The organism is Desertivirga brevis (assembly GCF_017355835.1).
Window position 1 is genome coordinate 57,672 of record NZ_JAFEWF010000003.1, and the last position, 57,671, is coordinate 115,342.

Here is a 57,671-nt window from a genome sequence, read left to right on the forward strand (position 1 = left end):
GTTACTTAGATAGATATATTATCAACTTAACAGCTAGGATAGACGGAAATTCACGTTTCGGTTCAAACTACAAGTACGGGATTTTTCCCGCAGTTTCTGCACGATATCGTCTATCTGGTGAGCCGTTCATGAAGCAGTTTAAATTCATTGACGACTTCAGTTTTAGGGCGAGTTATGGACAATCAGGAGGACAGCCTGACAAAAACTACCTCTTCTTCAATACTTATGTACCAACAGCCTCTGATTACGTGGGGATGTCGGGTGTAATACCCGGTCGTTTAGGCCTTGATAATTTGAAATGGCAAACCAACATAGGAAGAAACTTTGGTCTTACTTTCAATGCCTTAAAAAATGCTATTAAGCTTGACATAGACATATATAGTAATAGAGTTAAGGATATGCTGTTTGATAGGTTGCAAGTACCTAATTACACCGGATACACTCAATTAATGGCTAATGTAGGAAGCATGACCAACAAGGGTTTTGAAATTGGCTTGAATACCACTCCTTATCGATCTAAACAATGGATCGTTAACTTTGGATTTAATATAGCCCAGAACACTAACGTTATCACCCAAATTTCTGAGTTTTATCCACGCGTTAACGGAACAAGTATTGGTAATGGTATTTATCGTTCTTACCTCGTGGAAGGTAACCCGTTTGGCTCATTCTATGGGTTTAAATACAAAGGGGTTTATAGTGATCAAAACGCCACTATCGCTCGTGATGCTAATGGAAATCAAATTATTGGTCCGAATAATCAAGTTATCTTAATGCGTTACAATTACCCGACCAGCAATTATGTGTTCCAACCGGGAGATGCTATGTACGAGGATGTGAATCATGATGGTAATATTAACCAGGATGACATAGTGTTTTTGGGGAACAGTATTCCAAAGATTACGGGTGGATTTGGTCCCTCTATAACTTACAAAGGTAACCTGACTTTCAATGCCTTCTTTAGCTATAAGGTAGGGTATAAGATTGTTAATAATACATTAATGAATACAACCAACATGTCAGGTTATAGCAATCAAAGCACCATGGTTCTGCAAAGGTGGCGTAATCCAGGAGACGTTACAAATGTGCCAAGGGCCTTGTTTCAGGATGGCTTTAATTGGCTTGGATCAGACCGGTATGTTTCTGACGCTTCTTTTCTTCGCCTAAAACAGGTTACTGTTAGGTATAACTTACCAAAGCAGAAAGCTAATATGCTTAGAATGAAAAATGCGAGTGTTTATCTGACTGCTGAAAATCTTGCAACTTTTACTAAGTATAAGGGTGTAGATCCGGATGTAGCTTCACGTGGAAGCAACGATCCATTCAGGTATAATGAAGATAAAGCATTAACTCCTCCAACCAGGAATTTACTAATGGGCGTAACAGTTGGCTTTTAAAATAGAACTGCAATGATTAAGAATATAAGTTATAAGATTTTACTACTGTTAGTTTTGCTAGCAGGGACTTCCTGTAAAAAGTGGCTTGACCTTGAGCCTCAGGACGGACTCATAAGGGAAAATTTTTGGAAAACTAAGGAACAGTTGAAATCAGCCGTAATAGGAATCTACGGAGATATGTTAACGAGTGGTCTAGTGGAAAATATGTTCCTCTGGGGTGAATTACGCGGTGATATGTTAGCAATCGGCAACGTGGCGGAAGTATCTGATTTCAATATTATGAACGCAGAAATCCAGCCTACTAATAACAGGGCCAATTGGAGCTCTATATATAGGACTATCAATTATTGTAATACAGTTATTGAGTTTGGCCCAAATGTAAAAAATAATGATCCAACTTTAACTGACGGCCAACTCAATGCATATTTAGCAGAAGCCCGAGCTATAAGGGGACTAATGTATTTCTATTTGCTTAGGATTTGGGGAGAAGTTCCCCTTCAGCTACGAGCTACCTCGAGCGATGCAACTATTCAACAGTTACCGAAAAGCAGTAGGGAAGAAGTTTATAACCAGATCGTAGCTGACCTAGATTACGCCTCAATTAATGCTGTGCCTGCTCATGTTCCGGGAGCGCCTTTAGACCCTCAGAATAAAGGCCGTATTACTCAGTATGCCGTGAATGCTATCCAAGCTGATGTGTATTTGTGGAATGAGAAGTATGAAGAAGCTATTGCAGCTTGCAATAAAGTAATTGCTTCTAATCGCTTCGGGTTGAATCAAGGAGCAAATAACCAGGCTCTTTGGTTTGTTACCACATTTGTTCGAGGAAACTCAAACGAAAGTATCTTTGAATTACAATTTACCAGCCAAACTCCGAACAACTGGTATAATGTTTTTGCAAATACTTCAACTCGTAGATTCATAGCCTCACCTAAATTACCAACCACTTTTTTTCCTGATGATCCCAATCAACCAGATAAAATTGATATCAGAGGTAATGGCGTTTCGTATAGAGGGGCTGATAATGTAATCATGAAATTTGTTGGAACTGACTTAAATAACATTATCGGAACGACAGCCCTCTCTGACCGTCATTGGTTCTTCTATCGTTACGCTGATATTCTATTGATGAAAGCTGAAGCATTAGCGTGGACAGGAAAAGGAGACGAAGCCTTGGCATTAATTAATGATATTAGAACAAGAGCAAATGCACCTGATTTAACGAAAGAATCTCCTGACGTCACGTCACCTTCTGCAGTTTCTGACTATATCATGAATGAACGAGCTAGGGAATTCGCCTTTGAAGGTAAACGTTGGTTTGATATTCTTAGAAATTCGAAACGGAACAATTATGCAAATCTCGATTATATGCTAAAAATAGTTGCAGAATCAGCTTTGCCTGATAGACAACAATCTATTATTACTAAGTATAGAGATACTAGAAGCCATTACTTGCCGATCCATATTTCTGAATTACAAGCTGATAAGCAACTGGTTCAAAATCCTTTCTATTCAAACTAACTAAAATAAGCGATATGAACAGATTTAATAAGTCCAAAAGATCTATAAAGACAGGGTTGCTGTTCTGTCTGGCTCTTTTATGCTTTATTTCGTGTAAGAAGGAGCCAATTGTAACTACTACAAGCGACCAGGTAAATATTACCACTTTCCTTGATAAAAATCCTGACAAATTTTCGGAATTCCGCAAGATACTGGAGATCACAGGTACTGCTGGCTATCTACAAGCCTACGGAACTTATACCTTATTTCTTCCTACTAACGAGGGGGTAAGGAAGTACCTCCAGGATAGTGGAAAATCTTCAGTAGAGCAGGTAAACGTAGATTCCCTTAAAGATCTAGTAAGATTTCACCTTATTGAGGACACCATATCTACAGAGAAATTTGGCGATGGTAAGTTGAATTCTTTAACAATGCTGGATCAGTATTTAATTACTGGCGCTACTAACGCAGGAGGAATAACAAAGGTAACTGTAAACAGGCAGGCTAATCTTGAGCAACCGAACATAAGATTAGGAAACGGCTATGTGCATATAATAGATAATATGCTTAGACCGTCTACAAGAACTCTTGCAAAGGCAATTGAAGCTAATCCTGCCAATTCAATATTTGTTCAGGCCCTAAAAGTAACCGGTCTCTATGATACTTTAAATGTTCTTCCTGAGAACAACCTTGATTTGCAAAAGAAGTATATGACAGTGTTTGTGGAATCTAATAGTGTATTAGCTAGTGCTGGTATTACCGACTTCAAGGCTTTGACTGATAAATATTCACCTAATGCTACCAATTATACTAATGGCAATAACGGTTTGCACATGTGGGCCGCTTATCACATTTTGTTTTACGCGAAGTATTTGGCAGATATTGTTTCGTCTCAAGGTCATCCAACATTGGCACGTCCCGAAATTGTTTCTTCACAGTTAAAGAACGAGCAGGTGTTGATAAATGATATAATTTTCAATGGTACTTACGAGCCGGGCTTCTTATTATCAAGAACAATTAGTGATAATTCTGCAATAAATGGAGTATACCATTACACTGCTCCTTACAATGCTGCCGGAACGGCCCCGACTACCGGGCACTTTGGTGTAAAAAAACGGGATCCTTTTCCGGTATATTGGGATGTTGCTGATTTCCCGGAGGCGCGTAAGAACCCAAGCTTCCGCAAGTCAGGTGCACCAGCAATAACATTTACAAAACCCTCAGCCACCGCAGCAAGCCCCATAAAAGGTTGGTGGTGGCCTAAAACTGGGGATGGGGTATATTACAGAAACTCGCCCGCTGGTGAGCCATGGGTATTCGGGGATTTTTTGAACTTGTTTTTGGGTAACGTGGCAGGAAACATTCGCCAAGAGTTTATTGAAATGAAGAGCCCTCTTGTTGTTAGAGGTAAATATGTAGTATGGGTCTGCTATCGCAGACGAAATCAGTCGGGAACGTATCCGACCAATATTGCCACCCAAACACGAGTTGTTGTGGATGGAGAGGTGTTGCCAACTACTTTCAATTTTGGGGAGCCAGCTCCACTTGGCTCGACTTCTGAACTGGAGGCTTTAGGATGGAAGTACTATACCTCCACGGGAAACGCAGCAAGCCCATTCCTAAAACAAACGTATAACGCATCAGGAGTATATAACAATAATCCCTGGATATCAAAGAAAGTGGGTGTTGTAGACATAAAAACTACAGACATTCATACGGTCAGGCTTGAAGCTGTACAAGGAACTCAAAATGCAAATGATCTGGATATGATCCATTTTATCCCCGTTGACTGGTCTTCTCAAGTTCTGCCTCGATTTAAAGTGGATGGAACTCCCGACTTTACGCCTTATCCTGGTACACATTAAAATCAGGTTATTTTAATACATCCCGGAAAGGGATCAAAGCCTTTCCGGGTTCAATAAATAATATTTTTATTATGAATATATCCTTACGTTTCATCCTCCTTTATCTGCTTAGTGTGGTTGCGCTCTTTTCCTCTTGCGAAAAGAAGTGGGATGATCATACAGAATTGAGCAATTCTCTATACGGAGAATCACTTTTTGATCAGATTCAGAAAAATCCAGATTTAAGTAAATTCGTAGACCTTCTTAAACAGACGAAATATGATTCCGTTTTGGCGTCATCCAATACATTCACGGTTTGGGCTCCAACGAATGCTGCAATCGATGCAGTTGATCCAACTTATCTTGATTCTGATGTAAAACGGAAGTTATTTGTTGGAAATCATATCTCGAAGCAATCATACCTAACTTATGGTGCTGCCGACCCTTTCACCAAAATTAAGGTAATGAATGGGAAAAATGTTCAATTTACAAAGACTGCTGTTGATGGAATAACTTTACTAAGTAAAGACCTTTACGTAGGAAATGGCACTTTGCACACTATTGGTTCAGCTATTCTTCCGAAGCCTAATGCTTGGGAGTACCTCTTGTCTACAAACACAACTCAAAAAGCACTTTTGAACTCCTATACTGAAACGTATTTAGATTCTTCAAAAGCTGAGCAGATCGGTGTTAGACCTAATACCGGAGAACCTATTTTTAAAGAGGGAACAGGAATTGTAATGAGAAACCGCTTTCTTAATCGTTACAGCCAGGCATCCGACATAAGTAATGAAGATTCTTTATTTACCTATATTATCTTAACAGATCAGGCTTTTATTAATGAAAAAAATAAGCTATCTAAGTATTTTAAGTTAGGGACAGACGATAGTACTTCGGTTCTTACCGATTTTAATATTATCAAGGACCTTGCCTTTAAAGGAATTTTAGACGCTGATAATTTTCCGGCTAACGTTTACTCCATCGGTGATAGTGTTAGATTTCATTTGAACAAAGGGCACATAGTAGAAACTAAACGTGTTAGTAATGGCATCGTGTATGTAATGAACAACATTAACTACGATTTAGGGAGTGGAACTTACGATCCTTATACTAAAATTAAGCCGATTGTAATAGAGGGAGAGAGGGGGGCGTTTTTCAGTCCTGCACGTACCTTCAACACTGTAACTAAAAGAAACCCCAATGGAAGTAGCTATCAGCAATTATATTTATCCAACCATGGGGTGAATGCACTGGCAGCCCGCTATAGGCCTTCTTTTGTCAATTCAGTGAAATATAAAGTATACTGGAGAGTGGTAAGGGATTTTAACTTGTCTGTTACGGGTACCGCTACAAATCTCGTTCATTTTCCAATGCGGCTGGCTTTTAAAACATCTGCTTTAACGACTGGCTTTAATTATATTCCTGAACCAGGTGTGGTCCGTCGTACAAATTCAACTGGTCAACCGGTGTTAGACGTTAATGGAAAGCCCACTTTTGATCCTGACTACAGTGAAGTATATCTTGGTGAATTTACGGCCGATAAAGTATTTGCAAATAGGACCGAAGTTGGAGATTTAAAGGACAAAGAAGCAAGTATGTTACCCATATTTTTAGTTGGAAATACTACTACCGGAAATGGAACCAACACATTATTGCTCGATTATATCAAACTAGTACCTGTATTACCATAGAGAATTAAGCGTTAAAAATCCGAATTATGCACATATTTATAAAAGCGGCCAAGTTTTTTGTCTTGCCATATTTTGTGGTGTTTTCTTCCCAAAATATATTGGCACAGCAAGACTCTGTTTCTACGGGTTCTGCCGCTGTTCAAAAAGTTAATGATAACAGAATTAAGGCTAGTGGAGTTATAACGGATGCCGCTACAGGAAAGCCGCTGGACGGAATTAGTATCAGCGTTCCGGGGTATTCGGCATCAATCACAAATGAAAAAGGCGAGTTCACAATTTCTGTCCCCGATTATAATACTGTTTTAGTTGTAAATGCCCAGGGCTTCCAAACGAAGGAGATTGCTTTGAAAGGTAGACGATCGGTTAAAGCGAGCTTGTATGAAGCCGAGTTCAATTCTGTTTATGAAGAAGTAAAGCTACCATACGGCTCTAAATCTTATAGTCAGACCGCAGGCGCGATAAGCACAATTACTGTTAAGGATAGTTGGCAACGTAGTTCCTCTGAAACGCCAGATACTTACATCCAGGGTAGAATTACCGGGTTAAATGCTATTAGACGTTCGGGGACACAAGGCATTGGGTCTACTTTGTTCCTACGCGGTTACAACTCTTTAAATACGACAAATCAACCGTTAGTAATAGTAGACGGAATACTTTTCGACAACACAGACTATGGTTTGTCTTTACTTTCTGGTTACACTGATAATCCTTTAGCGAATATCGATTTAAAAGATGTTGACAATATTACTGTAGTTAAGGATGCAACAGGCTCTACTTATGGCACTAAGGCTGCGAATGGGGTAATATACATAACTACTAATCGCGCGCGGCAGCAAGCTACTCAAATTGATTTTGGTGCATTTACGGGTTTCAATGCGAAGCCCTCATTGATTCCTCTCCTTAACGGAAGCCAGTATCGATCTTACCTATCTGATCTTCTGAAAAGTAGTGGAGCAACTGATGGCCAGATTGCGGCTGCCCCTTTCATGAATTCTGATCCTAATAGTATCGATTATAAAAGGTCTAATTTTAATACGAATTGGCAAAATCAGGTTCTTGATAATTCCGTTAACCAAAACTATTATATGAAGGTAACGGGCGGGGATAATATTGCTACTTATGGGCTTTCACTAGGTTTTCTTGATAATAAAGGCGTGACAAAGAATACTAGCTTGCAACGTTACCAGGTCAGATTTAACGCTGATCTGAATCTTACAAAGAAGTTTAAAGGTATTGCCAATTTATCCTATGTAAGAAATAATCAGGATTTGAGAGACCAAGGCTTGTCAGTAAAAACAAACCCGATCTATCTGGCTTTGACAAAGGCACCTTTTTTATCCACAAATGAAGTTGCTGAAAATGGCCTTCTTTCACCCAATCTAGCTGCGGTTGACTATTTTAACATGAGCAATCCAACTGCCGTAATTCAAAAAATGGCAGGTACAAATAACAACTATCGTTTAATTGGCTCCCTCGGTTTTAATTATGCTTTTAACAAACAGTTGAATTTAAATATCCTGGGAGGAATAACCTACGGTAATGTTAGAGAAACATATTCCAAAGTTAATACGGGGATAGTAAGTGATACTCTATCTCAAGCAGTTGCTGCAAGGTCCTCTGGCAGTAATGTTGAGAGGCTCTATTCTATGTTCACCGATGCACGCCTTTCCTTCAATAAAACATTTAATAATGTTCATAATCTAAGCACAAATATTGGTGTAAGGTACAATGACAACAAGATGGAAACCGACTATGGCTATGGCTATAATGCTGCAACGGATGACTATGTAACAGTGGGACAGGGACAGGCTGCATTAAGGAGGATAAGCGGAGAAAATGGAAGCTGGAGATGGTTAAATGTGTACGCAAATGCAGATTATGCTTTTAGAAGTAAATATATTATTTCAGGAAACCTGGGTATTGATGGTTCATCGAGGTTCGGATCGGAATCAGACGCACCAATCAAATTAGGCGGCGTAGCTTACGCAATAACTCCGTCTATTGCGGGTGCTTGGATTGTTTCTTCAGAACCATTTATGGCAAATAGCAAAGCTGTAGAGTTTTTAAAGTTAAGAACTAGCTTTGGGATGGTGGCTAATGACGACCTAGGAAACTACACAGCTCGCCAATACTACTTAAGTCAGAACTTCCTTGGGACACAAGGGTTAGTGCGTGGAAATGTAGCTAACACTTCTATAAAGTGGGAAGATATATGGAAGTACAATGCCGGTGTCGACGCCTCATTTTTAAAAGAACGTTTGAAACTTAGCTTCGATTATTTCTACAACCGCACCTATGATATGTTGACACAGCAAGCTGTTCAAACCGTTACAGGATTTGATTATGCCTTCGCAAATAACGGCGGCATGAGAACTAGGGGCGTGGAGTTTGGCGCTAACGGTCGTGTTTCAAAGAAAACAGTAAAATGGGATTTGGGGGTTAATATTTCAACATTTGAAAACGAAATCACCCGTATACCTAACGATCGTCAAATTACGTCTTATGCCGGAGCTCAGATACTTACACAAAAAGGCTTGGCCGCTAACTTATTCTACGGGTTTAAGACAAATGGAGTATACAGCACAAGCGCAGAGGCTGCTGGGGCAAATGTGCAGAACAGAAGAAACGATGGCACTATCACTCAATTTGGTGCAGGTGATATTCGTTTTGTTGATATTAACAATGATCGGTATATAGATGATAATGACCGAGTTGTTATAGGTAATCCAAATCCGGATTTTTTTGGTATGATTAGTAATACCCTTTCCTGGAAAAAATTCACTTTCGATGCTTTATTCTCTTTTTCTGTAGGAAATGATGTTTACAACTATCAGCGCCGGAATATCGAAGCTATGAACGGGTTTGAGAACCAAACTCCTGTTGTACTTAATAGATGGCGAGCAGAAGGTCAGATTACTGATGTTCCGAGAGCAATAATTGGAGATCCTTCAGGAAATTCGAGGTTCTCTGATAGATGGATTGAAGACGGATCGTATTTTAGACTTCGGACCATTTCAATTGGATATGACCTTCCGATAAACAAGGGGATAAAATATGCAAAGGTTTATGTAACTGGAAATAATGTATTTACGATAAGCAAGTATCTTGGATATGATCCTGAATTTAGTACTACGGGTTCTGTCTTCACTCAGGGGATTGACACAGGAGCAGAACCTCAATTCAGATCGTTTCAACTAGGAGTTAGAGTAGGATTATAAAAAGCTTTTTTTGATAAGTATGAAAAGAAATTTAAAAAGCCTGTTTAGTGGATTTTTATTAGTTTCCATTACACTAAGCACGCTTTCGTGTAAGAAGATGTTTGATCTCCAGCCGGAAGATGCTTTGCCGGCAGAACTAGCCTATCAAAACGTATACGATGCGGATGCCGCCATAATGGGAATTTATGGAAAGTTTACGACTCTCGCAGATAGATATGTTGTTTTGAACGAGCTTCGGGGAGACTTAGAGGACGTTACTCTCAATGCAGATAAATACTTGAGGGAAATTAACGAGCATAATGTATCACCAGACAACCCTTGGGCTAATCCTAAGCAATGGTACGAAGTGATAATCAACTGTAACGATGCTATGCAAAACTTTGATGTAATGCTCGCTAACAAACGATTAACACAGGATGAATATAAAGTAAGGTATTCTGAAGTTGCAGCATTAAGGACATGGATATATTTGCAATTAGGGATCCAGTACGGTGAGGTTTATTACGTTACCGATCCTCTTGTAAGTATTTCTGATATAAATGACTTAAACAAGTTTCCTAAACTTGATTTGTCAACCTTGATTACAACTCTAACAGATTTTGCAGAGAAATTACCTTCCAAAGAACCCATCCCGGCAGGTAACTCTTTACGCATAACACTCGATTCTTATAATACAGAGAAGGTATTTATTAATAAATATATGCTTCTTGGTGACCTTCATCTTTGGAAGGGAGAATATGCTTTGGCTGCGAGATACTATAAAGCATTAATGGAATATGGAAGTGTATTGGATCCTACAGGCACACAAAGGGAATTTTATGGTTCTTTTAATGTAGGTGGAAATCCTCATGATTTAGGCAATGCTGATTGGTATAGAATTTTTAGTCAGGGTTATAGCGAAAGAGCTCAGAACCATGAAAACTTTTGGATGATACCTCTAGATATCAAGTTTAGTCCCGGAAACCCGTTTGTAAATCTTTTTGCTCCGGATGGTGATAAATATAAAATTAAACCTTCCTCGTTGGCTATTAAAAACTGGAACGATCAGTTGCGTAGGAACGCTGACGATCCCGCCTTGAACGGACAGCCCGGTGATATTCACAGAGGCCTTGGGGCCAACTTAACGGGTTCTAGCTATGAATTGACTCCTTCAGGACCCGTAGTTAATAAATTACTAACTAGTTACAACAGTCGATCTCCTTTTACAACGGGTAATGGAAAGTGGATTTTATACCGAACAGCATTATTACACCTGCGCATGGCCGAAACGGCAAATAGAGATGGTATAGATAAGTTGGCGTATGCGTTAGTGAATTTAGGAATAAGAGAAGCTTATACGCCAAAGTATAGACCACTACCAGCCGATGTAACTAACATTATGATCAGTAGGGATTCTGTTAATACAGACCCCAGCTATTTATTCTTCGCCAGGAATGGCGAGATCCCGAGATACCGTGACAAGTACTCATTCAACTTCGGTATTCGAGGACGGGTTGGACTTGTTCCTGTAACCGTTGACTCTGCTGCATATTTTAACATGTCAAATCGAGGCAGGGAAAATAAGCCATTACTCAATGCATCTTCTAGGACCGGTCTGACAGTGGCAATGGAGGATATAATAGTAAACGAAGCTGCTCTGGAGCTAGCTTTCGAGGGAAACCGCTGGCAGGACTTAGTAAGGATTGCCTTGCGTAGGGAAAGAGACCAGCCAGGAAAGGGTAGGGAATTCTTAAGAAATTCTGTTGCTAAAAAATTCCAGACTGCTAACCAAGCCGTGCCTGCAGGAGTGGAAAAGCTGGGTGCAGATGTGAAAAATTGGTTTTTACCATTTAAATGGCAATAAATAGATAATACTGAACAGGAGATCATCGCGAGAGATCTCCTGTTTTGATTCTTGCTAACCTCTACTTATCAATTTCTATGAAAATCGTTTATAGAACGTTCCTTATCTTCTACTTATTTCTCTTTGCTTGCAAGAAGGATAAAGGAGATGCTGCTACGGGCTCTGATATTCGAACTTTTTTCATCCCCCAGGCAACTAATTCTGCAATAGATTTTAACAACAAAAAAGTAATTGTAGAAATTGCTGATTATTATAGCAGATCTCACCTCATTCCAGTATTTCAACTTTCAACCGGAGCAAGAGCTCTAGTAGAAAATGTTGAGCAGCGAAGTGCTACCACTGCTAATAATTTCGCTAATCCTGTAATTTATACAATCGTTGCTGAAGATGGATCATTAACAAACTGGACAGTTTCCTTAGTTTCTAATAATAGTCGAATTGGTTTACGCGGAACTGTAGATGCTGAGAAAAGAATTGAAAGGGACTTCGACTGGTATTACAGTCAAGACACCTCAGGCGAATTCTCGCACATAAATGGAGGCGCTGCAGTAATTGGTATGGCAATGCGATTTGCTAGCCGTACTACCTATATCAATCCTAGCATCCTTCAAATAAGGAATGAGGCAAAGCCTCCGTATATGACTGATTTTGGACTTCAGGCCAATCCATTTCTTCCTGCTGATATAATTAATTATTTAAAAATCAAAGAGGTGCCAACTAAGATTGTAGCCTTGTCCTCTGGTCATAACTCGATCTTTAACGCAATAAATAGTGGTTACCCCGTTGCCCTGATTGTGAATTTTTCTAAAGTTCGACCAAATCCGAATCTTTCAGAACACACTCATCGATTCTATGAAATTAATAGTGCTATCTCCCCTCACTATATTATTGTAAAAGGGTATAAGCAAATCGGTGGAATCTTATACTTTGAATGCTATGATCCTAAATCTAAGGGCATGAGATACCCCACTAATGGAGAAAGTAAAGGACGTAATAGATATTACAACGCTTCCGATGTTTGGGCTGGGGTTTCAGCTTATGGCGGTTGGCAGTACGGAATTATAATAGGTGAAAAGGGAAGGGTTTTGCCTCCTTTTATTAATGAAGTTGGAATAAGGGAAATTGAGCAGGCCGAAGGTTATTAGCTGTCTTCGCCTATTTGGTGTTTGTATTATTTATCCCTCTTCTGATGACAGATTTAAATAGATTTGTTAGCATAAAATAATGTCATGCTTATGGCGGTTGGTATTAACTTAAAAGTATTGCAATTGAAACTATTAACAAAAATTGTGGCTGCTTTAATTATTTTGCCTTTGGCCAATTGTCAGAAAGAAAGTCTACCTCGGAATGACGAAGCCTCCTTCAAAACTTTCCTCATTCCTTACGCTACAGGAGTTTCCATAGACAGGCAGAAACATGAAATAGTAATTGAGCTTGCTGATTACTTTGATTGGACGCGTATCGCTCCTGTGTTTCAAGTATCTGTCGGCGCATCGGTTTACGTTGGCGGTATTGTTCAGAGTAGTGCAATATCCCTAAACAATTTTAATGCTCCAATCACCTATACAGTCGTTTCAGAAAGCGGTAAACCTGTTGATTGGACTGTTAGGGTGCAATCAAATGACAGTAAAATAGGCTTAAATGGAATAATTGAGGCTAGGAACAGACTTGACAGGGATTATGATTGGTATTTTTCTCAAGATTCTTCTGGTATACATTCTTCAATCAATGGAGGTGCGGCGGCCGTTGCAATGGCTATGAGATGGACCCATAGAACCCACTTCGTTTCATCCTCGGTAAGCCAGGTTAGAGAGGAAGCTACCCCTCAGTTCCGACCAGACGGAACTATGGACCCCAATCCGCAGCCTTTCTCAACTATTGATGTAACTGGGCTATTTACTAAAAAAGATATTCCCTGGAAAGTTATTTCCCTCTCAACTGGCATGGAGGAAATCATTGATTGTATAAATAAGGGCTATCTCGCAATCTGTATCATTAATATGGCAAAAGTTCCATTAAATCAAACCGCAACCGACCATACCCACGCCTTTTATACTACGCCCACTTCCATCTATCCCCACTATTTAGTCATTAAAGGCTATAAAAAAGTTTCAGGCAATCTCTTCTTTGAATGTTATGATCCCAAATCAGATGGAAAAAAATATTCAAACAATGGAGAAATTAAAGGCCGGAATCGATATTACAGTGCTTCAAGTTTGTGGAGTGGGGCGTCAGACGGGAGAGGATGGAAATATTCAATTGTCGTCGGCCAGAAGGGAAATGCTATGGATCCTTTAAAAAGCGAGGCCAGGATGTCGCAAATTACTCAGGCAATAGGATACTAAAATATCGGGCTTATTCTATTATAATGTCAGATAATTCATCTAAGCTCTAATAACTCCTCATGAAATTTTTTTCCCGAAAATAAACCGTACCTTTGCCCCTGCTTCAGCATTAAGGCTGAACACGTAATTTATTATCATGAACCCATTTAGTGAATTGGGAATCCGTCATGATATTGTTAATGCCATCTCTGAATTGGGATTTACTAATCCCACTCCTATACAGGAGCAAGCCATCCCGGTATTACTTTCAGGCAGCAACGATTTTGTCGGATTAGCTCAAACAGGAACAGGAAAAACGGCAGCATTTGGCCTGCCTTTATTGGAATTGTTGGACTTCGATACGAATCAGCCACAGGCGCTGGTTTTATGTCCAACTCGTGAATTGTGTCTTCAGATCACTAACGATCTTAAAAACTATTCAAAAAACATTAAAAATGTACATGTAGTTGCCGTTTACGGTGGTGCAAGTATTTCTGACCAATTACGTCAGATTAAAAGAGGAGTACAAATTGTAGTAGCGACTCCCGGCCGTATGTTAGATATCATTGGTCGTAACGCTATCGATTTCAGTCAGGTAAAATACGTAGTACTAGACGAGGCTGACGAAATGTTAAATATGGGCTTCCAGGAAGATATTGATCAGATCCTTTCAACCACTCCGGAAGAAAAGAAAACCTGGTTATTTTCTGCTACCATGCCCGCAGAAGTTCGTCGTATTTCTAAAAAGTATATGACAGATCCTCATGAGTTAACCATGGGGACAAAGAATACAGGAAATGCAAATATTGAGCACGAGTATTATGTAGTAAAGGCCCGTGATAAATATGCAGCGTTCAAACGTATCGTTGACTTTAACCCTGAGATATTTGGTATCGTTTTTTGTCGTACCAAGATCGAGACTCAGGAAATCGCCGAAGCGTTGATCAAAGACGGTTACAATGCTGATGCATTGCACGGTGATCTTTCTCAACAGCAACGTGATAAAGTGATGAAACGTTATCGTGAGCGCAGTTTACAGCTTCTTATTGCTACAGATGTGGCAGCAAGGGGGATTGATGTAAATAACGTAACTCACGTTATCAACTACTCCTTACCTGATGAGATAGAGAACTATACTCACCGTAGTGGTCGTACCGCTCGTGCAGGTAAAACAGGAGTTTCCATTTCTATTATTCACTCGAAAGAGCTAGGAAAGATCCGTCAGATCGAGCGTGTGATAGGAAAGCAATTTGTGAAAGCTGAAATCCCTACAGGTTTCGATGTTTGCGAGAAACAGCTTTTTGCGCTTGTTCACAAGGTGCATAACGTTGATGTGAACGAAGAGCAGATTGAACAATACATTCCTCGTATAATGGAGGAGTTTAATGACCTTACGAAGGAAGAAGTGATTAAAAGGTTCGCCTCTTTGGAATTCAATCGCTTCCTTGAGTATTATCAGAATGCACCAGATCTAAATGTTTCGGCCGAGTTTGAAGGACGCGGAGAACGTGGTGAACGTTTCCCAAGAGGTGGTAGCAGAGGAGATTATACTCGTTTGTTCATTAACTTAGGCTCTGTGGACGAATTCACCCGTGGTGACATGCTAGGGTTTATCTGTAATACCGGTAAGATTAGCGGTAAGTCGATTGGAAAAATTGATTTAAAAGGAGTGTACACCTTCTTTGAGGTTGAAAATGCACAGTCCGAAGCAGTTATCCAAAACTTCAAAGGAGCGCAATTTAATGGTAGAAGTGTTCGGATTGAAGTGGCTGGAGATCGCGACGGAGGAAACCGTGGTGGTAGCGGACGCAGTGGCGGTGGCCGTAGAGAAGGTAGCGGAGGTAGAGAACGCAGCAGTGGCGGTGGCTTCCGTGATTTTTCTGGCAAACGCAGAGAAGATCGTAGCGGTGGTAGCAGAGAAAGAAGCGGAACCGGCGAGCGAAGAAAAAGATATTAAGATTTATCTTCAGTTAAATAAAAAAGGTTCGGCTGCATTGCCGAACCTTTTTTATTTGATATAAACGCGCTTTGCATCTTTATCAACATAATACTTTCGTTCATATTTGTCGATATAAACTGTTTCGCCGTTTGGTCCTTTTTCTTTGAGCGATTTGTCTTTAACCTTTGCAGCACTCTTAGCTCCAACCTCGCCAACCTTTTTGCCAGTTTTTTTAACAACTTTACCAGTCGTTTTACCGGCTTGTTTTACGGTGTGGCGAACACCGGTACTGTCCGTTTTTTCCTGGGCCAGAGATATTGTTGTTAAAGAGCCTAAGGAAAGGATCAGGAGAGCTTTTATCACAATTTTCATAGTTGTTATATATTAATGAACGTCTAGATAAACCCTTTTTCCTTCTGCGTCTTCGAAGAACTGGCGGTCGTACATGTCAAGATACACGGCCTCTCCATTCGGGCCCTTAACGTTGTGCTGAAGTCTGTCTTTTATTTTATTACCGAGTTGTCTTGCAGAACTTATAAGTCCGTCAGCTAACCTGCTTCCGTCACTTCTCCGATAGGTCATTAATACGGCTGTTGCGGTGGCTGCACCTGCAACAATACCCCAGATGGTTGCGTTCTTCATTGATTCTATGTGTTTTAAACATGGAACATACCATTAGTGTGCCAAAATTTTCTAAGAAAGCTTCTCCGCTAATAGCTTCATCTCTATATGAGGGGAATGTTTTTCGTAAAGAATGGCGTACACTGCTCTGCATATCGGCATTGGTACCTTAAAGTTCCTGTTTATCTGATGCAAACTATGTGCAGCATAATAACCCTCTGCAATCATATTCATTTCTAGTTGCGCAGATTTTACAGTATATCCTTTTCCAATCATGTTTCCAAACATTCTATTACGACTAAACTGCGAATAGGCAGTAACCAAGAGATCCCCGAGGTAGGCAGATTCTTTGATGTCACGGCTAATTGGGTGAACAGCATCTACAAAGCGCTTGATCTCACGAATAGCATTTGATATTAAAACAGATTGGAAATTGTCACCGTATCCCAGGCCATGGCAGATCCCACTGGCAACAGCATAAATGTTTTTTAAAACAGCAGCGTACTCCGTGCCGTAAATATCGTCGGAGACATTCGTTTTAATATAACGGGTATTCAACAAGCCCGCGAATTCCTGTGCGAGTTGGGTATTTGCCGAGGATATAGTTAAGTAAGATAGTTTTTCTAAAGCCACCTCTTCTGCATGACATGGACCACTGATTACAATAAGATCTTCAAATGGGATTTCGTACTTGCAGTGCATAAATTCCCCAATGATCAGGTGTTCGTCTGGAACGAACCCTTTAATCGCAGAAATGATTTTTTTTCCTTTAAGATCTTCTGCAGTGATGTCGCGTAGTGCTTCCTTTAGAAATGCTGCAGGTACATTTAAAAGAACCATATTCGCTTTCGCCAGAATATTTTTGAGGTCAGTGCTTAAATTTTCAGACGGGACATTTATCTCGACAGAACTTAGATAATTGGGGTTGTGTCGATATGTTTTGATGTGTTCTATCGCATCTTGATTGCGCATCCACCAGAAAATTTCCTTAGTGTTGCGATTATCGGCCAGCATTTTAATGTTAGCTGTAGCCCAACTTCCACCTCCAATAACCGCTATTTTAGCCACTGAATCCATTTAAAATTCCTGTTTTAAGAGTTGGCAAGTTTACTAATAATTAAGGGTATTGTAGTTCAAAACCTTTTTAGGAATTATAATTTTGTTCTTTTGTTTGCTGTAAATTCAAGTATACATTCAGTTTAAATTGCTTTAATACTATCGCAGTTTCAAAAATCCTAATTTTACCCTTAATATGTATCTTATCAAAACACCTTTTTGGTTACGTTGGCTCTATCCCGGATTTGTCTGGCGAAAACCATTAACGTCACGGACCGTATATTTAACTTTTGATGATGGTCCTATTCCTGACGTGACCCCTTTTGTACTTGATACATTGACCACATTTAATGCTAAAGCAACCTTTTTTTGTATTGGTGACAATATCAGAAAGCACCCGGACATTTTTCGAAGGATCGTAGATGAAGGCCATTCTATTGGTAATCATACATACAATCATTTGAAAGGATGGGATACCGAAGATGATATCTATTTGCAGAATTTTAATCAGTGTCAACAGCTGACCGATTCAAATCTATTCAGGCCCCCATATGGTAGGGTTAAACGATCGCAGGCATCAAAGCTGAAAAAGGATTTACCCGATCTTAAGATCATCATGTGGGATGTTCTTAGTGGCGATTTTGATCAGGATTTAAGTCCTGAAAAGTGTTTGAGGAATGTCGTCAATAATGTCTCCCCTGGATCGATAATCGTTTTTCACGATAGCTTGAAAGCCTACGATAGATTAAAGTATGCCTTGCCTGGAACTTTAGACTTTTGTTTAAAGCACGGCCTTTCATTCGGTGTATTGTAATAAAGACAAAATTAAACAGATTTATCAGCCTTAGCCTAGTAGTTGCTTGAATAAGTAATGAGGAAGGGTTTTAACGTCTTTTTAATTTCATTTATACTTGGTTTAATCAAAAAAATCTATGACTTAAGTCATATCTTCCGGTCATTTTACGTAAATTCGCGCAAATTCAGTCTTGTAATTTATATTTTTAGTTTTAACTATATCAAAAACAGGACTGGTGGTATTTGAGATAGAAAAGGCCCGGAAAAATGCGCCATTACCTTTCTGGTTGTGTGCAATCGGTAAGTTCTGTTAGTGACCATAGCTCAGGTCAGAGTTAATTGTCCTGGACTTGTGAGGGGAAGCCATACAGGCTAGTTCTTCTAATGTCGTTTGCGCTAACTATACTTATGGAAGGCTATAGTAGTGCAGGGCATTCTTTGTAAGCCTTGAGTGAGCAAAGAATGACACGGGTCCGAGCCTCTGACTTTTTTACAAATTTAGCTTAACATCGAAAAGACTTTTGTATGAACACATATAAGGATTATATTAAGGAGATTGAAGAACGAGAACTCCAGGGGCTGCATCCCAAACCAATTGACGGTGCTGAATTACTAAGTGAAATTATATCCCAAATTAAGGATTCAAAAAACCAGTATCGCGAAGATTCTCTTAAGTTTTTTATTTACAATACTTTGCCCGGTACAACACCGGCTGCAAGTGTTAAAGCTCAATTTTTAAAGGAAATAATCCTGGGGGAATCTGCCGTTAAAGAAATCCCTGCTACTTTTGCATTCGAGCTGTTGTCACATATGAAGGGTGGTCCTTCAATTAAGGTTCTGCTTGATCTGGCTTTAGGTAATGACATTTTCATTGCGAAAGAAGCAGCGAGCGTACTAAAAACACAAGTTTTCCTTTACGATGCCGACACAGACCGCTTGAAGGAAGCATTCAAGAGCGGTAACGTAATAGCGAAGGATATTATTGAAAGTTATGCTCAGGCGGAATTTTTTACAAAATTACCTGAGGTTCCCGAAGAAATACAAGTTGTTACTTTTATAGCTGGTGAAGGTGATATATCTACCGACTTGCTATCTCCTGGTAATCAAGCTCACTCCCGCTCAGACCGTGAACTACATGGTAAGTGTATGATTTCTCCACAGGCACAGGCAGAAATCAAAGCATTGCAAGCAAAGCATCCCGATAAACGTGTGATGTTAATTGCTGAGAAAGGCACCATGGGAGTTGGTTCATCTAGAATGTCAGGTGTAAATAACGTGGCCCTTTGGACTGGTAAACAAGCAAGCCCATACGTTCCATTTGTAAATATCGCACCGATCGTTGGGGGTACAAACGGTATTTCTCCGATCTTCCTAACAACTGTTGACGTTACAGGTGGTATTGGTATTGACCTTAAGAACTGGGTAAAAAAGCTTGATGAAAACGGCAGCGTTGTCCGCGACGAGAACGGTGAACCTGTGCTTGAGCAAGTTTATTCTGTTGCTACGGGCACCGTTCTTACTATCAATACGAAAAAGAAAAAACTTTATAACGGCGACAAGGAACTGATCGACCTTTCTAAGTCATTCACTCCTCAAAAGATGGAGTTTATAAAGGCTGGTGGATCATATGCTGTGGTGTTCGGTAAAAAACTTCAAACATTTGCAGCCAAGTTGTTAGACATCGAAACTCCTCCGGTGTTTGCTCCTTCAAAAGAAATTTCACACGAAGGACAGGGTCTTACTGCAGTAGAAAAGATCTTCAATCGAAATGCAGTAGGAACAACTCCTGGTAAAGTATTACACGCGGGTTCAGACGTTCGTGTTCAAGTAAACATCGTGGGTTCACAAGATACAACCGGTCTGATGACTGCTCAGGAATTGGAATCTATGGCAGCAACAACAATTTCGCCGATTGTTGATGGTGCTTACCAGTCTGGTTGTCATACTGCTTCAGTTTGGGATAAAAAAGCTCAGGCAAATATTCCAAAACTGATGAAGTTTATGAACGAGTTCGGTTTAATCACCGCTCGTGACCCTAAAGGCGTTTATCATTCAATGACCGACGTTATCCACAAAGTTCTTAATGATATTACAATAGATGAATGGGCTATCATCATCGGTGGTGACTCTCACACCAGGATGTCTAAGGGTGTTGCTTTTGGTGCCGACTCAGGTACTGTAGCTCTTGCGCTTGCTACCGGTGAGGCTTCAATGCCAATACCAGAGTCAGTGAAGGTAACATTCAAGGGAGAGATGAAGAATTTTATGGACTTCCGCGATGTAGTTCATGCTACACAAGCGCAGATGCTTCAGAAGTTCGGAGGTGAAAACGTATTCCAAGGCAGGGTTATTGAAGTTCATATTGGAACTCTTACTGCCGATCAGGCATTTACATTTACTGACTGGACCGCAGAAATGAAAGCAAAAGCTTCAATCTGTATTTCTGAAGACGACACCTTAATCGAATCATTGGAGATTGCTAAAGGCAGGATCCAGATTATGATCGATAAAGGTATGGACAACGAGAAACAAGTGCTTAAGGGCTTAATCAATAAGGCTGATAAAAGAATCGCCGAAATTAGGTCAGGTGAGAAACCTGCCTTAATTCCTGACGGAAATGCTAAATATTATGCCGAAGTTGTTGTTGATCTTGATCTGATCGGTGAACCTATGATTGCTGACCCTGATGTAAATAACGCGGATGTTTCTAAACGATATACTCACGATACTATCAGGCCGTTGTCTTTCTACGGCGGAGACAAAAAAGTAGATCTTGGGTTTATTGGCTCCTGTATGGTTCACAAAGGAGATATGAAGATCCTTGCTCAAATGCTTAAGAACATAGAGCAGCAAAATGGTAAGGTTGAATTCCAGGCTCCTCTGGTTGTTGCTCCACCTACCTATAACATCGTAGATGAACTTAAGGCTGAAGGAGATTGGGATGTTTTACAAAAATATGCCGGATTCGAATTTGACGATAACGCTCCTAAATCTGCAGCCCGTACTGAATACGAGAAAATGCTATACCTGGAACGTCCCGGATGTAACCTTTGTATGGGTAACCAGGAAAAGGCTGCTAAAGGTGATACAGTAATGGCAACTTCAACTCGTCTTTTCCAGGGAAGGGTGGTCGAAGATGCCGAAGGCAAAAAGGGAGAATCTTTGCTGTCTTCTACCCCAGTCGTAGTGCTGTCTACAATCCTTGGTAGAACTCCAACAATTGAGGAATATAAAGCAGCAGTGGAAGGAATTAACCTTACTAAGTTTGCTCCTCCTCACAAGCTGTTAATGAATTAGTCTTTGGTGTTTTTGTGAAGGAAACATAAATAGATAAAATATTGCAAATTGAAGAACCATCCTGCGAAACAGGATGGTTTTTTGTTTGTTCATTTCTCAGAACTTGACGGTTATAAACAATATCTTAACCGCTCAATTTTCGTAAAGCAACTTTTTAGTTTGCTCATTAGTTAATACTTTTGTTATATATTCAAGTATTTTATGGCTTTTGATTTGGAAATGATTAAAGCTGTTTATTCTCGTTTCGGCGATAGAGTAGAGGCAGCTAAAAAAGCAGTAGGTAAACCACTTACTTTGACTGAAAAGATCCTTTATTCCCACCTTTGGGATGGAAATGCCACCGAGGCATATCAAAGAGGTGCTTCGTATGTTGATTTTGCTCCTGACCGCGTTGCGATGCAGGACGCTACAGCGCAGATGGCACTTTTACAGTTTATGCAAGCAGGAAGGCCACAGGTTGCTGTTCCGTCAACGGTTCACTGTGATCACCTGATTCAGGCAAAAATTGGTGCCCATGAAGACTTGGAAATCGCAAATAGTACAAATAAAGAAGTATACGACTTCCTTTCCTCTGTTTCTAATAAATATGGTATCGGATTCTGGAAACCAGGTGCCGGGATTATCCACCAGGTTGTTCTCGAAAATTACGCCTTCCCGGGCGGTATGATGATCGGTACCGACTCTCATACTCCGAATGCTGGCGGTCTTGGTATGATTGCTATTGGTGTTGGTGGAGCTGATGCTTGTGATGTAATGGCCGGTTTTGCGTGGGAACTTAAATTTCCTAAACTGATCGGTGTTAAATTAACAGGTAAACTTTCTGGCTGGGCTTCTGCTAAAGATGTTATTCTTAAAGTTGCTGGCATATTAACAGTGAAAGGTGGAACAGGTGCAATCGTTGAGTACTTTGGAGAGGGAGCCCGCTCTATATCTGCAACTGGTAAAGCAACCATTTGTAACATGGGAGCAGAGATAGGAGCTACTACCTCAATTTTTGGTTATGACGAAAAAGCTGAAAGCTATTTGCGTGGAACTAAAAGAGCTGATATTGCTGACCTTGCTAACGAGGTTAAAGATTACCTAACTGGAGATCCTGAGGTTTATGCTGATCCTGAACAATACTTTGATCAGGTAATTGAAATTAACCTTTCTGAACTTGAGCCTCATATTAATGGACCTTTCACACCAGACTTGGCTTGGCCTCTTTCAAAATTTGGTGCTGCAGTTAAAGAGCATGGCTGGCCGGCAAAATTGGAAGTAGGTTTGATTGGTTCTTGCACAAACTCTTCTTATGAAGATATCACTCGTGCCGCATCGCTGGCTAAACAGGCAATTGATAAAAATCTAAAGACTAAAGCAGAATATACCGTAACCCCAGGATCTGAATTGGTGCGTTATACGGTTGAACGGGATGGATATCTAAACACGTTCGCTCAAATTGGGGGTGTTGTCTTAGCTAATGCTTGTGGTCCTTGTATAGGTCAGTGGGCTCGTCATACGGATGATCCTACTCGTAAAAACTCAATTATCACTTCATTTAATAGAAACTTTGCTAAACGAAATGATGGTAACCCTAATACTCACTCATTTGTAGCGTCTCCGGAAATAGTAACTGCTTTGGCCATTGCGGGTGATTTAACCTTCAACCCAATGACAGATACTTTAACCAACGAGGCAGGCGAACAAGTGAGATTGGACGAGCCCCAAGGTTTAGAAATGCCAATAAAAGGTTATGCTGTAGAAGATGCAGGATACCAGGCTCCGGCAGAAGATGGTAGCAAAGTGCAAGTACTTGTCGATGAGAAGTCAAGCCGTCTTCAAATTCTCGACGCTTTCCCTGCCTGGGAAGGAACCGACTTACACGGTCTTCGTCTCTTAATTAAGGCTAAAGGAAAATGTACTACTGACCATATCTCTATGGCTGGCCCGTGGTTAAAATTCCGCGGTCACCTGGATAATATCTCTAACAATATGTTAATTGGGGCTATTAATTACTTCAATGATACTGCTGATTCTGTTAAAAACCAATTAAGCGGCGAGTATGGACCCGTTCCGGCTACTCAACGCGCTTATAAGGCTGCAGGTATCGGCACTGTTGTAGTTGGTGATGAAAATTATGGAGAAGGTTCATCCCGAGAACATGCTGCAATGGAGCCTCGCCATTTGGGTGTTAGAGCTATATTAGTAAAATCCTTTGCTCGTATTCATGAAACTAACCTTAAGAAGCAAGGTATGTTAGCTATCACTTTTGCTGACGTTGCAGATTATAATAAGGTTCAGGAAGACGATACTATCGATATATTAGGATTAACAGAGTTTGCTCCAGCTAAGCAATTAAAAGTTGTTCTTCACCATGCTGATGGAACACAAGACACATTCGCTGTTAACCACACGTACAACGAGCAACAGATCGAGTGGTTTAAGGCAGGAGCTGCTTTAAATATCATAAGAGCAAAACAACAAGCATAATGATGTATTAAAATATTAAAAGGCTTATTCTTGTGAGCCCTGCATTTGCGGGGCTTTTTTTATTATCGATTTATCGTATTACTTTTGTACCTAAGTTTCAAATCGAAAGCACATAATGACTCCCAACTTTAGCTGGTTGAATAAAAGGCTGTTAGGTTTTTTGTTCCTTTTTATCATATCCTTATCATCCGATATAATCGCTTCTGGAACTCCTGATGCGGAACCAGTTTTACCTGTACCAAAGGGAATAAAAAACGAGCTTTTTTATTTACAGCGCGACCCGAATAGGAACACAGTGATTTACGAACTAAACTTAAAAAATGGAACAGTCGATCAGGAAAAGCCTGTGAACGTCTATTGGATTAGGTATGAAGAGAAAGGGCAAAAGCAAGACCTTTCTTCTATGCAGCGAAGATTAGGTTACGGTTTGAATAGTAAGTATCTTGGGAAAGACAGGTATGAGCTGCGCTTCGTTTCTTACGACAAATTGCCTTTGTTATTAGCTAAGTCGGAGTCAGATAATAAGTATCATATTTACGCACGCATTAAGCAGAAACAGGCAATCTTAAATCGAATTTTCGTTCGGGTAACCTGGGGCACGCTGGGCTGGCCTAAAGTTCATTATGCCGAGCTCATCGGAACCGATCCAAGCTCAGGTGAAGAAATAAGGGATCGTATCTATATAAAACAATCTTGATCCAATTTGTGCTTAAAAACACAAAAGTATTCGAGTCCTGTTCTAAATAACGGGACTTTTTATTTCAGGATATGAATAATTATGCTTTAATAACTGGCGGAAGTAAGGGAGTTGGAAAGTATTTAGCGATAGAACTGGCGAAAAGAGGTTATAATCTGATCCTTGTTGCTCGCTCGGCGACAGACTTACAGTTGTTGAAGCAAGAGTTAGAAGGCCAGCTACCCATTGAAGTGAAAATTAAAGCTCTTGATCTCACAAAACATGAAAATATTTGTCAGCTTGGAGAGTGGATTAGATCCGGGGAATTTCCTGTATCAGTACTAGTCAATAATGCTGGATTTGGACTCTACGGAGAATTTGAACATCAATCATTAGATGAAGTGGGAAGTATGCTTGATCTGAATGTAAAGTCCCTGGTAAGCTTAACACATCACTTGTTACCGGTGTTAAAGGGGCAGAAGAATGCGCATATCTTAAATGTTGCAAGTACTGCTGCTTTTCAGGCTATGCCTTTTATGGGTGTTTATGCTGCAAGCAAGGCTTTTGTTCTTTCCTTTAGCAGAGCATTGAGATACGAACTAAAACATAGTAAAATTAACGTTTCCTGTCTTTGTCCCGGTCCTGTAAGAACAGCCTTTTGGGATAGAGCGAAAGCTCCGTCTGTAGAATTAGTTGAAAGGATTAGTAAACAGCCGGAGGAAATAGCGAAAGTTGCTATCAAAGGACTGTTTGAAAGAAAGGCTGAAATCTTTGTAGGAGATATAAATAGGATAGGCGCCTTCTCAAATCGTTTACTGCCTAAAATGCTTGTTGAAACAGTAGCAGCGAAACTTTTTTCAAATAAAACTCCCAGATAGCAACTTATTAAGACCTGGCTTCAACTTACCACTCTAAGCTCCTTGTTTTTTCCACTTTATTGTACAACCAATTGCTTTAGTATTTGCTATTTCAGGTTTCTTGCCTCGGGATAAAGCGTCAATAGCTGCTTCTACATATTTCACTTTGTTAGCCCGTGTCCCCTCAGTATCATCATCAATAGCGCCGATATATTCAACTATGTTACCTTTATTTGTTTTTTGAAGGATATAGACGTGAGGAGTCCTGCTAGCCCCAAATTGTTTTGTTACAATTTCATCAGTGTCAAAAAGATAGGGGAAGTTGAAAGACTTCTCTTTCGCCCGTTCCTGCATTTTTTCGAACGAATCTCCCGGTTGCGTTCCTGGGTCGTTGGGATTAATTGCAATTACAGGATACCCCTTGGATGCATACTTCTGATTCAATTCCTTTATCCTTTCCTCATATGCAATAGCATAGGGACAGGTGTTGCACGTGAAAATAACTATATATCCTTTTGCAGCTTTATAATCACTTAAAGAAACAAGTTTGCCATCAACGTTTTTAAGTTTAAAGTCTGAGGCTATGTCACCTGTTTTATAGCCGCTGGTTTGTGCCTTACCAATTAATCCGGTAATTAGCAGGCATAATAATAGTAAATTCTTCATACGGTTTATTTCAACGATTTATATGTGTTTTCCAGTGTTTCGAAACTAAATTCCTGTTGGTAAAATTTTCGAATCCCCTTCCCCTTGCTTATAATTAAAGTAGCCGGTATAGCACCTTCCCAATCTTTACTGATCTGATTTATAAATTCCTGTTCATTCTTCTTTTCTGCAAGATAAACCTCACTCTTAAAATTCATTTTTTTAACCAGAGGCTTAACCCGGCTTTCCAATTGCGACTTGAAATCAAGGCTAAGAAATATAACCTTAAGTGGAGCATTCTGATACTTGGCTTGCAATTGTTCGAAATAAGGCATTTCTGCGATACATGGGGCGCACCACGTTGCCCAGAAGTTTATGATATACGTGGTGTCTCTCCCTAACTCAAACCTATTTGAAAGCTTTTCCATCTCCAGAAGCTTGACATCTTGGGCCTTTAGAAAGTGAGGTATTAATGCTAGAAAAATGCACGTTATAAACGTTTTCATAGTGGCATCTTTACACCAAGATAAAGAAGTTTCATGACATAAAAAAATCCCGGGCATATGAATGTCCGGGATTCTTTTATCTAAGAGCTTAAGTGATTAAGCTAAAACTTTGCTAAGTTCTTCTGCCATTGCGGCGCCAATTTCGGCCGGAGACTCTACCACACGGATTCCACATTCAGCCATAATGCGCATTTTTGCAGCTGCTGTATCATCAGCACCACCCACGATTGCTCCTGCATGGCCCATACGGCGCCCCGGAGGCGCAGTCTGACCAGCAATGAAACCTACCACTGGTTTTGTGCCGTGTTCTTTGATCCAACGAGCAGCTTCAGCTTCCATTCCACCACCGATCTCACCAATCATGATGATTCCTTTGGTCTCTGGATCATTCATTAATAATTTAACAGCTTCAACTGTCGGAGTTCCAATGATAGGGTCTCCACCAATACCAATAGCTGTTGTAATTCCCAAACCTGCTTTAACAACCTGGTCAACGGCTTCGTAAGTTAAGGTTCCTGATTTTGACACAACACCTACGCTGCCTTTTTTGAAGATAAAGCCGGGCATGATACCTATTTTAGCTTCGTCTGCAGTGATAATACCAGGACAGTTAGGACCAATTAAACGGCAATCTTTGTCTTTAATATATTCTTTCACCTGAACCATGTCCTTGGTAGGAATACCTTCAGTGATACAAACGATAACTTTAATTCCAGCTTCAGCAGCTTCCATAATTGCATCAGCAGCAAATGCAGGAGGTACAAATATAATAGATACATCAGCGCCTGTTTTTTCTACCGCGTCTTTAACGGTGTTGAATACTGGTCTGTCTAAATGGCTTTGTCCACCTTTTCCAGGGGTTACACCACCAACTACCTGTGTTCCATACTCAATCATTTGCGATGCATGATAAGTACCTTCGGTGCCGGTAAAACCCTGCACGATTACTTTTGAATCTTTATTTACTAATACACTCATTGATCGGTTTTTAAAGTTTTGCAAACTTATAGATTTTTTTAACAAATACTTTTCATCACAAGCCTAAAAAAGTAAAAATATTGATGCTTAATAGGAGCAATTTTCACCAACTGTTAGTTATTACTCAAATGCAAGTGCTATTGGAGCTATTGTATGGACGTACTTCTCTTTTCAATGCCGGTAGAGTTAAACTGCAGATCGTAAAGACGTTTGTAGTGGCCGTTCTGCTTCAATAATTCCTGATGCGAGCCAATTTCCTTAATCTCTCCGTGGTCTAATACAATAATCTTATCTGCATTTTGAATGGTAGAAAGACGATGCGCAATAACAATAGAGGTCCTGCCCTTCATCAGTTTTTGGATAGTTTGCTGAATCAGATATTCTGTTTCCGTATCCACGGAGGATGTAGCTTCATCCAGAACAAGGATCTTAGGATTATATACCATTGCCCGGATAAAGGAGATTAACTGAGCCTGTCCCGCCGAAAGGGTAGAGCCTCTTTCCATTACATTGTAATCATACCCTCCCGGCAGATTCCTTATAAAAGTATCTGCTCCGGCTTCTTTCGCCGCAGAGATGATCTGCTCCTCACTTATTTCCGGGTTGTTAAGGCTTATGTTATTTTTAATGGTATCGCTAAAAAGAAAAACATCTTGAATTACAGTTCCTATTTGACTTCGTAAAAATTGAAGATCAAAGTCGCGGATATCCACTCCATCTAACTTAATGCTGCCCTTATTAATTGCGTAAAAACGATTGAGAAGATTAATTATCGAAGATTTACCCGCACCTGTCGCACCTACTAATGCAAGAGTTTCACCTGGATTTACTTCAAAGTTTATGCCTTTCAATACCCACTTCTCCTCGTTGTAGGCAAACCAAACGCCATCGAATTCTATCTTACCTCTCACTTCAGGAAGGCTTATTTTTCCTTTTGTATATTCTTCTTCATGAGTGTCCAATACTGAAAAAATGCGTTCGGCCCCAACCATTCCCATTTGTAGCGTATTAAATTTGTCTGCAAGCTCTCTTATCGGACGAAACATCATATTGATATACATAATAAAGGCCATCACCACTCCAGGAGAGATGTTATGTTCCAAAATAGATTTCGAGCCGAACCACACGAGCAAACCAATACTCATCGCCGAAATAATCTCTACCACTGGGTAGAAGATAGAGTAGTACCAATTAGACCTTATATGAGCATCCCTGTGCCTGGAGTTAATAATTTTAAATTTATACATCTCCTGATCTTCTTTGGCAAAGTATTGCGTGATATTCATTCCCGTAATATGCTCTTGTAAGAAAGTATTTAAATGGGATACTTGCGCCCGGACCTCCTGAAATGCAGATTTTATAGATTCCTTAAAAATATAGGTTGCGAGGATAAGAAGAGGCATAGGACAAAGAACTATTAAAGTAAGTTTCCAGTCCGTCCATGTCATAACTGCAATCAGGGCTACTAGTTGAAGAATATCGCCAATGATCATGATTAATCCTTCGGAAAAAATGTCTGCAATAGTTTCAAGGTCTGAAACACTTCGGGTTATTAATTGTCCGATCGGAGTTCTATCGAAATAATTTAAACGCAACCTGGAAATATGATTGAAAACATCTATTCGCAGGCCTTTTATTGTTGACTGTCCCAATTTATTGGTCAGGAAAGTGTGATAATACTGAACTACCGTTTGAATAAGTAACAAGCCTAACATGAGGAAGGAAATCCTAATTAAACCGGGTTGATTATTATTTAGTATAAAATGATCTACAGTATACTGTATAAGAAACGGTCTGGTAGGAGACAGGGCGGCCAGGAGTATTGTAAGGGTTACAGATAAGGTAAAAATATTCTTATATGGACTAACATATCTAAATATGCGTTTAAGAAGACTGAAATCATATGCTTTACCAGTAACTTTTGCCATAACTTTAATTCTCGCGAAGTTAATGATATTGAAAAAAGCTAAGCTTTGTTTCTTTACAGAAAGAGTTAAATAAGCTTAATGTTGCATCTTTATGATCAAAGATTTATTGTAAATACTTTGAATCCTACTTAAGATGTAGGGTTTTTGTAAAAATTGAATAACCTCAACAAATGGAAGACAAATTAAGTACATTTGTGTAAGGGCTAACCAGATAAAATGAACAGAGCTATAGTAAAGAAGCTTTCCAGTATCCTTTTTTTAACAATCTTCTTTTGCAAGATAGCCATCTCTATTGCTCCTCTTGTAGCTGTTCATTTCGATGTGAAATCTGTAAAGGCGGCAATAACGCAGTTGGAAATGGAAGATACTCCTAAATCAATTGACATAAAAGGAATTGCTATTAAGGATTATCTTAATGTTTCACAGTATCATCACTTCATTGTTGACCCTATTTTTCAATTAGATTTAAAATGTGGGAACTTTGATCATGATAAGCATGTTCGCCCTTTCTATCCTCCCGTTCCTACACCACCTCCAAATGCTTAATAGCTAATCGTCGTCTTTGGCGCTTACCACGTGAGCAATGCTTTTTTTAAGCCAATATTTATTTTATTTTTAATGATTTAACCTTTTGAAATATGGCGTCTCCGATTGAGCGTGCACAGTATAATTCAAAAAGCTTGTTTTCGCTTGCGAATTTTAAGAAAGATTTTCCAGCTAGTATAGTTGTGTTTTTGGTGGCTCTGCCACTGTGTTTGGGAATTGCCCTTGCCTCGGGAGCTCCGCTGTTTGCAGGGCTATTGACGGGTATTATTGGGGGAGTTGTGGTAGCTTCGGTTAGTGGATCGCAACTTAGTGTCAGTGGTCCGGCAGCCGGATTGACGGTTATTGTTTTTGGTGCAATTACTAAGCTGGGAACTTATGAGACGTTCCTTTTAGCGATCCTTCTTGCGGGACTTATGCAGATTGCTCTTGGCGTCCTCAAAGCAGGTACTATAGCAAGCTATTTTCCATCCTCAGTGATTGAGGGAATGCTTGCTGCTATCGGGATCATTCTTATTTTGAAACAAATCCCTCATGCAGTAGGCTATGATGCGGATTTCGAAGGAGATGAGAGTTTTAAAGGGCCTGATAATAATAATACTTTTTCTGTTATAACTGCTGCTTTAAGCAGGCTTAGTTATGGGGCAGTTATCATAAGTACTCTTTCTCTGGCAATCCTTATTTATTGGCCTAAAGTAAAAAAACTTGCCTCCGTCCCTGCTCCACTAATAGTCGTAGTGTTGGGTATTGTATTGAACTATGCATTCTCAGGTACTCAGTTTGAAATAAAAGCAGAGCATTTGGTTAAAATTCCTGTAGTTCAGTCTTTTAATGAATTTGTCGGACTCTTCCGCTCGCCTGATTTTAGTAAAATCACTAGTCCTGATGTATGGACAGTCGCTGGAACATTAGCTATAGTCGCAAGTCTCGAAACTCTTCTTAGCGTCGAGGCGGTTGACAAGATAGATCCATATAAACGTGTGTCTCCTACAAACCGTGAATTACTAGCCCAGGGGATAGGTAACGTTACCAGCGGTCTTTTAGGGGGACTTCCCATGACGGCTGTAATCGTTCGTTCTTCTGCAAATGTTAATTCTGGTGCAAAAACCAAAATGAGTGCAATTATGCACGGAGCCTGGCTTCTTTTATCCCTTCTATTAATTCCGGGTTTGCTCAATAGTATTCCTTTATCATGTCTTGCCGCGATACTATTGATGACTGGTTATAAATTAGCTAAACTCGATCTATTCAAAAAGATGTGGAAGGAAGGTAAAACTCAATTTATACCATTTGTCGTTACGGTTCTTGCAGTTGTGTTCACCGACCTTCTAAAGGGAGTAGCAATTGGAATGCTTATAGGTGTTTTTTACATCCTTCGTAATAATCTTCGGAATCCATATTTTTATACAATTAGTACCAACGGAAATAAGAAGGTAATACAGATAAAATTGGCGGAGGAAGTGTCTTTCCTTAATAAGGCTGCTATCCAATACACCTTAAATCATTTACCATCAGGCGTAGATGTGGTGATTGACGGAACTAATTCAAGATACATAGATTTAGACGTACTTGAAATTATTCATAACTTCCGCCATAATGCCTTCAGTCGTGGAATAATTGTGCAGCTTGTTAACATTAAACACAAATACGATGTACCTCAGTTGAAGGACTTAATATTTAAACCAGATAGCCTAAAAGATCATGTCTAACATCGTAAACAGAGATACAAATCCTTCATCTCCTCTTAATATAACGCCAGAACTGGCTGCTGAATTAAAGGAGAGAAGTAAAAATACCTATCAGCAGTTGATTGACGGAAACAGAGCCTTTGTTGAACGATCATTGGCAGATGACCCTGATTATTTCAACAAGCTTGCTGCTGGACAAAATCCACAGGTGCTTTGGATTGGATGTGCCGATAGCAGGGTACCTGCAAATGAGGTTACTGGCACAAAACCAGGCGAAGTTTTTGTTCATAGAAATATTGCCAACGTGTGTGTGCACTCAGACATGAACATGCTTAGTGTGCTCGATTACGCAGTTAACGTCTTGAAGGTGAAGCATGTGATTGTAGCAGGGCATTATGGTTGTGGTGGGGTTATCGCTGCTATGGGCAATAAACAGTTTGGTCTGATTGATAATTGGCTGCGCCATATCAAAGACGTATACAGACTGCATAGCCACGAATTGGATTTGATCACCGATGATAAACAAAGGGCAAATCGACTGGTTGAATTGAATGTAATCGAACAGGTATTTAACCTTTGTAAAACTACCATCATTCAAAACGCCTGGAAAGAACGGGTGGATCTTGAAATCCATGGTTGGGTAATTGATATTGGTACAGGCTACGTGAAGGATCTTAAAGTATCATGTAACAGTAGTGTCAACCTGGGAAAAGTTTTCGCTCTATAATCTCTTTAAGTTTAAGTCTATAGTAAAGGATGTTCCCAAGCCAGGGAACACCCTTTTTATTTTCCAGCAACACAGATAACGAATTCTCCTTTTAATACATTCTCTGTAAAGTGAGCTTTTATTTGAGGTATTGTGCCCCTAACGGTTTCCTCAAATACTTTCGTTAATTCTCTCGATACCGAAGCTTCCCGGTCCTCACCGAACACTAAAGCGAATTCCTCAAGTGTTTTTAGCAAACGGTGTGGAGATTCGTAAAAGATCATTGTTCTTTCCTCTTCACTTAATTCCCTTAGCCGTGTTTGCCTGCCTTTTTTTACCGGTAGAAAACCTTCAAACGTAAACCTGTCAGAAGGAAGACCCGAGTTTACCAGTGCAGGGACGAAGGCTGTGGCACCCGGAAGGCATTCAATTTCAAGTCCGTGTTTCAAGGCTTCCCTTACAAGAAAGAATCCCGGATCAGAAATAGCGGGAGTACCTGCATCTGAAATAAGTGCAATTTTCTGCCCTTCCTTGAGAAAACGCACAATTTCTAAGCTTGCTTTATGTTCATTATGCTGATGATGAGCAAATACGCGTTTCTCAATGCCAAAATGTTTTAATAGAGGTGCGCTTGTTCTTGTATCCTCGGCCAGGATGAGATCAGCTTCTTTCAAAACCCGTATTGCCCTGAATGTAATATCTTCTAAATTCCCGATCGGGGTGGGAACCAAGTATAGTCTACCGCTCATATGTCCTATTCTATTGCAGTTTTCGTGCTTCCTTAATCAAAATAGTATTTTTATAATCTTATATCGATAACCAGGACTATCTTTAAAGGGGTATCTTCAAACCGCAAACAGTTTATATCTTTGTCAAAAATTTTAAAAACGATGCTGCAAGTTAGTTATATCAGAGAAAACAAAGAGAAAGTTTTAGAACGATTGGCCGTTAAAAATTTCAAGCAGTTGGATATAGTTGATGAGATTATTTCCCTCGATGAATTAAGAAGACAAACCCAGTCGCAACTAGACTCAGTTTCAGCTGAAGCAAACAGCATTGCAAAGCACATAGGCGACTTGATGCGACAGGGTAAAAAGCAGGAGGCAGAAGAGCTCAAGGCAAAGACACCTGTACTTAAAGAGCAAACCAAAGAACTTGGAGATAAGCTTGTAAAAGCAGAGCATGATCTTCAAAGTAAAATAGTGTTATTGCCTAATCTCCCGCATCAATCTGTACCGGAAGGTATAACTCCCGAAGAGAATGAAGTAGTACTCGAAAGCGGAGTTAAGCCTGAACTGACAGTTAAGCTTCCACACTGGGAACTCGCAGCTAAGTATGATATAATAGATTTCGAATTAGGTAATAAAATAGCTGGAGCAGGGTTCCCTGTATATAAAGGCAAAGGAGCGAAGCTTCAGCGCGCCTTGATCAATTTTTTTCTGGATAATGCAGAAGCTGCTGGTTACAGGGAAATGCAGCCGCCGATAGTAGTGAATGAGGCTTCTGGCTTTGGTACCGGACAGCTACCAGATAAGGAAGGACAAATGTATCATGTTGGCGTTGATAATCTTTACCTTATACCTACGGCTGAAGTGCCTGTTACTAATCTTTACCGCGACGTTATCTTAAGAGAAGAAGACCTGCCTATAAAGAATTGTGCTTATACACCATGTTTTCGTCGGGAAGCAGGATCTTATGGAGCGCATGTAAGAGGTTTAAATAGATTACATCAGTTCGATAAGGTCGAAATTGTCCAGGTAGCCCATCCGGAAAAGTCCTACGAGATCTTAGAGGAGATGAGTAGCTATGTGCAATCCCTTCTTCAGAAGTTAGAATTACCTTATCGTGTACTGCGACTTTGCGGTGGAGATATGGGCTTCGCTTCTGCTCTAACTTACGACATGGAAGTATGGTGCGCTGCCCAGGAGCGTTGGTTAGAAGTATCTTCTGTTTCTAATTTTGAAACCTTTCAGACCAACCGGTTAAAACTCCGTTATAAAGGAAAGGAAGGGAAGGCCCAGTTGGCGCATACATTAAATGGCAGTGCACTTGCATTGCCAAGGATAGTTGCAACATTACTAGAAAATAATCAAACAGAAAATGGAATCAGAATACCTGCTGCTTTGGTTCCTTATACCAAATTTGAATTTATAGATTAACCTGTAAACAACTGTAAAAATATACTAAAAAAGATTTCTTCAGCTACTGAGGAAATCTTTTTTTCTTTTATACATAATACTATATCTTTACCACGTTAATAGGAAAAGTAAAGCCAAACTCGGCATACAAAACTCTATATGAGAATTATTTTACTTATCCGCCTTTCCTGAAACTTTAACTGGGAAATTAGGTTTTGCTTAAAGTGCAAATCTTTGGAATATAGGCTATTCCAAATTATAAAAGACCCGGTGTTAAACCTCCGGTCCTAACAAAATTAAAATGATATTCGATTATAATACCACAAGGGATAAGTTGATCCTGGCTGAATACGGCCGAAACGTGCAAAACATGGTTGCCTATATATGTTCTTTGCCAACAAAGGAAGAACGCAACAGGCATGCACAAGTTGTAATTGATTTGATGGGATTTTTAAATCCACATCTTAGAGACGTAACTGATTTCAAACACAAATTGTGGGATCATCTTCACATTATTTCTGATTTTAAGATTGATGTAGATTCTCCGTATCCAAAGCCGGCAGAGGAGGCTATGCATAAGAGACCCGAGCCTTTAGGCTATCCACAAAGGCCTATAAGATTTAAACATTATGGTAAGACCGTTGAAATGATGATTAAAAGGGCTAAGGCTGTTGATGAACCGCAACGTCGCCAACTTATGGTTCAAAATATCGCTAGTTTCATGAAGGTGGCTTATGTTACCTGGAATAAGGATACTGTTGCTGATGAAACCATTGTTAATGACCTAAGAGAACTTTCAAACGGAGAGCTAATCCTTGATGAAAATTATACCTTAGCAAAAGTCGAGGTCCGCACTAACGCTCCGGGTGTAAGGCAAAAGCCAGGAAGCAGTAACTCAAATGGCTCAAACATCAACAAAGGCCGGATGAGTCTTAATAAAGGAAATAACGGTCGTGCAAAAAGTAACAATAACGGAAAAAGGAAGTAATTTTTTCCCCAATCTATTTCTATAAACAATGAACGCATTTGAAATCCACGGCGGGAAACCGCTGAAGGGAGAGATTATACCCCAAGGAGCGAAAAACGAAGCTCTTCAGGTCATTTCAGCCGTATTACTTACTGAAGAGAAGGTTACTATAAGCAATATTCCTGACATAAAAGATGTAAATAAGCTTATAGAACTTCTAGGAGATCTGGGAGTAACCGTTGAGCGCCTTAATAAAGATACCTACTCCTTTGAAGCCAGGAATATCAATCTCGATTTCTTCAAGTCTCAAGAATTCCGGTCTAAAGGAGGAAGCCTTCGTGGATCGATTATGATTGTCGGCCCTTTGCTTGCCCGTTTTGGCACTGCTGCAATTCCTAAACCTGGAGGAGATAAAATTGGTCGAAGAAGACTAGACACCCACTTCCTCGGCTTCGAGAAATTGGGAGCAAAGTTTAACTACGACTCTGATTCAAGCTTCTTTAACGTCGATGCTACTAATCTCCAGGGTACATACATCCTTTTAGATGAAGCTTCTGTTACAGGCACCGCAAATGTTGTTATGGCTGCTGTACTTGCAAAGGGAACAACAACGATATACAATGCTGCCTGTGAACCTTATCTTCAGCAATTATGTAAAATGCTGAACAGAATGGGAGCTAAGATTTCCGGCATCAGCTCCAATCTTCTTACTATTGAAGGTGTAGAACAATTAGGGGGAACGGAGCATCGTCTATTACCAGATATGATTGAAATAGGTTCTTTCATTGGTTTGGCTGCTATGACGGGATCGGAGATTACTATCAAAGATGTCCAGTTTGACGAACTTGGTATAATACCTAATGTTTTCCGGCGACTCGGAATCAATCTTGAAAGGAGAGGTGACGATATCTTTATTCCAGCACAGGATAGCTATGAGATCGATACCTTTATTGATGGTTCAATACTAACGATAGCCGATGCTCCGTGGCCAGGTTTTACCCCCGATCTATTAAGTATTGTGCTGGTGGTCGCCACGCAAGCAAAAGGTAACGTGCTTATTCATCAGAAGATGTTTGAGAGCCGTTTATTCTTTGTAGATAAGTTAATCGATATGGGTGCCCAGATCATACTATGTGATCCTCACCGTGCTACCGTTATGGGATTAAATCATCAGGTAAAATTGAGGGGCATTGAGATGACCTCCCCAGATATACGTGCTGGTGTTTCCTTGTTAATTGCAGCGTTATCTGCAAGTGGCCGGTCAATAATTCATAATATAGAGCAGATAGAAAGAGGGTATCAGGATATTGATACTCGTTTAAGGGCTTTAGGAGCAGATATTAAACGAATAGACGTGATGCCTAAGGGGCATTAAGAACCTTATAATGCTATTAAAGCCTCGCATTTTGCGGGGCTTTTTCATGTACAGTATATTTAATATGATATGTTCGTTTAAAGGAACTTGATTGCGAAGAATCAATCAAGGAACCCTTGTTCACGCAACCAGTCATCATTGAACATCTTCCCTAGGTAGCGTGTCCCATGATCATGGAATATTGCGACTACCAAATCGGTCTCTTTTAGGCGGTCTTGCAATTGCAGTAATCCCGCAATTACAGCTCCCGATGAGTTCCCTGCAAAAATCCCTTCCTTTCTAGCTATTTCCCTTGTCATAAGTGCGGCATCCCTGTCTGTCACTTTTTCAAAATGATCTATCAAATCAAAGTTAACATTAGCAGGTAAGAAGTCTTCGCCAATACCTTCGGTAATGTAAGAGTAAATCTCTTTCTTATCGAAAATACCTGTCTCTTTATATTTCTTGAAAACAGACCCATAGCTGTCTATTCCCCAAATTTTTATAGAAGGATTCTTCTTTTTGAGATATCTCCCTGCACCTGAAAGCGTTCCACCCGTTCCAACTCCTCCAATTAAGTGAGTGATTTTCCCCTCTGTCTGGGCCCAGATCTCGGGGCCCGTCTGCTCATAGTTGGCCTCTGAGTTTGACAAGTTATCATACTGATTGGCTTTCCAGGAGTTTGGTATCTCTTTTTCCAATTGCGATGCCACCGAATAGTAAGAACGGGGATCTTCAGGCTCGACATTAGTTGGGCACACAATCACTTCTGCTCCGTATGCACGAAGAGCGTCTATTTTTTCTTTTGATTGTTTGTCTGTAGTAGTAAAAATACACTTGTATCCTTTTACAACTGCAGCAATTGCCAAACCCATACCCGTGTTTCCAGATGTCCCTTCAATGATTGTTCCTCCTGGTTTTAGCTTTCCTTCTCGCTCTGCATCTTCAATCATTTTCAACGCCATCCGGTCTTTTATTGAGTTTCCCGGATTTGTAGTTTCTATTTTTGCAAGTACCAGTGCCTTAATGTTCCCTGTTACAACATTTAATTTTACCAAGGGCGTATTGCCAACAGTCTCTAAAATGTTATTGTACCACATAACGGAAAGATAGGTAAGACAAGATGATGGTTATTTGAGGTAGCATAGAGTAAGTAGATGATAAAGCTACAAACAATATGCTAAAGGGTTTTGATGCCTTAGAACTGAAGGTGTTTGACTGTCAGTCCGTTGTTGATAAGCTGCTTCAGGGAAGCAATTCCAATTCTAAGATGAGTTTCAACAAAGTTCTCTGTTACTTTTGAATCGCTTTCAGCCGTTTTTACGCCTTCCGGAATCATCGGTTGGTCTGAAACTAATAGGAGAGCACCTGTAGGAATCTTATTCGCAAAGCCAGCAGTAAATATAGTTGCAGTCTCCATGTCTATTGCCATAGCTCTTAGCTCTTTAAGATATTTCTTGAACGACTTATCGTGTTCCCACACCCTTCTGTTAGTGGTATAGCAGGTGCCGGTCCAATAATCCCGGGAATTGTCACGAATAGTCGTCGAAATGGCTTTTTGTAAGGCGAAGGAAGGAAGCGCTGGAACTTCCGGAGGGAAGTAGTCATTTGAAGTACCTTCTCCTCGTATTGCTGCAATTGGTAGTATCAGGTCGCCGATATTATTCTTTTTCTTCAACCCGCCGCATTTGCCAAGAAATAAAACTGCTTTTGGTTTGATAGCACTTAGCAAATCCATCATTGTCGCTGCCAGAGGACTTCCCATTCCAAAGTTAATGATAGTGATACCCTCTGCTTTCACACTTTGCATAGGTTTATCAAGCCCCATTATTGGAGCATTATCGTGCCATTCAGAGAAGAGTTGCAGGTACTTTGAAAAGTTGGTTAAGAGAATAAAATCGGTAAAGTCTTCTAGCGGACGGCCGGTGTAGCGGGGTAGCCAGTTATTTACAATCTGTTCTTTGGTTTTAAGACCTTTTTTTACCGGGGAGGTAACTTCTTTGATCTTTTCTGCTTTAGCTACAATTTCCGGGTCTTTTTTAACATCTTTTTCTTCATTCATAAATAAACGCATTTTAAACAAAACTTTCCCGATGAGTCATTAGAGAACGGAAACAATTCACCTGGGCAGTTTTACAACAAACAAAAAACCCCCGCCGAAAGGCGGGGGCTCAATTAAGCAACTTTAAGTTTCTTGAGATCCGACTTGGCAAATTTATCAAGTGCGTAGTCTAGAGTAATATAAAGTTCTTTAGTCTGCTGTTTTTCAGTAGGGGCTTCAAACATAGCATCAATCATAATTGCTTCACAAATAGAACGCAATCCTCTAGCACCTAGTTTGAATTCTAAAGCTTTATCTACAATAAACTCAAGCACTTCTCTGTCAAAGTCTAACTTAATTCCTTCATATTCGAAAAGTTTCCTGTATTGTCTTACTAGTGAATTTTTAGGTTCTGTAAGAATATTTAACAGGGCCTCTCTATCAAGTGGATTTAAGTGCGTAATTACAGGCAAACGGCCGATTAATTCCGGTATTAAACCAAATGAGCGAAGGTCTTGAGGTGTAATATATTTATAAAGATTTTTAAGATCAACGCTTAGGTCATCCTTCTTCACTTTATAGCCTACCGTTTGAGTTCTCAAGCGGTTTGCAATCTTTTTCTCAATACCATCAAATGCACCACCGCAGATGAAAAGGATATTATTCGTGTTAACAGCAATCATTTTCTGATCCGGATGTTTACGTCCGCCCTGAGGGGGAACATTAACAATCGTTCCTTCCAGAATTTTTAAGAGTGCTTGTTGAACTCCTTCTCCTGAAACATCACGTGTAATAGACGGATTATCACTCTTGCGTGCAATCTTATCTACCTCATCGATATAAACAATTCCTCTTTCAGCTGCCGTAACATCGTAATCAGCTGCTTGTAATAGCCTTGTAAGTATACTTTCTACGTCTTCTCCAACATAACCAGCTTCTGTTAATACTGTAGCATCACAGATACAAAATGGCACGTGAAGTATTTTCGCGATAGTTTTTGCCAGTAGGGTCTTTCCGGTACCAGTTTCTCCCACCATAATGATGTTAGATTTTTCAATCTCCACCTCGTCTTTCTCAACTTTCTGATTGAGTCGCTTGTAGTGATTGTAAACTGCTACCGATAAAACTTTTTTAGCCTCATCCTGACCAATAACGTATTGGTCCAAGTGAGATTTGATCTCAGTAGGCTTCATTAACGTTAAAGCCGACTGAGAAGCTTTGTTTTTTCGGGTTGATAGCTCTTCTGACAAAATCTGATTTGCCTGTGCAACACATTTATCACAAATATGCGCATCTAAACCAGCGATCAGCATAAGCGTATCCTGCTTACCCGAGCCGCAAAAAGAACATTTTATGTCTTTTGAACTTTTACTCATTACTCATTTCCCTTGTTTGCGCCAAGAACTTCGTCGATCATCCCGAATTCTTTGGCTTCACTTGCAATCATCCAATAATCTCTGTCTGAAGCATCGTGAACTTTTTGATATTCTGCACCAGAATGGTGAGCTATGATATCATATAATTCACGTTTTAGCTTCAATATTTCCCTCGCTGTGATCTCAATATCTGAAGCCTGGCCCTGCACTCCTCCAAGTGGTTGATGGATCATCACCCTTGAGTGTGACAAAGCTGCTCTTTTGCCCGCCGCACCTGCACATAAAAGAACTGCTCCCATTGAAGCTGCCATTCCTGTACAAATTGTAGCCACGTCAGGTGTTATATACTGCATCGTATCGTAAATTCCCAAACCGGCGTAAACAGAACCTCCAGGAGAGTTTATATAAATCTGGATATCGCGTTTTGCGTCGGTAGATTGTAGGAACAACAACTGAGCCTGAATGATGTTCGCAATATTATCATAAATCGCATCTCCAAGGAAGATGATGCGATCCATCATCAAACGGGAGAAAACATCCATCTGAGCAACGTTTAATTGGCGCTCCTCAATAATATAAGGAGTCATTGACATTGGAATAGCGTTATTTTCTACTCTTGCTATAAAGCTGTCTACGTGCTGACTTCCTATACGATGATGTTTTACTGCGTATTTGCGAAATTCGTTTTTGTCAATTCCCATGAGTGTCTAAAAGTTATGGTTACTAAATTAATTTTTTTAAGTGTGCGACGAATCAATTAATTGTAAAAGAAATTGGCTCAGGCACACTAATAACCAAAATCTTTTAATTCAGTTCAAGAAATTTATTATATTCTATTTCCTGCTCGTCTAATGTAATAACTGTTTTTAGGTATTCAAATACTTTTTGAGCTTTTACTTCTTCAAAAATCCGGTTTGCATTTTCTTTATTCTGTAAGAATTGAACCGCATACTGGTTTAATTGATCTTCAGGGATAGGAGTTGGACTATACATTCTGAATTGAGCATCTAAGCGAGCTTTAGCGGCTTCAAGGATATCTTCGTACTTGATCTCGATATTGTTTTCTTTGATGATTTTATTCTCAACCAAAGTCCATTTCAGGTTCTTAGCGAAATCATCATAACCTTGCTCTAACTCTTCCTCAGTCAATTTCTCATTAGTTGCCTTTAACCAACGCTTTAAGAATTCATCCGGAAGTTGAAGCTCAAATTTACCCAAGCCATATTCTACCAGTTCTGCCTGCAATTTCTGATCAGAATTTTGAACCATCATTGACTCCAGCTCCTGAGTAACCCTTTCTCTGAGTTGTTCCTCAGTATTAACATCTCCCGCAGGGAATATTTTATCAAAGAACTCTTGATTTAAATCAGCTTCTTCTAATCTGTTTACGTTTTTAACAGTTAAACGAAAGCTAGACTGAAGATCTTGTGCATCGTTTTCAGAGATGTTTAATAATCTTGCAACCTGAGCCGCATCATTTTCAAACGCTTTTTGAATATCAAACTCAACAACATCATCTTTCTTTAGTCCTACTAGAGACTTTTTGATCTCTTCGTTTTTAACCAGATCCAAACGGATAGAAGCTGTATTTGATATACCACCTTCAAAAACAGAACCATCTGGCGAAAGTTGCGCCAATTCCGCATATAATACGTCATCTTCTGCCGAAACTTCAGGATTTGTCATCTTGCCATAGCTTTTGCGAAGGTTTTTGATACGAGACTCTAGAGTTTCAGCATCTACTTTGATTTTATATGCAGGAAGTTTATCTGCAGATGAAAAGTTTAATTCAAACTCTGGAGCTAAACCAAGTTCGTAATTAAACTCAAACTCGTCGTTAAAATCCCAGTTGAACTCCTTTGAGTCATCTACCTTAGGAAGTGGCTGGCCTAAAACTTCAAGTTTGTTTTCTGTAATATAGTTGTTAAGAGAATCGCTTAATAAGTTGTTAATCTCATCAACCAAAATGCTTTTTCCATACATCCTTTTAATGTGAGATGCAGGAACCATTCCTTTGCGGAAGCCTGGAAGTTGAGCTTTTTTTGCTTGATCTTTAATAGCTTTTTCAACACGAGCCTGGTAGTCTTCTGGTTTGATGTTTACTTTAACTACAGCATTTAAGCTATCGATCTTCTCTTGAATGATATTCATGTTATGATAATTAATACTTTACTTTTTAACTCTTTATCTTCGTGATCATCAAGTCATAAACGACGGGAATATCACTAAATTATGGGGCGCAAAAATAGTGTTTTATAATTATTTTTTCCGCATAAATCTGTGATTTATATCAGCTTCTGGCAACGGGGATAAGGGGAGGGGGTGTGTAAATAAAAAAAGCAGACTTTTCAGTCTGCTTTAGTCAAGTGCGGAAGAAGGGACTCGAACCCCCACGCCTCGCGGCGCCAGATCCTAAGTCTGGTGCGGCTACCAATTACGCCACTTCCGCATTAGGTGTTTCCCGTTGTTTGGGACTGCAAAAGTAGTGTTTAGATTTTAAACTCCAAATAAAAATGAACTTTTTTTTATTTTTTTTTCATTCGAAAACCCGTTTCTTTATGTATTAAGGCGGGTTTTCTGTTCTAACTTTCTGATTATCAGATTTCAGTAGCCCGTTCTAGTTTGTGTTTGTTAACTAGCGCTTCAATCGTCTGATGAAGGACTGTAAGATCGAATGGCTTAGTCACTATCGCATTCACTCCCGAATCATATGCAAGTTGTTTCTCTTCTTCTAAAACAGCTGCCGAAAGGGATATGATCGGTATAGTACTTAATTCTTCCGGTAATTCTGTTCTGATCCTTCTTGTTGCTTCAAACCCTCCAAGCACCGGCATATGGGTATCCATAAGGATAATATCGAAATGGCTATTTCTTACAGCCTCCACAGCCAATTCGCCATTTTCTACAATCTCTACCTGAAGACCCCAGTTATTAAGGACCTTCCTGATCATAAATTGATTTATTGTATTATCTTCAGCTACCAGCACAGAAACGTTTTCAAACTTCGTCAATTCATTTACACCTAACTTAGGTGTTGCCCCGTTCTCCTGCGCATCAACTATCTCATACCAGTTGGTGAAGCCGAAAGTGCTTCCTTCTCCCTCTTTGCTGGTTACGTTTAGAGATCCTCCCATTAGATGAACCAATTGTTTTACAATTGATAAACCTAATCCGGTTCCTCCGTACTTGTGTGAGGTGTCATCAGAAGCCTGTTCGAATGATTCAAATATCTTATCTATACGCTCCTGGGAGATACCTATTCCTGAATCTGTTACAGCAAACTCTACCTGGATCCGTTTTTCTTCTCTGGAATGAACCTTAACCGTCAGATCCACCGATCCTTTATCCGTGAACTTTATGCCATTACTAAGCAGGTTCATTAGGATTTGATTTATTCGGAGGCCATCAGCCATCACCAATTTTGGCAGGGTTCCAACAAAATTGACGTTTAATTTTATTCCCTTCTCGTCCGACCTGAACTTCATCAGATCACCTACGGATTTGGCAAGATTGATGAGGTTAATTTCTGTTTGTACTATTTTCAGTTTTCCCGCCTCAATCTTCGAAATATCAAGTACATCATTGATCACGCCTAGCAGGGCTTCCGACGAAACTTTAAGTAGGTCTACGCACTTCCTTTGTTCTTCGTCGAGGTTTGTATTTTGAAGCAGGTGCGATATGCCTAGAATACCGTTAATAGGTGTTCTTAATTCGTGACTCATATTCGCCAGAAATCGCTCTTTAACCTGCTTTGCTTGCTCTGCTGCTTCTTTAGCTTTTATAAGTTCCGCCTGGTAGCTTTCAAGCTCTGCGTTTTTGCGCTTGATCTCTCTTTGTGTCCTTACAATCTGAATAAAGGAATCAACCTTAGCCGTGGTAATTGTAGGTTCTAAAGGCTTATAAAGATAATCTACAGCCCCCGCTGCTAGTCCTCTTACAGCATATTTCGACTCTGTCGAGATGGCCGTCACGAAAATTACAAGGATTTCCCGTGTTCGCGGATTGCTTTTTAGTATTTCAACCAGTTCAAAGCCATCCATTTCGGGCATTTGAACGTCAACTAAGGCAATAGGGATGTCCTGGTCCCAACAAATTTTGAGAGCTTCGTTTGGAGAAGTTGTAGTAACAAGATTAATATCGCTTCGCTGTAATAAAGCCTCTAAAGCCACAATGTTCTCAGGCTTATCATCAACAATCAGCAAATTAACTTTATCCATTTGTTCTATTACTTTCGATTGGTTGCTATGCCGCTTAAAAAGGTAAAAATATCAGGATTATTCAAAACCAAGCCTCCCTTGCATCTGGCCAACGCCGCTTCCGGCATTCTCCTAACCTCCGCAATATCCGGATCTTGAACTACTACTAAACCTCCTTTGTCATGAATATAACAAAGGCCGTCAGCCCCATCTTCGTTTGCTCCTGAAAGGAGCATAGCAATTACTTTATCATTATATACATCTGCTACACTCTTAAATGTAACATCTATAGACGGCCGGGAATACAACACTGGCTCCGAGCTGTCTAGTGAAAAACACCCTTCTGGCTCTAAAAGTAAATGATAATCTGGCGGCGCAAAGTACACGCAGCCTTTTTTGACATTTTCTTTATCTTCCGACAATTTCACCTGTATACGTGATTTACTATTTAGCAGATCTTCCATGGAAGATTTATATTTCCTGCTTCGATGTATAATTACAATAACTGGTAATGGAAACTTTGCCGGAAGGCTTGCTACCAACTCATATACTAAATTAAATCCACCTGCCGAACATCCTATGAGGAGGATTTCTGCCTTCTGGATTTTGCTAATTATATTTGAAGTAAGATTAAGCAATTTTTTGGTAAATATTTTCAGTTTTGTCCACTATTTTAAATTTTTTCAATAGATCAAGATCCCTCATAGACTCTTTTGCGCCAAGGCACAAGAAGCCAAAAGGACATAAGCTCTCATAAAATAAGTTCAAAACTTGTTTCTGTAACTCTACATTAAAGTAGATCAAAACATTTCTGCAGGATATTAACTGAAATTCGTTGAATACTCCATCAGATACCAGATTATGTACAGAAAAAAGGGTGTTCTTCTTCAAACTATGATTAATGGTAGCAGCATCATATTCTGCAGTATAAAAATCTGCCAGGGTGCCCGTCGCGCCTGTCGCAACATAGTTCTCCGAGTATACCTTCATTTGTTTAAGATCATAGATCCCTTTTTTAGCGATATCGAGCACATAAGTATTAATGTCGGTGCCGTACAAAAAGGATCGGCTATATAACTTTTCCAACGATAAAAGTATCGCGAAAGAGTAAAGTTCTTCACCCGTAGAGCATCCGGCATTCCACACCTTGATCCTCTGAAAAGATGCAAGGTATGGTAATACTTTTTCTCTTAAAGCTCTGTAAAATGTAGGATCCCTGAACATCTCTGTGACATTCACTGTGATCTCTATTATAAACTCCTCCAAAAAGTTGAAGTCGTTTACAAGTAGAGACTTAAGATCGAATAGAGAAAGATTTCTCAATTCCATAATGCGAGTCACCCTTCTTTTTAAGGAAGCTCTTGAATAGCCGGTAAAGTTAAAGCCATGGATCTTGTTGATCCATAGCACTAATTCATCCAGTTGCTCAAAAGATATTGTTTCGGTGTTGGTGTATTCCTGCATATATAGCTTCTCCTTAGCTTAACCAAACTCTCATCATCGAAATCAATTTATCAATATCTACAGGTTTTGATATATAATCATTCGCTCCAGCCTCTATACATTTTTCCCTATCATTCTTCATTGCTTTTGCTGTAAGGGCGATAATTGGTAATTTGTTAAACCGGTTTTGTTTCCTGATATGCGACATTGCCTCATAACCGTCCATTTCTGGCATCATAATGTCCATAAGCACAATATCCGTGCTAGGTTTATCATCCAGCTTCTTCAGGGCTTCGTGGCCATTATTCGCGATCTCAATTTCGAAGTCGTATTCCTGTAGAGCACTTGTCAGAGCGAAGATATTTCTCATATCGTCGTCTACAATAAGAACAGATTTATTTTTAAGAGCACCTTCAATTGTTACCGTATTGGATAGTTTCGGAGCAGGTGCCTGTGTATTATTTTCCTGATTATTACTCTGATTTGTTCTGATCTTGTTCATGAACAAGTTAACCTCATCTAATAATCTGTCATTAGATTTATTGCTTTTGAGCACCATGGCGTGAGTATACTTCATAACACGCGACATGCTCTCCTGGTCTAACTCCATGGCAGTGTTAATTACTACAGGGATCTTTACAAGGCTGTCAAAGCTCTTAATCTTCTCAAGCAGGTCAAGCCCGGAAATGTCAGGAAGCTTAAGATCAAGGATTATACAGTCAAAGTTTTGGTCCTCCTGGAGGATTTGCATTGTTTCTTCTCCGTCAAAAGCTTGCTTCACATCAACTTGCTTTGATAGAAGTTGATTTGTCAAAGCATCACTTTGAATTCTTTGATCCTCAACAAGAAGAACTCTGTTAATCTTAACCTTTCCGCTGTCCTCAATAAGAATATCGAAAGCATGGTCCAGCTGGTCTTTATCAACCGGCTTTTTCAGAAAGCCAATTGCTCCTTCCATTCTTGCTTTAGAATTGGTCTCATCTTTGGCCGACATTAAGTGTACAGGAATCTTGTATGTTTCAGGGTCCTCCTTCAACTTTTTCAACACGCTCCACCCATCCATTACCGGCAGCATTATGTCCAGAACGATAGCGTCCGGCTTCTGTGTGCGTGCCATTTCAAGTCCTGTATCGCCCTGATTAGCAACGATAGGTTTGAATCCTCTTTCAATTGCATAGTCTTTCAGGATTTCCGCAAAGTTTGGATCATCTTCAACAATTAGAAGAGTGTATTCTTTCTCTGTCTCAGGAAGCTTAGCTTTTCCTGCAGGGCTTTTTTCTATTACTGTAATAGGTTTTGCAGGTTGCGCAACTGCTGCCACCGAAGCAGGAGCTGCCGGAGTAGCTGGTGGGGTGTCAGCTTTTGCGGTTTCCGCTAAGGTTGCCGGAAGGTATAATGTAAAGGTACTGCCTACACCTGGTTCACTCACCAGTTTAATTTCTCCCTTAAGCAGGTGAGCAAGTTCCCGGCTAATTGATAGTCCCAAACCTGTGCCGCCGTACTTCCGGCTTGTTGAACCGTCCGCTTGTTGGAATGCTTCAAATATTGCCCTTTGTTTATCTAAAGGAATTCCGATTCCGGTGTCTCTAACATTGATTGCTATAACTGCTTCTGATTGCTTCAATGCTTCGTTCTGGAATTCTATGCCCTGAGCCAGTTCAACATCAACAGTTACGTTACCGCTCTCCGGGGTGAACTTAAAGGCGTTAGAAAGTAAGTTTTTAACAATCTGTTCGATCCTTTGGCGGTCAGATACGATCTGAAGAGGAGCACCCTCTTTTATATTGTAAGCAAAGTTAACCTTCTTAGTTTTTGCAACCTCATTAAACAACAGTTCGGCATCCACCTTCATCTCTCGGATACTTACTTCCTCAAGTGTAAGTTCTACTTTTCCAGATTCGATCTTAGAAAGATCTAGGATATCATTAATTAGCGTAAGAAGATCACTTCCTGCTGTATGGATAACTCCTGCGTATTTAATCTGCTCTTCTGTAAGTGTTTTCTGTTTGTTCTCTCTTAGTATTTTTGCCAGAATGAGGATACTATTAAGTGGAGTTCTTAGTTCGTGACTCATGTTGGCAAGGAACTCAGATTTGTACTTGCTGGTTTGCTCTACCTCTTCGGCTTTAACCTGAATCGCCCTGTTCGCTTCTTCAATCGCCTTATTACGTTCCTCAAGAAGTTCTGCTTTCTCTTCGAGTTCTGAGTTAGCTTGTCTTAATTCTTCTTGTTGAACCATCAGCTCTTCTTCCGAAGCCTGTAATTGTTGTGTTTTACGGGTTAGTTCTTCATTAGTAGTACGTAGCTCTTCATGTTGGCTTTCAAGTTCTTCTGCTTGTTGCTGTGTCTGTTCAAATAGCTTCATCATCTCTACTCTCGCTTCTGCAGCGGCCAATGCTACCCCAATACTATGAACAACATTTCCTAAGAACTCAGCAGTGTCTGGGTTTGCGTCATTAATAAAAGCTACTTCAATGACGCCTTTTAACTTATCATTATTGAAAACAGGCTGAACAAATATTGACTTGGCTTGAGAGCTACCCAAACCAGAGGTAACTCTAATATAATCGTGGGGGATATTGTTGAATAGAAGACCCTGTTTTTGTGTTAGGGTTTGTCCTATCAAGCCTTCCTCTGGTTTCAGTATTTTTTTAGCTGCTTCCATCGGGAACCCGTAGGCTCCTTTAAGTGTAAGCTGTTTCTCAGCTGCATCAGCAGTATATAGAACACCCAGATCAGCCTTTAATATTTTTGATAGGGCCACGATCAAAGTTTGACATCTTTCCTCTGTAGTTTGAGCTCCACGCATGGCGGCATCAACATGAACAGCTCCCTCTAATAGCCAATTCTGTCTTTCACTTTTCCTGGTTATTTCGGCCAGCCGCAGGTGATTTTCTTGTGCTTCTGTAGCAGCGGCTTTCTGTAGCTGGAAGGAGTTTCTTATGTAGTTGAATAGGACCAGAACCAGGCAAAGAATTATAAAGCAGCCCACAAAAATAATGACCATTATGTTGTGTACATACTTGTCAATTTCGGTGTTCCCAGTTTTTTTGGCTCGAACTTCCCTGTCCTCTATTTTATTTAAGTAGGAGTAAATTTTGTCTTTATACAATTTACCTTTAGGGTCACTAATATTGATTTTTGCAGCAGTAAGGCCAGACGTCTGATAACTGTTCAGAACTTTCTGCATATGATTTACCTTCAGGATTACATATTTTGAAAGTGAATCTACATCAGCTAAGTCACTTAAATCCGATTGTTCTGATTCCTCTATCAGCTCCTTTAACTCATTCAAGCTTGGCTGAACTTCGTTTATTGAATGATTGAAGCGTTCAATGAAACGCGGAAGGTTGGAAATAATGTACCCCCTTTGGCTCGTCTCAGTCTCCGTGAGTTGAGCTCTTAATAAACCTGTAGCTCGTAGCGTCCTCTCATTCCGGTCCACTGCCATATCAATGGACTCGATAACCTTAATCTCGTAATAGATTAAGAAAACAAGAGTAAAAATTGCGGTTAAGGTGATAATAAAGCCCGTTAGGACTTGCTGTTGAAAGGAAAATTTGCGCATTTAATAAAGGCTTTTACGTTTCAATAATAGTACTTTTTTTACATAAAGTTGAAACCCTTTTACGGCTTATTTGTTAAAGGGTTCCCTTTTTTATTATGTTTTATAATAAAGCCTTTTGAAGAACGTTCGAGGCCAGGTTTTCAATAATATAAAAGCTGCTCAAAGTTCTTTAGAGGAGGATCATATTTAATGTTGAATTTTCATAAACAGGCGCCGCATAAGGTTCAATGAAAGTTTTCGATCCTTCTAAGAAAGGTTCCTCTCTAATGGAAGACGCTCAAGTAATTTAGTTTAAGTGATTTTATAAAAACTCTTTATACTTCATCGTGTTAAAATCACTGCAATCAGGTTTAAAACCTATTAAAACTTACTACTATGAAAAATCAGGAATCAAAAAACAACACACCAAGTTCAGAAGAAACAGGATTAAAGAATCTTTTTAAAGATGAGTTAAAAGATATTTATTGGGCAGAGAAGCACCTTGCTAAGTCAATGCCGAAGTTGGCTAAGAGTGCTACTTCAGAAGAATTACGTACAGCTTTCGAGCAACACCTTACAGAAACAGAAAATCAGATTGCTCGTTTGGAACAAGTATTTGAATTACTTGGAGTAAAGGCTGCTGGCAAGAAATGTGAAGCTATGGAAGGTCTTGTTGAAGAAGCTAAAGGAATGCTTGAAGATACAGAGGATGGTACAATGACTCGTGATGCTGCTCTTATCTCTTGTGCTCAAAAGATAGAACATTATGAGATCGCTTCTTATGGCACGCTTAGAACTTTAGCCAATACAATCGGATTGTCAGAAGCCGCTGATCTATTATCTCAAACTTTAGAAGAAGAAAAAAGCACAGACGTTAAATTAACACAGATTGCCGAAGGTTTTGTTAATCAAGCAGCCAGTTCTGAACAGGAGTAATCAGGAGGCAATATGGAAAGCAATAAAAAAATAGTTGAAAGTCTTACGCATCTCCTTTCTATAATTAATGATGGTAAGGAGGGGTACAAACACGCAGCTGAAAATGCTGAGGCCGCCGAGTTAAAGGCGCTGTTTACTACTTACTCGATTCAACGAGCTGAGTTTGAAATGGAAATGAAAAGTTTCATTCGTCAGTTTGGGGGAGATGCAGATAATCAACATGGTGGACCACTGGGGGTTCTGCACAGGACCTGGATCGACATTAAAACGGCTTTAACTCCTAACGATAATTCTGCAGTGTTAGGGGCCGCAGTGACCGGTGAAACGTCTGCTATAAAAGCTTACGACGAGGTTCTTAACGATGTGGACCTGACTTATGAATTACGTCAGGAACTAGTTTCTCAACGCGAAGCAATTCAGGAGTGTTTGCGAAATATTCAGAACCTTGAAAAACAATATGCGCACAGCTAGTCGTTTGGTAAGCTTATAATAGTATTAAAATAAAAAAGGCAACTTAATAGCTGCCTTTTTTATTTTCTATTGGTTTCCCATTTATTCTTCCATGTGAAGCCATGCCTTTTTAGCAAGCAGTTCTTCTTCCGTCTCACGAATATCCTCATCGTCTACACAGCAGTCTACAGGACAAACTGCCGCACACTGAGGTTCATCATGAAATCCTTTACACTCTGTACACTTGTCTGAAACTATATAGTAAAACTCGTCCGAGATAGCTGCTTGTGCCTCTTCTGCATTCAGAGTCGTTCCGTCACCAAAATCAATAACGCCTTTTAAAGCTGTACCGTCAGAAAAACGCCATGCAACACCTGCATCATAAATCGCATTATTAGGGCATTCCGGCTCACAAGCTCCGCAGTTTATGCATTCGTCTGTTATTTTAATCGCCATGTTCTAAAAGTCTTTTCCTTAACTTAATTTTGCATCTTGTAAGCCGATGCAAAAACAATGCAAATATAACAATATCGGTCAACTTTATTTTAACGAGTTTCATTTTGACACTACAGCAACGAAAAAGAGCCTTAAAAAGCCTCGGAGAATATCTCTTGTCGCCCGATAAGAATTTAAATCAGATTATACATTCCGCTCATTTTTCTAACGGCTGGTTTGCACCCTCCGAGACAGAAAGGGCTGTTCGGGCCTGGGGGACTGCATTGAATGAAGAAGATCTGCAGTTTTGGCTAGGAGACGATGAAACATCTTCAAGTGAAAGCAGGAAAGTAGGATTGGTTTTAGCTGGGAATATTCCACTGGTTGGATTCCATGATATTATTACGGTATTAGCAGCAGGCCATGTTGCTATGATCAAGTTATCTTCCCAGGATAAAGTGCTAATTCCTCATGTCCTTCAAAAATTGATCGATTTAGAGCCCGGTTTCCAGAAACAAATAGAGTATGTTGACAGGCTCGAAAACTTCGATGCTGTTATCGCTACAGGTAGTAACAATACTGCCCGGTACTTTGAGTATTATTTTAAAATGGTTCCTAACATCATTAGAAAGAACAGGAATAGTGTTGCAATTCTTTGTGGAACAGAATCATCGGATGATTTGAGCAAATTAGGGGAAGATATTTTTAACTATTACGGGCTGGGATGCCGGAACGTTTCTAAGTTGTTTGTTCCTGAATCCTATAACTTCGATCAATTCTTTGAAGCAATTGAACCCTTTAAAACAGTTGGCGATAATCATAAGTATAATAACAATTATGATTACAACAAATCAGTCTTTCTGGTTAATTTGTATGAACACCTCGATAATGGGTTTTTATTGCTAAAGGAAGATACTAATATCGCATCACCTCTTGGGGTTTTGTTTTTTCAGCGGTATAAGGACCTTGGGGAGGTTACGGGCTCTCTTAATGCCATGGCTCAAGATATTCAGGTGGTCGTTTCCGGGCAACAGTTAAACCTGCAAATTCCCAGCGTTGGTTTTGGTAAAAGTCAATCTCCGAACCTTTGGGATTATGCAGACGGCGTTAACACGTTGGACTTTTTAAGGAAATTATAAATCTATCAGTCGGTGGAAAATCCTAACTTTGGCTCCATGTATATCATCAAAGTAAAAGGCGTTGCTAAGATTCCTGACTATGTTCAGTTAAGGGATGAGAAGTTTACTTTGCTGGCATATTTTAGAGTCGATAGGCCAGATAAATCTTTGGATAAAATAGGCTTAGGTCACAAGTCAGACTACATTATGGACCTGATTAAAGACCTGCCCTTCGGCAAAATTCTAAAATTGGAACTTTAAAATGATTGGAAATACAGTAATACAGTTACAAAACGTCGACATATATCAGCAGACCCATCTGGTACTTTCTAATGTAAATCTGCGAATTGACAAAGGAGAGTTTGTATTTCTAATTGGACAAACCGGCTCTGGTAAGAGCAGTTTGTTGAAGGTTATCTATGGCGACCTGCATATTGCTTCAGGAGAAGGTCACGCTGGTGGGTATGATTTAAAAAAGCTTTCAGATAAGGATGTTCCCTATTTGAGGCGAAAGCTCGGGATTGTTTTCCAGGATTTTCAACTTCTTACAGACCGCACCATCGAAGACAATATGAAATTTGTCCTTAATGCCACAGGCTGGAAAGACAAAAATAAGATTGCGGAACGTACACGGGACGTTTTGGAAAAGGTAGGCCTTCGCTCCAAACTAAAAAAGATGCCGCACGAACTATCTGGTGGAGAGCAGCAGCGGGTGGTAATTGCGCGAGCATTACTAAACGATCCCGAGATGATTTTAGCCGATGAGCCTACTGGCAATCTTGACCCGGAGACATCGGAAGAAATTATGCTTTTACTTAAAGAAATCAGTCGTTCAGGAACGGCTGTGATTATGGCAACACATGACTATCACATCATCCGCACTTTTCCCTCAAGGATTATAAAGTGCGAAAACGGAAAGGTTATCCAGGACGCAACAATTGCCTAGTCTGATAGAGAAATACAGATTTCAATAAACTGACAGTATGACTGTTTCATATGAACTGGCAAATTATTTGCCGGTAAGGGCTTTGTAACATCTTTGGTCATGTTCGGAAACAAGAAGAAAAAACAACAAGAGCATCAGGAAAATCTTGAAAATCAGAATAATAAAGAGATGAATCAGGAACAACAGGAAAAAGAGGATATAAAAGAAACGACGACGGATACTAACGAATCCGAGACTACTGAAAATACGGTTACTGAAGAAGTTTCAGGAGAAGAGAAGCTTCGTGCTGAATTGTCAGAAGCGAATGATAAATATCTGCGCTTATATGCCGAATTTGATAATTATAAAAGGCGCACGTCAAAGGAACGAGTTGAGCTATTGCAAACTGCTGGTAAAGATGTAATAGTTGATATGCTCTCAATATTGGATGATTTTGAACGGGCATTGAGGGCTATGGAATCAGCGGCTGATGTATCTGCAGTAAAAGAGGGCGTTACTTTGGTTCACAATAAATTAAAAAATACCCTGGCCAATAAAGGCCTCAAGGAGATGGAATCTAAGGGAAATGTTTTCGATGCGGATATTCACGAAGCAATAACTAATATTCCTGCGCCATCTGATGATCTTAAGGGAAAGGTGGTTGATGAGGTTGAAAAAGGATATTACCTCAACGATAAAGTTATCCGTTTCGCTAAAGTAATCGTAGGAGCGTAGTAGGAATGATAGAAGGAATGAATGATAGAATCGTTCAATCATTCCATCCTTCTCTCCTTCAATCATTATAGATAATATGGCTAAAAGAGATTATTACGATATTTTAGGTGTAAGCCGAAGTGCTGGTGCCGATGAGATTAAAAAGGCTTATCGGAAGTTGGCTATTAAATATCACCCCGACAAGAATCCTGGTGACAAAGAGGCGGAGGAAATGTTCAAAGAAGCAGCTGAGGCTTACGAAGTTCTAAGTAATCCTGAGAAGAAGCAACGTTATGATCAGTTTGGTCATGCAGGTGCTAGCGGCGGCTACGGTGGTGGTCACATGAACATGGATGATATCTTCAGTCAGTTTGGAGATATCTTCGGTGGTGGAAGTCCCTTCGAGAGTTTCTTTGGAGGTGGTGGCCAGTCACGTGGAGGACGTAGAGTTGCACGTGGAACGAATTTGCGGATCAAGGTGAAGCTTACTCTTGACGAGATTGCAAAAGGTGTTGAAAAAAAGATAAAGGTAACTAAACAAGTAAGTTGTGGAACTTGCGATGGTACAGGTGCTAAAGATAAATCGTCTTTCCATACTTGTAATACCTGTGGTGGGTCAGGAAGCGTTCGCCGGGTAACCAATACTATTCTTGGACAAATGCAAACTACCAGTACCTGTCCTACGTGTAACGGAGAGGGTACCCAGGTAACTAACAAGTGTAATGTTTGCCATGGGGACGGGGTTGTTAGAGGTGAGGAAACCATCTCTATCAATATTCCAGCTGGTGTAAGCGAGGGAATGCAGCTTTCAATGAGTGGGAAAGGAAATGCTGCTCCACGAGGTGGCGTTCCGGGTGATCTGATCATCCTGGTCGAAGAAGTTCAGCATGAGAGCTTACAGAGAGAGGGGAATAATGTAGTATATGACCTTCATATTAGTTTTGTTGATGCTGCTCTGGGTTCAAGTGTTGAGGTGCCTACCATTGATGGAAAAGCAAAGATCAAGATCGAGCCGGGAACGCAGGGAGGAAAGATCCTTCGCTTAAAAGGTAAAGGATTGCCAGAAGTGAATTCCTATCATAGAGGTGACCAGCTTATTTATGTTAATATCTGGACCCCTAAAGTTCTCTCAAGAGACGAACGTGCTTTATTAGAGAAACTTCAAAGCTCTCCTAACTTCAGACCTCAACCTGGAAAGAATGAGAAGAGTTTCTTTGAAAGAATGAAAGAATATTTCGAATAGATATGAAAGCTATTAAGGAAGCTGCCTTTTGGCAGCTTTTTTTTTGTTATTCTTTCATTATAATTGAACCACACGTCAAACAACTAAGCCTCATGGCTGTTATACACATACATCTGCAATATCTTCTTTGGGAGCTGGTTTGGTATAACGCAACAAGATTTATAACTATATTTTAAGATCAAAGGTTTTTGAACATGTCTAAACGAGTACTGATTTTCGATGACGACGTTGATATTTTATCGATTTGTACCTATATTCTTGAGGAGCAAGGCTGGGAAGTGCAAACATCTTCGCACTGTAATAACATTGTTGAAACAGTGAGGGCGTTTATGCCACAGGTTATCCTCATGGATAATTGGATTCCGGATACTGGCGGTGTTGTAGCCACCCAGACTCTTAAAAAGGAGGCAGATCTTAAAAATATTCCTGTTATATATTTCTCCGCAAATAACGATATTCAGTCACTGGCAAGACAGGCCGGCGCCGACACTTATCTTGAAAAACCTTTTGATCTCAATGAACTTGAAGCCGTGATCGATAAAGTGGCAAATGACCGCGAAAGGATCGCTTCCTAACCTAAAACTTCTTCCAGTACAATATGTGATTGGATGTGGGAGAAGTTTTCCAGATGTAATTCAAAATATCTAAGAATATTCTTTAGTAAATCTTTGCGATCCTCGGCTGAAATTTTCAGCTCGTGAAGATCGCTGTATTTGTGATCCAATAGTTGACCAAAAACCGCCAGTTGCTGATCATGTAGGATCAGTGCATGCTCTGGAAGCACATCAGTGAACAGGCCGTTTACAAGGTCAAAGTACCTCGCGCTATTTCTACCTTTCTTATCGGGATAAAAACCCAGATACCTCGATAGATTCATCAGGAATAACAGATGAAAATTGGACAAGCCTTTTTCCGCCCGGTCCAGTAGTTCTATTGAATTAAAGAGAAATTCAAATAAGGCTGCATCATCGAAATGAACTTTAATGCTTTTATATAAAACCTCATTAAGGAAAATAGTAAGGGAGCTTTTAATTAAATTATAGGGTATTGATTGAAATAGGGGGGCGTTCCTTAATTCCGAGATTCTCTGTATGTTTCCGTTCGGTTTATGATAGACAACCAGGTCCAGTAGGTGAAGAGGTTGTATCATGTTTAACCTGATCTTTGCCCTGGGCTTCTTAGCTCCATTGATCAGATAAGATTGTAGCCCGAATTTCTCTGTAAAAATCTGAACAATAACACTGCTTTCAGAATAGTCAGTTACCTTGAAAACAATACCGCGGGTCTTATGAAGCATCCGTTTCTTAGCCTTTTAAACTAATCCAAGTTTTGGTAAAAAAATAATCGCGCCAACAACAAGAGCAAAAGCAGCTGTAATTAGAACTGCTGCGCTTGCCAGGTCTTTAACAGCTCCGGCTTTCTTATTATACCCCGGCGACACAAGGTCTACCAGTAACTCTAAAGCCGTATTAAATAACTCTGATATCAGAACGCATGAAACAGCAGTGATTATCCAGAGCCATTCCCTTGAATTAAGATTAAAATAAAAGCCAGCTACGATTGCAACAAATGCACTTATAGTGTGAAATTTAAAGTTTATCTGGGTATTAAAAGCATATTGAACTCCCTTAAAGGCGTATGTAAAGCCTTTAAGGAATTTCTTCACGGAGTGCTGTCCTTGAGGGGAGATGTATTTTTGGTCTTCCAACTAGTATTTGTACATTAATTCATAATACTCTTTTACCATCCTTGCCGACTCGAAATTAGGGGTCACCTGCTTTGCTCCATTCTTCAGAATCTGAAGCCATTCTTTCTGATTATTATAATACATAGGTATTGCTACTTGTTCAATAGTATCGATCAAACGTAGTGCCTCTATTTTATCCCGATCTTCCAGGCTTAGTTTCTCATCAGCAGGTTCAATCACGAAGCTGTTTTCCCTGTCTCTTGCAAATTCTGGTATCCAGCCGTCTGGAATGGAACAGTTTATACTACCGTTCATCGCGGCAGACATTCCACTGGTTCCCGAAGCTTCGCGATAAAGCCGAGGGTTATTTAACCATATGTCAGATCCTTTCTTCAACAGTCCCGACAGTTGTAATTCATAGCCCGTGACAACCGCGGCATTTTTGATCGGTTTTACCCGGTTAATGATATGATTAAAGAGACCAATTGCGTTATAATCTTCCGGATAGGGCTTTCCCGCCCAAATAACTTGTATAGGCTGTTCCTTGTTATTAATCAAATTAATAAAACGCTCCCAATGA

At 39.9% G+C, this 57,671-nt stretch carries 48 protein-coding genes, 1 tRNA gene and 1 pseudogene (2 of these 50 cut by a window edge); 28 read left to right on the plus strand and 22 right to left on the minus strand.

What is annotated here, in order from left to right:
• From J4N25_RS10655 to J4N25_RS10695, 9 genes are all read left to right on the plus strand, one after another.
• Nucleotides 1-1,397: the end of a SusC/RagA family TonB-linked outer membrane protein gene (locus tag J4N25_RS10655; RefSeq protein ID WP_242695867.1), read on the plus strand. 1,918 nt of this gene lie to the left of the window's left edge; only the last 1,397 of its 3,315 coding nucleotides appear in the window; its start codon lies off the left edge, out of view; the stop codon is at nt 1,395-1,397.
• Nucleotides 1,398-1,409: 12 nt separating this feature from the next.
• Nucleotides 1,410-2,918 (plus strand): RagB/SusD family nutrient uptake outer membrane protein, encoded by a 1,509-nt coding sequence (locus J4N25_RS10660; protein WP_207422188.1) that lies wholly within the window; start codon nt 1,410-1,412, stop codon nt 2,916-2,918.
• 14 nt (nt 2,919-2,932) lie between these two features.
• Nucleotides 2,933-4,762 carry a fasciclin domain-containing protein gene (locus J4N25_RS10665; RefSeq protein WP_207422189.1) on the plus strand — a complete coding sequence of 610 codons (1,830 nt, stop codon included), beginning with the start codon at nt 2,933-2,935 and terminating at the stop codon, nt 4,760-4,762.
• A 71-nt stretch (nt 4,763-4,833) separates the two neighbouring features.
• Nucleotides 4,834-6,432 (plus strand): fasciclin domain-containing protein, encoded by a 1,599-nt coding sequence (locus tag J4N25_RS10670; RefSeq protein ID WP_207422190.1) that lies wholly within the window; start codon nt 4,834-4,836, stop codon nt 6,430-6,432.
• Between the two features lie 26 nt (nt 6,433-6,458).
• Nucleotides 6,459-9,650, plus strand: a complete 3,192-nt coding sequence (locus J4N25_RS10675; RefSeq protein WP_207422191.1) for a SusC/RagA family TonB-linked outer membrane protein — start codon at nt 6,459-6,461, stop codon at nt 9,648-9,650.
• A 19-nt stretch (nt 9,651-9,669) separates the two neighbouring features.
• Nucleotides 9,670-11,493 carry a RagB/SusD family nutrient uptake outer membrane protein gene (locus J4N25_RS10680; protein ID WP_207422192.1) on the plus strand — a complete coding sequence of 608 codons (1,824 nt, stop codon included), beginning with the start codon at nt 9,670-9,672 and terminating at the stop codon, nt 11,491-11,493.
• Nucleotides 11,494-11,570: 77 nt separating this feature from the next.
• Nucleotides 11,571-12,638, plus strand: a complete 1,068-nt coding sequence (locus tag J4N25_RS10685) for an SGBP N-terminal domain-containing protein (protein WP_207422193.1) — start codon at nt 11,571-11,573, stop codon at nt 12,636-12,638.
• A gap of 123 nt (nt 12,639-12,761) precedes the next feature.
• Nucleotides 12,762-13,838 carry an SGBP N-terminal domain-containing protein gene (locus J4N25_RS10690; RefSeq protein WP_207422194.1) on the plus strand — a complete coding sequence of 359 codons (1,077 nt, stop codon included), beginning with the start codon at nt 12,762-12,764 and terminating at the stop codon, nt 13,836-13,838.
• A gap of 136 nt (nt 13,839-13,974) precedes the next feature.
• A complete protein-coding gene (locus tag J4N25_RS10695; RefSeq protein ID WP_207422195.1) occupies nt 13,975-15,774 on the plus strand; it encodes a DEAD/DEAH box helicase in 1,800 nt (599 codons plus the stop codon).
• Nucleotides 15,775-15,825: 51 nt separating this feature from the next.
• On the opposite strand, the gene J4N25_RS10700 is transcribed toward J4N25_RS10695, so the two are convergent.
• Genes J4N25_RS10700 through J4N25_RS10710 form a run of 3 tightly spaced genes read right to left on the minus strand, consistent with a single transcriptional unit; the run spans nt 15,826 to nt 17,454 of the window.
• The gene (locus tag J4N25_RS10700) at nt 15,826-16,128 is read right to left on the minus strand and encodes a hypothetical protein (protein WP_207422196.1); all 303 of its coding nucleotides are present in this window, start codon (nt 16,126-16,128) and stop codon (nt 15,826-15,828) included.
• Nucleotides 16,129-16,140: 12 nt separating this feature from the next.
• The gene (locus J4N25_RS10705; RefSeq protein WP_207422197.1) at nt 16,141-16,398 is read right to left on the minus strand and encodes a hypothetical protein; all 258 of its coding nucleotides are present in this window, start codon (nt 16,396-16,398) and stop codon (nt 16,141-16,143) included.
• A gap of 51 nt (nt 16,399-16,449) precedes the next feature.
• Nucleotides 16,450-17,454 (minus strand): NAD(P)H-dependent glycerol-3-phosphate dehydrogenase, encoded by a 1,005-nt coding sequence (locus tag J4N25_RS10710; RefSeq protein ID WP_207422198.1) that lies wholly within the window; start codon nt 17,452-17,454, stop codon nt 16,450-16,452.
• 175 nt (nt 17,455-17,629) lie between these two features.
• On the opposite strand from J4N25_RS10710, the gene J4N25_RS10715 reads away from it, so the two are divergent.
• The 5 genes from J4N25_RS10715 (at nt 17,630) to J4N25_RS10735 (ending at nt 25,548) form a co-directional block, all read left to right on the plus strand.
• Entirely contained in the window at nt 17,630-18,247 is a 618-nt protein-coding gene (locus J4N25_RS10715) for a polysaccharide deacetylase family protein (RefSeq protein ID WP_207422199.1), read from the plus strand.
• 506 nt (nt 18,248-18,753) lie between these two features.
• Nucleotides 18,754-21,525: a bifunctional aconitate hydratase 2/2-methylisocitrate dehydratase gene (locus J4N25_RS10720; RefSeq protein WP_207422200.1), complete on the plus strand. Its 2,772-nt coding sequence runs from the start codon at nt 18,754-18,756 to the stop codon at nt 21,523-21,525.
• 201 nt (nt 21,526-21,726) lie between these two features.
• A complete protein-coding gene (locus tag J4N25_RS10725; protein WP_207422201.1) occupies nt 21,727-23,994 on the plus strand; it encodes an aconitate hydratase in 2,268 nt (755 codons plus the stop codon).
• A gap of 115 nt (nt 23,995-24,109) precedes the next feature.
• Nucleotides 24,110-24,691 (plus strand): DUF4833 domain-containing protein, encoded by a 582-nt coding sequence (locus J4N25_RS10730; RefSeq protein ID WP_207422202.1) that lies wholly within the window; start codon nt 24,110-24,112, stop codon nt 24,689-24,691.
• A 71-nt stretch (nt 24,692-24,762) separates the two neighbouring features.
• The gene (locus J4N25_RS10735) at nt 24,763-25,548 is read left to right on the plus strand and encodes an SDR family NAD(P)-dependent oxidoreductase (RefSeq protein WP_207422203.1); all 786 of its coding nucleotides are present in this window, start codon (nt 24,763-24,765) and stop codon (nt 25,546-25,548) included.
• 33 nt (nt 25,549-25,581) lie between these two features.
• Here the strand turns inward: J4N25_RS10735 and J4N25_RS10740 are convergent, their stop codons facing one another.
• The 4 genes from J4N25_RS10740 to J4N25_RS10755 form a co-directional block, all read right to left on the minus strand.
• Complete coding sequence (locus tag J4N25_RS10740; RefSeq protein ID WP_207422204.1) at nt 25,582-26,193, minus strand: thioredoxin family protein; 612 nt, start codon at nt 26,191-26,193, stop codon at nt 25,582-25,584.
• A 5-nt stretch (nt 26,194-26,198) separates the two neighbouring features.
• Nucleotides 26,199-26,678: a TlpA family protein disulfide reductase gene (locus tag J4N25_RS10745; protein WP_207422205.1), complete on the minus strand. Its 480-nt coding sequence runs from the start codon at nt 26,676-26,678 to the stop codon at nt 26,199-26,201.
• A 96-nt stretch (nt 26,679-26,774) separates the two neighbouring features.
• Nucleotides 26,775-27,656, minus strand: a complete 882-nt coding sequence (gene sucD / locus J4N25_RS10750) for a succinate--CoA ligase subunit alpha (RefSeq protein ID WP_207422206.1) — start codon at nt 27,654-27,656, stop codon at nt 26,775-26,777.
• A 146-nt stretch (nt 27,657-27,802) separates the two neighbouring features.
• A complete protein-coding gene (locus J4N25_RS10755) occupies nt 27,803-29,584 on the minus strand; it encodes an ABC transporter ATP-binding protein (RefSeq protein ID WP_207422207.1) in 1,782 nt (593 codons plus the stop codon).
• A gap of 216 nt (nt 29,585-29,800) precedes the next feature.
• Between J4N25_RS10755 and J4N25_RS10760 the strand changes: the two genes are divergently transcribed.
• The 3 genes from J4N25_RS10760 (at nt 29,801) to J4N25_RS10770 (ending at nt 32,542) form a co-directional block, all read left to right on the plus strand.
• Nucleotides 29,801-30,130 (plus strand): hypothetical protein, encoded by a 330-nt coding sequence (locus J4N25_RS10760; RefSeq protein WP_207422208.1) that lies wholly within the window; start codon nt 29,801-29,803, stop codon nt 30,128-30,130.
• A gap of 92 nt (nt 30,131-30,222) precedes the next feature.
• Nucleotides 30,223-31,836 (plus strand): SulP family inorganic anion transporter, encoded by a 1,614-nt coding sequence (locus J4N25_RS10765; RefSeq protein ID WP_207422209.1) that lies wholly within the window; start codon nt 30,223-30,225, stop codon nt 31,834-31,836.
• Entirely contained in the window at nt 31,829-32,542 is a 714-nt protein-coding gene (locus J4N25_RS10770) for a carbonic anhydrase (RefSeq protein ID WP_207422210.1), read from the plus strand. The genes J4N25_RS10765 and J4N25_RS10770 overlap by 8 nt, the downstream gene beginning before the upstream one ends.
• A gap of 56 nt (nt 32,543-32,598) precedes the next feature.
• On the opposite strand, the gene rsmI is transcribed toward J4N25_RS10770, so the two are convergent.
• Entirely contained in the window at nt 32,599-33,270 is a 672-nt protein-coding gene (gene rsmI, locus J4N25_RS10775; protein WP_207422211.1) for a 16S rRNA (cytidine(1402)-2'-O)-methyltransferase, read from the minus strand.
• A gap of 141 nt (nt 33,271-33,411) precedes the next feature.
• Here rsmI and serS point away from each other — a divergent pair, with 141 nt between their 5' ends.
• From serS to murA, 3 genes are all read left to right on the plus strand, one after another.
• Nucleotides 33,412-34,680: a serine--tRNA ligase gene (gene serS, locus J4N25_RS10780; protein ID WP_207422212.1), complete on the plus strand. Its 1,269-nt coding sequence runs from the start codon at nt 33,412-33,414 to the stop codon at nt 34,678-34,680.
• Nucleotides 34,681-34,960: 280 nt separating this feature from the next.
• Nucleotides 34,961-35,647, plus strand: coding sequence for a DUF4290 domain-containing protein (locus J4N25_RS10785; protein WP_207422213.1), 687 nt, complete (start codon nt 34,961-34,963; stop codon nt 35,645-35,647).
• Nucleotides 35,648-35,675: 28 nt separating this feature from the next.
• Nucleotides 35,676-37,001, plus strand: coding sequence for a UDP-N-acetylglucosamine 1-carboxyvinyltransferase (gene murA / locus J4N25_RS10790; RefSeq protein ID WP_207422214.1), 1,326 nt, complete (start codon nt 35,676-35,678; stop codon nt 36,999-37,001).
• 107 nt (nt 37,002-37,108) lie between these two features.
• Here murA and J4N25_RS10795 read toward each other — a convergent pair.
• From J4N25_RS10795 to J4N25_RS10840, 10 genes and pseudogenes are all read right to left on the minus strand, one after another.
• Nucleotides 37,109-38,080 (minus strand): annotated as a pseudogene (locus J4N25_RS10795) (PLP-dependent cysteine synthase family protein); the annotation flags it as partial.
• A 98-nt stretch (nt 38,081-38,178) separates the two neighbouring features.
• Complete coding sequence (locus tag J4N25_RS10800; protein ID WP_207422215.1) at nt 38,179-39,042, minus strand: AMP nucleosidase; 864 nt, start codon at nt 39,040-39,042, stop codon at nt 38,179-38,181.
• A gap of 113 nt (nt 39,043-39,155) precedes the next feature.
• Entirely contained in the window at nt 39,156-40,397 is a 1,242-nt protein-coding gene (gene clpX / locus J4N25_RS10805) for an ATP-dependent Clp protease ATP-binding subunit ClpX (protein WP_207422216.1), read from the minus strand.
• Nucleotides 40,397-41,098: an ATP-dependent Clp endopeptidase proteolytic subunit ClpP gene (gene clpP / locus J4N25_RS10810; protein ID WP_207422217.1), complete on the minus strand. Its 702-nt coding sequence runs from the start codon at nt 41,096-41,098 to the stop codon at nt 40,397-40,399. The genes clpX and clpP overlap by 1 nt, the downstream gene beginning before the upstream one ends.
• 103 nt (nt 41,099-41,201) lie before the next feature.
• A complete protein-coding gene (gene tig, locus J4N25_RS10815; protein ID WP_207422218.1) occupies nt 41,202-42,548 on the minus strand; it encodes a trigger factor in 1,347 nt (448 codons plus the stop codon).
• A gap of 216 nt (nt 42,549-42,764) precedes the next feature.
• Nucleotides 42,765-42,846: transfer RNA gene (locus J4N25_RS10820), tRNA-Leu, on the minus strand.
• A gap of 148 nt (nt 42,847-42,994) precedes the next feature.
• Nucleotides 42,995-44,614 carry a hybrid sensor histidine kinase/response regulator gene (locus J4N25_RS10825; protein WP_207422219.1) on the minus strand — a complete coding sequence of 540 codons (1,620 nt, stop codon included), beginning with the start codon at nt 44,612-44,614 and terminating at the stop codon, nt 42,995-42,997.
• Between the two features lie 8 nt (nt 44,615-44,622).
• Entirely contained in the window at nt 44,623-45,231 is a 609-nt protein-coding gene (locus tag J4N25_RS10830; RefSeq protein WP_207422220.1) for a chemotaxis protein CheB, read from the minus strand.
• A complete protein-coding gene (locus J4N25_RS10835) occupies nt 45,224-46,057 on the minus strand; it encodes a CheR family methyltransferase (RefSeq protein WP_207422221.1) in 834 nt (277 codons plus the stop codon). Before J4N25_RS10835 ends, J4N25_RS10830 begins: the two co-directional genes overlap by 8 nt.
• Before the next feature lie 13 nt (nt 46,058-46,070).
• The gene (locus J4N25_RS10840) at nt 46,071-49,604 is read right to left on the minus strand and encodes a response regulator (protein ID WP_207422222.1); all 3,534 of its coding nucleotides are present in this window, start codon (nt 49,602-49,604) and stop codon (nt 46,071-46,073) included.
• A 375-nt stretch (nt 49,605-49,979) separates the two neighbouring features.
• Between J4N25_RS10840 and J4N25_RS10845 the strand changes: the two genes are divergently transcribed.
• Together J4N25_RS10845 and J4N25_RS10850 are read left to right on the plus strand one after the other, a co-directional pair.
• Nucleotides 49,980-50,519, plus strand: coding sequence for a YciE/YciF ferroxidase family protein (locus J4N25_RS10845; protein WP_207422223.1), 540 nt, complete (start codon nt 49,980-49,982; stop codon nt 50,517-50,519).
• Between the two features lie 12 nt (nt 50,520-50,531).
• Nucleotides 50,532-50,990, plus strand: a complete 459-nt coding sequence (locus J4N25_RS10850; protein WP_207422224.1) for a ferritin-like domain-containing protein — start codon at nt 50,532-50,534, stop codon at nt 50,988-50,990.
• A gap of 81 nt (nt 50,991-51,071) precedes the next feature.
• On the opposite strand, the gene J4N25_RS10855 is transcribed toward J4N25_RS10850, so the two are convergent.
• A complete protein-coding gene (locus J4N25_RS10855) occupies nt 51,072-51,425 on the minus strand; it encodes a 4Fe-4S binding protein (protein ID WP_207422225.1) in 354 nt (117 codons plus the stop codon).
• A gap of 104 nt (nt 51,426-51,529) precedes the next feature.
• Here J4N25_RS10855 and J4N25_RS10860 point away from each other — a divergent pair, with 104 nt between their 5' ends.
• The 6 genes from J4N25_RS10860 to J4N25_RS10885 all read left to right on the plus strand — a co-directional run bounded on the left by J4N25_RS10860 (nt 51,530) and on the right by J4N25_RS10885 (nt 55,979).
• On the plus strand, nt 51,530-52,543 hold the full coding sequence (locus J4N25_RS10860) for an acyl-CoA reductase (protein WP_207422226.1): 1,014 nt from the start codon (nt 51,530-51,532) through the stop codon (nt 52,541-52,543).
• Between the two features lie 36 nt (nt 52,544-52,579).
• Complete coding sequence (locus J4N25_RS10865) at nt 52,580-52,783, plus strand: fructose-6-phosphate aldolase (RefSeq protein WP_207422227.1); 204 nt, start codon at nt 52,580-52,582, stop codon at nt 52,781-52,783.
• A 1-nt stretch (nt 52,784) separates the two neighbouring features.
• The gene (locus tag J4N25_RS10870; protein WP_207422228.1) at nt 52,785-53,468 is read left to right on the plus strand and encodes a cell division ATP-binding protein FtsE; all 684 of its coding nucleotides are present in this window, start codon (nt 52,785-52,787) and stop codon (nt 53,466-53,468) included.
• Nucleotides 53,469-53,567: 99 nt separating this feature from the next.
• Nucleotides 53,568-54,182, plus strand: a complete 615-nt coding sequence (locus J4N25_RS10875; protein WP_207422229.1) for a nucleotide exchange factor GrpE — start codon at nt 53,568-53,570, stop codon at nt 54,180-54,182.
• 76 nt (nt 54,183-54,258) lie between these two features.
• Nucleotides 54,259-55,404, plus strand: a complete 1,146-nt coding sequence (gene dnaJ, locus J4N25_RS10880; RefSeq protein ID WP_207422230.1) for a molecular chaperone DnaJ — start codon at nt 54,259-54,261, stop codon at nt 55,402-55,404.
• A 194-nt stretch (nt 55,405-55,598) separates the two neighbouring features.
• A complete protein-coding gene (locus J4N25_RS10885; protein WP_207422231.1) occupies nt 55,599-55,979 on the plus strand; it encodes a response regulator in 381 nt (126 codons plus the stop codon).
• Here the strand turns inward: J4N25_RS10885 and recO are convergent.
• The 3 genes in view from recO to glgP are tightly spaced (at most 15 nt apart) and all read right to left on the minus strand, a layout consistent with a single transcriptional unit that may run on beyond the window.
• Nucleotides 55,976-56,701, minus strand: a complete 726-nt coding sequence (gene recO / locus J4N25_RS10890) for a DNA repair protein RecO (protein ID WP_207422232.1) — start codon at nt 56,699-56,701, stop codon at nt 55,976-55,978. The two genes, J4N25_RS10885 and recO, sit on opposite strands and share 4 nt — an antisense overlap.
• A 15-nt stretch (nt 56,702-56,716) precedes the next feature.
• The gene (locus J4N25_RS10895) at nt 56,717-57,112 is read right to left on the minus strand and encodes a diacylglycerol kinase family protein (protein ID WP_242695868.1); all 396 of its coding nucleotides are present in this window, start codon (nt 57,110-57,112) and stop codon (nt 56,717-56,719) included.
• On the minus strand, nt 57,113-57,671 hold the final stretch of the coding sequence (gene glgP, locus J4N25_RS10900; protein ID WP_207422233.1) for an alpha-glucan family phosphorylase. 1,094 nt of this gene lie beyond the right edge of the window; 559 of the gene's 1,653 nt are visible here — the last part of the coding sequence; its start codon lies beyond the right edge, outside the window; its stop codon occupies nt 57,113-57,115. It abuts the gene before it with no gap.

What these genes read in the sequence shown, in the direction of transcription:
- sucD (WP_207422206.1), bottom strand. Translation starts at nt 27,656, where the DNA reads ATGAGTGTATTAGTAAATAAAGATTCAAAAGTAATCGTGCAGGGTTTT.
- J4N25_RS10715 (WP_207422199.1), top strand. Translation starts at nt 17,630, where the DNA reads ATGTATCTTATCAAAACACCTTTTTGGTTACGTTGGCTCTATCCCGGA.
- J4N25_RS10870 (WP_207422228.1), top strand. Translation starts at nt 52,785, where the DNA reads ATGATTGGAAATACAGTAATACAGTTACAAAACGTCGACATATATCAG.
- J4N25_RS10850 (WP_207422224.1), top strand. Translation starts at nt 50,532, where the DNA reads ATGGAAAGCAATAAAAAAATAGTTGAAAGTCTTACGCATCTCCTTTCT.
- dnaJ (WP_207422230.1), top strand. Translation starts at nt 54,259, where the DNA reads ATGGCTAAAAGAGATTATTACGATATTTTAGGTGTAAGCCGAAGTGCT.
- murA (WP_207422214.1), top strand. Translation starts at nt 35,676, where the DNA reads ATGAACGCATTTGAAATCCACGGCGGGAAACCGCTGAAGGGAGAGATT.
- clpX (WP_207422216.1), bottom strand. Translation starts at nt 40,397, where the DNA reads ATGAGTAAAAGTTCAAAAGACATAAAATGTTCTTTTTGCGGCTCGGGT.
- J4N25_RS10885 (WP_207422231.1), top strand. Translation starts at nt 55,599, where the DNA reads ATGTCTAAACGAGTACTGATTTTCGATGACGACGTTGATATTTTATCG.
- tig (WP_207422218.1), bottom strand. Translation starts at nt 42,548, where the DNA reads ATGAATATCATTCAAGAGAAGATCGATAGCTTAAATGCTGTAGTTAAA.
- J4N25_RS10705 (WP_207422197.1), bottom strand. Translation starts at nt 16,398, where the DNA reads ATGAAGAACGCAACCATCTGGGGTATTGTTGCAGGTGCAGCCACCGCA.
- J4N25_RS10835 (WP_207422221.1), bottom strand. Translation starts at nt 46,057, where the DNA reads ATGCAGGAATACACCAACACCGAAACAATATCTTTTGAGCAACTGGAT.
- J4N25_RS10725 (WP_207422201.1), top strand. Translation starts at nt 21,727, where the DNA reads ATGGCTTTTGATTTGGAAATGATTAAAGCTGTTTATTCTCGTTTCGGC.
- J4N25_RS10670 (WP_207422190.1), top strand. Translation starts at nt 4,834, where the DNA reads ATGAATATATCCTTACGTTTCATCCTCCTTTATCTGCTTAGTGTGGTT.
- J4N25_RS10770 (WP_207422210.1), top strand. Translation starts at nt 31,829, where the DNA reads ATGTCTAACATCGTAAACAGAGATACAAATCCTTCATCTCCTCTTAAT.
- clpP (WP_207422217.1), bottom strand. Translation starts at nt 41,098, where the DNA reads ATGGGAATTGACAAAAACGAATTTCGCAAATACGCAGTAAAACATCAT.
- rsmI (WP_207422211.1), bottom strand. Translation starts at nt 33,270, where the DNA reads ATGAGCGGTAGACTATACTTGGTTCCCACCCCGATCGGGAATTTAGAA.
- J4N25_RS10720 (WP_207422200.1), top strand. Translation starts at nt 18,754, where the DNA reads ATGAACACATATAAGGATTATATTAAGGAGATTGAAGAACGAGAACTC.
- J4N25_RS10755 (WP_207422207.1), bottom strand. Translation starts at nt 29,584, where the DNA reads ATGGCAAAAGTTACTGGTAAAGCATATGATTTCAGTCTTCTTAAACGC.
- J4N25_RS10855 (WP_207422225.1), bottom strand. Translation starts at nt 51,425, where the DNA reads ATGGCGATTAAAATAACAGACGAATGCATAAACTGCGGAGCTTGTGAG.
- J4N25_RS10785 (WP_207422213.1), top strand. Translation starts at nt 34,961, where the DNA reads ATGATATTCGATTATAATACCACAAGGGATAAGTTGATCCTGGCTGAA.
- J4N25_RS10740 (WP_207422204.1), bottom strand. Translation starts at nt 26,193, where the DNA reads ATGAAGAATTTACTATTATTATGCCTGCTAATTACCGGATTAATTGGT.
- J4N25_RS10865 (WP_207422227.1), top strand. Translation starts at nt 52,580, where the DNA reads ATGTATATCATCAAAGTAAAAGGCGTTGCTAAGATTCCTGACTATGTT.
- recO (WP_207422232.1), bottom strand. Translation starts at nt 56,701, where the DNA reads ATGCTTCATAAGACCCGCGGTATTGTTTTCAAGGTAACTGACTATTCT.
- J4N25_RS10710 (WP_207422198.1), bottom strand. Translation starts at nt 17,454, where the DNA reads ATGGATTCAGTGGCTAAAATAGCGGTTATTGGAGGTGGAAGTTGGGCT.
- J4N25_RS10680 (WP_207422192.1), top strand. Translation starts at nt 9,670, where the DNA reads ATGAAAAGAAATTTAAAAAGCCTGTTTAGTGGATTTTTATTAGTTTCC.
- J4N25_RS10665 (WP_207422189.1), top strand. Translation starts at nt 2,933, where the DNA reads ATGAACAGATTTAATAAGTCCAAAAGATCTATAAAGACAGGGTTGCTG.
- J4N25_RS10700 (WP_207422196.1), bottom strand. Translation starts at nt 16,128, where the DNA reads ATGAAAATTGTGATAAAAGCTCTCCTGATCCTTTCCTTAGGCTCTTTA.
- J4N25_RS10660 (WP_207422188.1), top strand. Translation starts at nt 1,410, where the DNA reads ATGATTAAGAATATAAGTTATAAGATTTTACTACTGTTAGTTTTGCTA.
- J4N25_RS10840 (WP_207422222.1), bottom strand. Translation starts at nt 49,604, where the DNA reads ATGCGCAAATTTTCCTTTCAACAGCAAGTCCTAACGGGCTTTATTATC.
- J4N25_RS10760 (WP_207422208.1), top strand. Translation starts at nt 29,801, where the DNA reads ATGAACAGAGCTATAGTAAAGAAGCTTTCCAGTATCCTTTTTTTAACA.
- J4N25_RS10695 (WP_207422195.1), top strand. Translation starts at nt 13,975, where the DNA reads ATGAACCCATTTAGTGAATTGGGAATCCGTCATGATATTGTTAATGCC.
- J4N25_RS10875 (WP_207422229.1), top strand. Translation starts at nt 53,568, where the DNA reads ATGTTCGGAAACAAGAAGAAAAAACAACAAGAGCATCAGGAAAATCTT.
- J4N25_RS10735 (WP_207422203.1), top strand. Translation starts at nt 24,763, where the DNA reads ATGAATAATTATGCTTTAATAACTGGCGGAAGTAAGGGAGTTGGAAAG.
- J4N25_RS10825 (WP_207422219.1), bottom strand. Translation starts at nt 44,614, where the DNA reads ATGGATAAAGTTAATTTGCTGATTGTTGATGATAAGCCTGAGAACATT.
- J4N25_RS10730 (WP_207422202.1), top strand. Translation starts at nt 24,110, where the DNA reads ATGACTCCCAACTTTAGCTGGTTGAATAAAAGGCTGTTAGGTTTTTTG.
- J4N25_RS10685 (WP_207422193.1), top strand. Translation starts at nt 11,571, where the DNA reads ATGAAAATCGTTTATAGAACGTTCCTTATCTTCTACTTATTTCTCTTT.
- J4N25_RS10675 (WP_207422191.1), top strand. Translation starts at nt 6,459, where the DNA reads ATGCACATATTTATAAAAGCGGCCAAGTTTTTTGTCTTGCCATATTTT.
- J4N25_RS10745 (WP_207422205.1), bottom strand. Translation starts at nt 26,678, where the DNA reads ATGAAAACGTTTATAACGTGCATTTTTCTAGCATTAATACCTCACTTT.
- serS (WP_207422212.1), top strand. Translation starts at nt 33,412, where the DNA reads ATGCTGCAAGTTAGTTATATCAGAGAAAACAAAGAGAAAGTTTTAGAA.
- J4N25_RS10800 (WP_207422215.1), bottom strand. Translation starts at nt 39,042, where the DNA reads ATGAATGAAGAAAAAGATGTTAAAAAAGACCCGGAAATTGTAGCTAAA.
- J4N25_RS10765 (WP_207422209.1), top strand. Translation starts at nt 30,223, where the DNA reads ATGGCGTCTCCGATTGAGCGTGCACAGTATAATTCAAAAAGCTTGTTT.
- J4N25_RS10845 (WP_207422223.1), top strand. Translation starts at nt 49,980, where the DNA reads ATGAAAAATCAGGAATCAAAAAACAACACACCAAGTTCAGAAGAAACA.